Raw genomic sequence first — 57,450 nt, 5'->3', positions numbered from 1 at the left:
CGGCCGGGGGCACGGCCGGTGCAGCGTCGGGCTTCGGCGTCGGCAGGGCGCTGCCGCAGGCGGCGAGCAGGACGGCGACGAGCGCGGCGGTCGCGGTCGCCCGGAGGGTGCGTCGGCGGTTCATCGGTCGTTCCTCCCCTCGCCGTCGGTCGCGTCGTCCCGGTCGACCGGCGGCAGACCCCAGGCCCGACGCCATGCGTCGGCGCGCGAGCCGCCGGTGTCCGGCTCGTCGCCCGTGTCGCCGGCGCCGCGCTGCGGGCCGGGCGGCGGCAGCACGGGGCTGGCCGGCGGACCGGCGTCGGGGCCGGTGTGGGTGCCGAGCCATCGCGGGTGGTGGGTCGCGCTCGCCGGCCCCGTTGCGGGGGTCGCCTGCGGTCCGGTCGCGGGCGACGCCTGGCCCGCGTCCGGCGGGACCGGGAGCCACGTGGGGCGCGCGTGGTGCGGCGGCTCCACGGGCCCGGTGGCCGCGGTCGGCGCGTCAGCGGGGGCCGGGGTGGTCGGTGCGTCCGCGCCGTTCGACCGCGCGCCGGGGACCGAGGTCGTACGCCCGGTGGCGCCGGCCGGGGCAGGCGAGGTCGCGCCCCGCATCGGGCTCGGCGCTGCGCCAGCCGGGGCAGGCGAGGTCGCGCCCGGTGTCGGGGTCGGCGCTGCGCCGGCGGGAGCGGGCGGCGTGGTGCCCGGTGTCCGGGGCGTCGCCGGGCCACCGGCGGTTCCGGCCGCAGCCGCTCGGCCCCCGGCCGCCTGGACGGGCGGCTGGACGGCCGTGGGTGCCTCGTGCGCGCCGACCGGTCGCGGCGCGACGGCCGGCGTCGCGCCGGTGGCGGCGCCTGCGGCGCGGAGCGCGCGGCGGCTGGTCGGGATCGGCCCGGTCGCCGGGGCGCTCGTTCCCGCTCCGTCGTCCTGGCCGACGGGGGCCGCGGTCGACGGGTCGCCCGGGCGGGCGGTCACCGCCGCCGGGGACGCCGTCGACGCGGGCGCGCCAGGACGGTTCGAGCTCGGGGCGCTCGTCGGCTGCGTCGACTCCCCCGCGTCGGCGCGGGGCGTCGCCGGGACCGGTGTCGTCTCCGGCGAGCCCACCACAGGTGTCGCACCCGTGCGCGGGCGCGCTGCCCGGGCCTGCGCGGCCTCGCGCAGCTGGCGTCGCGTCAGGACCGCCGTCGGCTCGCCCTCGACGGCGGGGATCGCGCCCGTGGTGACGGGCGTCCAGTCGGCGTCGGGGCCGCGGCGCCGGCGTCGCACGTCCCAGAGGAACATCGCCACGGCCCCGAGGACGAGGACGAGCCCGATGACGACGAGCGGCCAGAGCCACGGCGTCGTGACGACCCGCGGCCAGGAGATCGAGAGCGTAGGCGCGGCCGCGCCGGTCGACACGGCGATGAGGCTCCACCGGCCGGGCTGCGCCTGCCACGTGAGCGAGGCCGAGCCGTTCCCGGCCGACTCCTGGACCCACATGTCGGACCCGGTCGGGTCGGCCGCGGCCGCGGAGGTCGCCGCGCCGCCCGCCGAGGCCGCCGCCGTACCCGTGGGCGACGGCGTGGGGCTCGGCTTGGCGGTGGCACCGGCGGTCGGCGCGGGGGTCGGCTTCGCGGAGGCGGTCGCGGTGGCGAGGTCGTGCCAGCTCGAGAGGCCCGTGACCCGCGCGTGCGGGTCGCTACCGATCCAGCCCGTCACGTCCGTGTCGCGGCCCACCGCGAGGACGACGTGCGCGCCGTCGGGAACGGTGATGCGGACGGTCGCGGGGTCGCCCCCCATCTCGAGGACGCCGGGGTCGGTCACGTACGTGTGGGCACTGCCGGACGCGGTCGCGACCAGCACGTCGTCGGCTCGCCAGAGGGTCGCCGAGGCGACGCCCAGGCCGACGAGCACCAGTCCCACCACGCCGACGGCAGCGGTGATGACGCGTTTCAGCACACGGGATCCTCTCGGGACGAGAACCCCCAGGATAGGCAAACCAGCACGTCGGGCCGAACGCAGACCGGGCGCAGGTGACGAACCCGGCGCGTTCCAGGGCAATCGTCCCGCTGGGGAAGCCGGTCTGTCCGCGTATCCTGGCGGGCGGGCTCCCGCCCGTGACGCGCACCTCGACCGAGGTCGCGAGGCGGGGCTCGTCACGCCCCCGTGGAGCACCGCGGCCGCCTGGAGGAACACCGTGCCCGAAGCCCGACCTGTCTTTCCCGTCGTCAACTTCCGCGGCTACGAGCGGGAGGCGGTCGACGGCCGGATCGCGGAGCTCGAACGGTCGCTCGCGGACGCCCGCGCGCAGGTGGAGTCGGTCGACTCGCGGCTGATGCAGACGTCCGCCGAGCTCTCCGAGGCGCACCGTCAGCTGCGCGAGGCCGAGCGGCCCACGTACTCCGGGCTGGGCTCGCGGATCGAGCAGCTGCTCCGGTCCGCCGAGGAGCAGTCGTCGGACGTCGTGACGCAGGCCAACGCCCAGGCGGCCGACTCCCTCGCACGCGCCAAGCTCGCCTCCGGCCAGCTGCGCGCGCGGGCCGAGAACGAGGTCGCCGAGCTGCTCGCGACCGCGCGCCGCGAGGCCGAGGAGGTCCGGACGACCGCCGCGTCCGAGGCTGAGAGCACCCTGACCGCCGCGCAGCGCCGCGCGGAGGAGCTCGTCAGCTCGGCCGAGCGCGAGGCCGCGCGCATCCAGAGCGCCATCACCACCGAGGAGAACGAGCGCCGCACGTCGCTCGAGCGCGAGCTGGGCACGCTCCGCGCCTCCACCGAGCACGAGGCCACGCAGCTGCGCGTCGCCACCGAGCGCACCGCCTCCGAGCTGCGGTCGCGCACCGAGGCGGAGACGGCGGCGCAGCGCGAGTCGGCCGAGCGCTACGCGCAGGACCTGCGCCAGAGCGCCGACGCCGACACCACCGAGCTGCGGCAGCGCGTCGAGGCGGAGCTCGCCGCGGCGCGTGCGGAGGTCGACCGCTACGTCGCGGAGCAGCGCTCGACCACGGCCGCCGAGGTCGAGGCGCTGCGCGCCGACGCCGCCGCCGAGGCGACCGCGCTGCGCACCGCCGCCCAGGAGTACGCCGACGGCGTCCGGGCCGCGGCCGAGCGGGACGCCGCGGCGCTGCAGCAGCGGGTCGCGGCCGAGGTCGCCGCGCTGCGCACCGAGGCCGACCAGTACTCGGCGTTCGTCCGGGCGAGCGCCGACCGGGAGACCGGCGAGCAGCGCGCGCAGACCGTGGACGAGCTGACCGCGCAGCGCACCGAGGCCGAGCAGGCCGTCGCCGCGCTGCGCGCGGAGGCCGAGCAGTTCGCCGCGGCGCTCCGCGCGACCGCCGAGCGCGAGACGGGTGCGCTGCGCGAGCGGACCGCGCACGAGACGACGCAGCTGCGCGAGGTCACCGACCGCGAGACCGGCGAGCAGCGCAGCCTCGCGGCGCGCGAGACCGGCGAGCTGCGGTCCACCGCCGAGCGCGAGACGACCGAGCTGCGCGAGCGCACGCGCCTCGAGGTCGAGCGGCTGCTCACCGAGACGCGCCGGCAGGCCGCCGAGGTGCTCGGGAACGCGAAGGCGCAGGCCGACGAGCAGACGCGCGCGGCCGAGCAGCTGCTCGCGGACGCCGAGCTCTCGATCGCCTCGCGCCGCGAGGCCGCCGAGCGCGAGGACGCCGAGCGCCACGAGGCGGCGCGCGCCGAGACCGAGCGGCTCGTCCGCGACGCCGAGGCGCACGCCGCCGAGGCCGAGCAGCGCGTGGCGAACGCGCTCGCCCAGGCCGAGAAGGTCCGCGTCGACTCGGAGAACCACGCCCGCGAGCTGCTGGCGAACGCCCGCCGCAACGCCGACCGCGTGGTCGCCGAGGCGCGGGAGCACGCCGAGAAGCAGATCTCCGACGCGATGACCGAGTCCGAGCGCGAGCGCACGACGGCGACTCGCCAGGTCGAGGACCTCAACCGTCAGCGTGAGTCGATCACCGCGTACCTCGACGAGCTGCGCAACCTGCTCGGCGCCGAGCCCAACCGGGCGACGCTCGAGCGCGCGCAGCGGGCCGAGGCCGCGTTCGAGCAGGAGCAGGCGGCCCAGGCCGGGCAGTCGGCGAAGGCGACGCGGCCCGCGGCGCCCGCGAAGCCGGCCCGGACGTCGGCGCGCGGCGGGAAGGGGCGCCCTGCACCCGTCTCGGCGGCGGTGCCGGTCGTCGCGGAGGCAGCGGCGACGGAGACGCCGGCCGACGCCGAGCCCGCCGACCTCACCGAGCCCACGGCGCCCACGGCGGACGAGCAGGCGGCCGGCGAGCGCGCGGCCGACCAGGACGCCGGCGACACCTCGCCGGAGCGCCACGCGGACGCCCCGCAGGGCGACGCGGCCGAGGGCGACAGGAACGAGGCGGACCGGGCCGAGGACGCGCCCGCCGACGCCGCGCCCGCCACGCACTGACGGGCACCCGATGAGCGACGACGCCGCCCGCTGGCGCGAAGAGCGCCGAGCGGCCGCCGCCGCGCACGCCGACGCCCTGGCGCGACGGCAGCGCGCGGAGTCGGCGCAGGCGTCGGCGCTCATCGCCGCGTTCGTGGAGGAGGCGCGCGCGGCCGGCCCCCCACCGGTCGAGCTGCGCGCGCGGACCTACGACGGGCGGTCGCAGGTCCGGACCCGCGTGCGCGGCTGGTACCTGCGCCGGAACGAGACGGTCGGCATCGACACCGAGGGCCGGTTCTACGTGCTGAGCGCCCCCGGCGGGCTGCTCGCGCGGCTTCGACCCGCCGAGCTCGAGCCGTCGGACCCGCCGCTCGTGCTCGGGCTGGGCGGCAAGGACGGCGAGACGCTCGACCTCGCCGTCGCCCTCGACCGGCTGCGCGAACAGCGGCGCTGACCGGCTCGCGACCGGTCAGTCCATGCGCAGCACCACCGCGCCGCGCTTGCGACCGGTGTCCACGTAGCGGTGCGCCTCGACGACGTCGTCGAGGTCGTAGACCCGGTCCACCACCGGTCGGAGCGTGCCGGCCTCGGCCAGCTCGACGATCCGCGAGACCGTCGGGCCCGCAGGGCTCGGCGCGCCCTGGTAGGTGACGAGCCCGCGCAGCCGGCGCCCGTGCCACGCGGCGAGCAGCATGCCAGGCAGGTCGCTGACGACGAGCAGCAGCGCGCCGCCGCGGCGGAGCACGGGCGCGACCCGCGCGTACGGCGCGTTGCCGACGGCCTCCACCACCACGTCGTACTGCTCGTCCTCGCGCGCGAAGTCGGTGGTCGTGTGGTCGACCACCCGGTCGGCGCCGAGGCCCCGCACGAGCTCGGCGTTGCGGCCGCTCGTCACGCCCGTCACGTGCGCGCCGGCGGCGTGCGCGAGCTGGACCGCCATGGTGCCGACCGCGCCCGACGCGCCGTTGACGAGGACGCGGCTGCTCGCGTCGAGGTCGACACGGTCGAGGAACGCCAGCGCGGTGCTGGCCCCGAAGACGAGGCTCACGGCCTCCTCGGCGCTGAGCCCGCGCGGTGCGGGCGCGATGCCGGCGTCGACGTCGACGACGAGGTGCTGGATGTGGCAGCCCATCGCGAGCCCGCGCCAGACCAGCACCTCGTCACCGGTCGCGTACCGCGTGACGCCCGGGCCGACCGCCTCGACGACGCCCGCGGCCTCCGTGCCGAGGACGGTGTGCCGCGGCCGGCGCCAGCCGAGGAACTTCCCGGCGACCAGGCCGAGACCGCGAGGGACGTCGCGACTGCGCATGCGGTGGTCCGCGACCGTCACGGCCGTGGCGCGTACCCGGACCAGGACCTGGCCGGGCCCGGGCGACGGCCGCTCGAGCTCGACGACGTGGACGACCTCCGGAGGGCCGAAGCGGTCGACGACCGCGGCCCGGGTGGTCGTCGGGCGGTCCGCCCGGGTGGTCGTCGGGCGGTCCGCCCGGGTGGTCGTCAGCCGGTCCGCCCGGGTCGTCCCGGGTCGCTCCACGTCCGCGGCCGTCTGCTGGTCGGCTGGCCGCGTGGCGCGGTCTCCGTCATGGTTCGTCTGCATGCCCATCGCTCCCCCTTACGTTGTAAGTCTTACGTCGTAAGGTAGACCGCCGGTCGCTCCAGGTCCAGACCCGTCACGCGAGGTACCGTGACGACGACCGAGGAGGTGGGATGCCCGCACGGAAGTCCGCGACGAGAACCGCGACCCGCGCTCCGCTCACGCGCGACCGCGTGCTGCGCGCGGCGTGCGAGCTCGCGGACGAGGACGGGCTCGACGCGCTGACGATGCGGCGCCTCGCCGACGCGCTCGGCGTCGAGGCGATGTCGCTGTACCACCACGTTCCCAACAAGGACGCGATCCTCGACGGCCTCGTCGAGCTCGCGTTCGCGGAGTTCGCCGCGGAGGGCGCCCTGACGGCGACGCCCGCCACGACGCCCGAGACCTGGGAGCGGGACCTGCGCGCGCGGATCCTCGCCGCGCGTCGCGTGCTGCTGCGCCACCGGTGGGTGCCGCAGCTGGTCGAGACGCGCGCGGCGCTCGCGCCCGCGATGGTGCAGTACGTCGACGGCGTCGTCGGACTCATGCACGCGGGCGGGCTCTCCTACGACCTGATCCACCACGCGATGCACGCGCTCGGCTCGCGCGTGTACGGGTTCACGCAGGAGCTGGCACCCGACGACTCGAGCTCCGGTGCGGAGCTCGACCCCCGGCTCATGGCCCTGGTGCCGAACCTCGCGGCGATGCTCGCGGAGGTCGTGCACGACGACCCCGGCAGCACGCTCGGCTGGTGCGACGACCAGACGGAGTTCGAGTTCGGCCTCGACCTGCTGCTCGAGGGGCTCGAGCGCCGGCGCGCCGTGGAGGCGGGCGAGGGCTAGGCGCCCTGCTCCGCGCGCACGGCGAGCTCCTCGAGCGCGTCCGCCACGGTCTCCGGGTCCTCGACCGCCGAGAGGTGGCCCGCACGCGGCACCACCACGAGCAGCGCGGTCGCCGACGCGGCCACCATGTGCTCGGCCTGCGCGAGCGGCGTCAGCCCGTCCTCGTCCCCCACCACGACCGTGACGGGGACCGAGAGGTCCGCGACGACCCGCGTGCGGTCCGGCCGGGTCGCCATGGCGCGCTGCGACCACGCGACGCCGGCCGGCGGCTGCGCGCCGATCCAGGCCTCGACGCGGTCGGCGACCTCGGGCCGCGCCGCGAGCGTCGTCTCGCCCACGAGCGCCTTCACCATGGGTCGTACCGCGTCGACCGTCCCCGCCGACTCGACCTCCTGCGCGATCCGCAGCCGGTTAGCGGCCGCCTCCGGCGTGTCCGCGACCGACTTGGTGTCGACCAGCCCGAGGCCCGCCACCAGCTCGGGGTGCCGCTCGGCGAGCGCGAGCGCGACGTAGCCACCCATCGACAGCCCGACGACGACGGCGCGCTCGATCCAGGCGCCCGCGAGCGCGTCGGCGACCCGCAGCGCCGACGTGTCGAGGGACGGCGGCGGGAGCTGGTCGTCGTGGCCCGGCGTGCCCGGCAGGTCGATCGCGTGGATCGGCCGAGTCGCCGGCAGGGCGGCCGCGACGTCGTCCCACATGCGGTGGTCGAGCGGGAACGCGTGGAGCAGGACGACCGGCAGGCCGTCGCCACGGTGGTAGGTGTGCAGGCTCGTCATGCGCTCTCCTCCGACGCCGACGTGGCGGACGACCCGAGGTGGGCGACGGCCGCGTCCCCGGTGGTGCTCGGGCCGTCCCACGTGGTCGGCAGCGGCACGGGGAAGCCCGGGCGCACGTGCGCCACGATCTCGTCGAGCACCCGCCGGACCGACGACTCCCCCACCCACAGGTGCTTCGCACCCTCGACCGGGATCACTTCGGCCTGCGGGACGCGCGCGAACCGCTCGCGCGCCTCGTCCGGGCGCAGGTAGTCGTCGTGCTCGGGCACCAGGACGACGAGCGGCTTGCCGAACGCCGCCCACGCGTCGAGGTCGGCGTCGGTGGCGCGCTTGAGCGGCGGGCTCAGCAGGATCGCGCCCTCGATCGACGGGTCGCGTCCGTGCATCAAGGCGATCTCGGTGCCGAACGACCAGCCGACGAGCCAGCGCCGCGGCAGGTCGTGGAACTCGGCGAACTCGATGGCCGCGTGCACGTCGAACCGCTCCGACACGCCCGCGTCGAACTCCCCTTGGCTCGTGCCGCGCGGGCTCGACGTGCCACGCGTGTTGAACCGGAGCACCGCGAGGTCCGCGAGCGCGGGGAGCCGCCAGGCGGCCTTGCGGTAGATGTGCGAGTCCATGTACCCGCCGTGCGTCGGCAGCGGGTGCAGCGTGACGAGCGTCGCGGCCGGTGGGCGGCCCACGGGCCGCGCGAGCTCGCCCACGAGCGTCAGCCCGTCGGCGGTGTGCAGCTCGACGTCCTCGCGCGTCGCGGGCAGCACCGTGAGGGCGCGGATCGGGGTGGCGGTGGCTGGCGTGGTCATCACGTCGAGCGTAGGCGTCCGTCGGCGGCGGCGAGACGCGCGAGCCCCGTCGCGTGCTCGAGCAGGCCGGCGACCCCGTCGTCGGCGTTGGACGGCACGACGTGGTCGGCCGCCGCGAGCACCTCGGGGTGCGCGTTGCCGACGGCGAACGACGTCCCCGCCCACCCGAGCATCGGCAGGTCGTTGGGTGCGTCGCCGACCGCCCACACGTCGGCGGGGCTCAAGCCGCGCTCGGCGCACCACGTCGCGAGCGTCGCGGCCTTCGTCACGCCCGGGGCGGAGACCTCGCCGAGCGTCGCCTCGCCGGAGTCCGCGACGATCGCCCGGTCGCCGAGGATCCGCGCGAGCGCGCCGTGCAGCGGCTCGTCGAGCGTCGCCGTCGTGCGGACCAGCAGCTTGAGCGTGCTCGACGTCAGCACGTCCTCGATGCGGTCCGCGACCGGCGAGCCTGGCGGCACGGCGTGCCACGAGCGGTAGCCCGTCTCGATGGCGTAGCCCTCGCGGCGCTCGAGCGCGAAGTGCGCGTGCTCGCCCCACGCGGCGCGCACGTCGTGCACGAGCTGCCGCACGAGCGGGTCGGGCAGTCCGTGCTCCGCCAGGACCTCGAGCGTCGCGACGCGGACCAGCGCGGCGCCGTTGGCGCAGATCGCCAGCCCGTGGCCCGCGACGTGCGGCGCGAGCTCGGCCAGCCAGCGCGGCGGGCGCGCGGTGACGAAGACGACGGTGACGCCCGCGTCCTCCGCGGCGACCAGCGCGGCGGCGGTGCGCGCCGAGACCGCACCGTCGGGGTGCAGCAGCGTGCCGTCGAGGTCGGTCGCGACCAGGCGCGGCGCGCGGGTCGGCAGGCGGGGGGCGTGCGCAGGCGCAGGCGCAGTCGCGGGCGGCAGCGGGCTGGCGCCGGTGGTCGGGCTCGGGGTCGTCACGCGGCCACGCTAGCCGCGGCGCGTCGGGCCCCGGCGGCCCCGGGCGGCCCAGCAGGCGGAGTGCCAGTGCCGGCGGTCGTCGATCGCCTCGCCGAAGATCCCGTCGGAGCGCCACGCCACGACGTGCGCCGTGCCGGCCGGGACCAGCTGGTCGCAGCCCGGGCAGCGGTACTCCCGGTCGTTGCCGCGCACCTTCTGGACGACCCACTCGCCGTCGGGGGCCGTCTCGGCGCTCCGGCCGCCCGTCGCGCGCTCGAGGTCGAGCTCGACGTGCGCCGCGGCGTACGGGCGCTTCGACGAACGGCGACTGCTGGGCACGGGTCCATCCTCTCTCGCCCCGACGCGCGACGACCCGCCCCCGAGCAGGAGCGGGTCGTCGGTCGACCGGTCAGGCGGCCGTCGTCAGGCGATCGCGTCGGGCGCGGGGACCGCGCGCGTGCGGATGAGCTCGGCGAACCAGAGGCCCGAGTCCTTCACCGTGCGCTCGAGCGTGTCGTAGTCGACGCGCACGACGCCGAAGCGGCGGTCGAAGCCGTACGCCCACTCGAAGTTGTCGAGCAGCGACCAGACGAAGTAGCCGCGCACGTCGGCGCCGCGCTCGATCGCCTCGCCGACCGCGTCGACGTGGTCGTGGATGTACGCGAGCCGGTCGGCGTCGTGCACCCGGCCGTCCTCGCTGACCGTGTCGTAGAACGCCGCGCCGTTCTCCGTGATGGCGAGCGGCTGCGCCGGGTAGCGCTCGTTGAGCTCGAGGAGCAGGTCGACGAGACCCTGCGGCTCGATGTTCCACTCCATCGCCGTGTAGGGGCCGGGCTGCGCGACGAACTCGACGTCGTCGGCGCCCGTCCACGGCGTCTTCTCCGAGAGGCGGTGGCCGTCGGGCCCGGGCTCGCCGTGGCCGGTCAGCGGCGTGCCGCGGCGCACCTTGTTGGTGGCGTAGTAGTTCACGCCGAGCACCGTGAGCGGCACCTTGATGAGCTCGAGGTCGCCGTCCTCGACGAACGACCAGTCGGTGATCTTCGCGGTGTCGCCGAAGACCTCCTTCGGGTACTCCCCCTCGAGCATCGGGCGCAGGAACACCTCGTTGGCGATGGTGTCGATCTGGCGCTTGGCCTCGAGGTCCTCGGGGCTGTCCGTCGCGGCGCGGACGACGTGCAGGTTGAGCGTGACCGAGACCGGCGTCTCCTCGCCGAGCACCTCGCGGATCGCGCGCGCCGCGAGGCCGTGCGCGAGGTTGAGGTGGTGCACCGCGCGCAGCGCCTTGACGTCGTCGGTCACGCCCGGCGCGTGCACGCCCGAGCCGTAGCCGAGGAACGCCGAGCACCACGGCTCGTTGAGCGTCGTCCACAGCGAGACGCGGTCGCCGAGCACCTCGGCGAGCTTGCGCGCGTAGTCCGCGAACAGCAGCGCGGTCTCGCGGTTCGCCCAGCCGCCCTCGTCCTCGAGCGCCTGCGGGAGGTCCCAGTGGTAGAGCGTCGCGACGGGCTTGATGCCGGCGGCGATCAGGCGGTCGACGAGGTCCGAGTAGAAGTCGAGACCGGCCTGGTTGAACTCGCCCGAGCCGGTCGGCTGGACTCGCGGCCACGCGATCGAGAACCGGTAGGCCTGCAGGCCGAGGTCCTGCATGATCCGGACGTCCTCGCCGACGCGGTGGAAGTGGTCGACCGCGACGTCGCCCGTGTCGTCGTTCAGGATCTTGCCCGGCGTGTGCGAGAACGTGTCCCAGATGGACGGGAGGCGGCCGCCCTCGGCCACCGCGCCCTCGATCTGGTAGGAGGCCGTCGCCGAGCCCCAGAGGAAGTCGTCGCCGAACGTGCGCCCGGACGGTCGCGTGATGCTGGCCATGAAGGTCCTTCTCGAGATCGGGAAAGTCGAAACGATACGATACAGCGTCGGGTGGACGAGCCGCACGCCCGTCCACCCCGCCGTACCGGCCCCCGGCGACGCTACAGGTCGAGCGTCAGCTCGGCCTCCCCCGCTTCGGCCCGCGCCGACGGACCGCCGACGACCTCGACGCCCCAGCCGCCGCGCGCGCCCCGCGCCCGGGCGACGAGCCGTCGCCCGTCGCGCGTGACGACGAACTCCGCGGCCGCTCCCCCGTCCGGCGTAGGCACCGCCACGACGACCCGAGCGCCGTCGACGGGCTCGGCGACGCGGAGCGTGACGCCGTCGGCCCAGTCGTAGTCCGGGCGGTCCGTGCGCGCGCCCACCGCGAGCACCGAGCCGGGTCGCTGGTAGACGGGAACCGAGTCGAAACCGTGCACCTGGTGCACCCAGCGGGGGCCCGTCACCCGCGAGCCGTCGAGCAGCGACGTCCAGGTGCCCTCGGGCACGTAGACGTCGACGTCGCCGGCGGCCGAGAACACCGGCGCGACCAGCACGTCGGGCCCGAGCATGTACTGCGTGTCGACCGTCTGCGCGCCCGGGTCGGTGGGGAACTCGAGCACCATCGGTCGCATCACCGGCACGCCGGACTCGTGCGCCTCGGCGCCCGCGCGGGCCAGGTACGGCATGAGCGAGAGCTTGAGGTGCGTGAACCGGCGCGTGACGTCGACCGCCTCCTCGTCGAACGCCCACGGCACCCGGTAGCTGCTCGACCCGTGCAGCCGGCTGTGCGACGACAGCAGGCCGAAGGCGAGCCAGCGCTTGAACACCGCGGGGTCGGGCGTCCCCTCGAACCCGCCGATGTCGTGGCTCCAGTAGCCGAAGCCCGACGCCGCGAGCGAGAGCCCGCCGCGCAGCGACTCCGCCATCGAGACGAACGTCGACTCGCAGTCGCCGCCCCAGTGCACCGGGAACTGCTGGCCGCCCGCGGTGGCCGACCGTGCGAACAGCACGGCCTCGCCCTCGCCGCGCTCCTCGACCAGCAGGTCGAACACCGCCTTGTTGTAGAGGTGCGTGTAGTAGTTGTGCATCCGCTGCGGGTCGCTGCCGTCGTGCCAGACGACGTCGGTCGGGATGCGCTCGCCGAAGTCGGTCTTGAACGCGTCGACGCCCTGCCCGACGAGCTCGCGCAGGTGGCCGGTGAACCACCGGGTCGCGTCCGGGTTGGTGAAGTCGACGAGGCCCATGCCCGCCTGCCAGTCGTCCGTCTGCCACACCGAGCCGTCGGCGCGCCTGACGAGGAACCCCCGGTCACGGCCCTCGGCGAACAACCGCGAGCGCTGCGCGATGTACGGGTTGATCCAGACGCAGACCTTGAGGTCGCGCTCGTGCAGCTTCGCGAGCAGGCCCTCGGGGTCCGGGAACGTCGCCGGGTCCCAGACCAGGTCGGTCCAGTGGAACGCGCGCATCCAGAAGCAGTCGAAGTGGAACACCGACAGCGGGAGCCCGCGGTCGGCCATGCCGTCGACGAACGACAGCACGGTGTCCTCGTCGTACGACGTGGTGAACGACGTCGAGAGCCACAGGCCGTACGACCACGCCGGCACGCGCGCCGGCCGACCCGTCAGCGCCGTGAACCGGCGGAGCACGTCCTTGGGCGTCGGGCCCGCGATCACGTAGTACTGCAGCGCCTCGCCCTGGACCGAGAACTGTGCGCGCGAGACGACCTCGGTGCCGAGCTCGAACGAGACGCGCTCCGGGTGGTCGACGAAGACGCCGTAGCCGCGGTCCGACAGGTAGAACGGCACGTTCTTGTACGCCTGGTCGCTCGTGGTGCCGCCGTCGGCGTTCCACGTGTCGATGCTCTGGCCGTTCTTGACGAACGCGCCGAACCGCTCACCGAGGCCGAACAGGTGCTCGCGCACGCCCAGCGAGAGCTGCTCGTGCACGAACGGCCGGCCCTGCGCGTCGCGCACGACGCCGATGCTCCGCTCGGTCGAGCTCGTCAGCACGCGGCCGCCCGACTCGAAGTCGACCGACCACGCGCCCTGCGTCGCGACGCGGGCCGTGAGCCCGCCCGACCGGAACAGCGCGACCGGCTCGTCGTCGGTGGGCGGCACGACCTTGACGTCGGCGGCGTTCCGCTCGAGCTCGAAGTGCGGGCCGCGGTCGACGCCGCCCGCGTGGTGCTCGATCCGGACGCCGATCACGTCGTCCATCGGGCTCGTGAACGTCACGGTGACGACGGGTCGGTTGAGCGAGTCGCCGCGCGTGTGCTGCACGGTCGTGGCGGCGAACACCGCGAGGCGGTCCTCGCTCACGTCCACGTCCGTGACGTCACGCGGTCGGAGGATGTCGACGCCCGGCAGGTGGAGCCAGTAGCCGTCGGTGAACTTCATGTGTGTGCCTGTCCCCCGTTACTTGACGGACCCAGCGGTGACGCCGCGCGTCAGGGTCCGCTGGAAGATGAGGAAGAAGATCAGGGCCGGGAGGAGCGAGACGAGCGCGCCGGCGTTGGTGGTCGGCGCATCCATCATCCGGTCACCCTGGAGCGAGGCCAGCGCCACCGGGACCGTCTGCGTGTCGTTGGTCGTCAGCATGACCAGCGGGATGAAGAACTCGTTCCACGTCCAGATGAAGAAGAAGATCATCAGCACCACCATCGTCGGCCGGACGATCGGGAGCACGACGCGCCACAGGATGCGCCAGCGGCCGGCCCCGTCGAGCTGGGCCGCCTCGAGCAGCGCCGGCGGGAAGGTGCCGAGCACCGACGCCAGCAGGTAGGTGCCGAACGCCGACTGGATGACGGTGAAGATGATGATGACGGACCACTGCGAGTCCGACAGCCCCACCTTCTGCGCCATCGTGAACAGCGGGTAGATCAGCGCCTCCTGCGGCAGCATCGTCGCGAGCAGGAACAGGGTCACGACCCAGAGCCGGCCCCTGATCCGGCCGATGCCGATCGCGTAGGCGTTCAGCAGCGACAGCACCACCCCGGCGACCGAGACCACGGCCGAGATGAAGATCGAGTTGAGCAGCTTGACCGGGAAGTCGGTGCGGTCCCAGAAGTTCTTCAGGCCCTGCGTATAGACCTCCTGCGGCCACGACAGCGGCCCGTGCTGCGAGTAGTCGCTCGGCGACTTGAACGCGTTGAGCAGCATGATGACGAACGGCACGAGCATGACGAGCGCGACCACCGCCGCGCCGGCGAGGACGGCCCAGCGGGCCTTGCCGCGGCGGTGCCGCTCGTCCGGCCGGCTGGTGGGGCCGGGCGCGACCTCGGTGACGGCGGCCATCAGCGGACCCCTTCCTTGCGCTCGTACCGCGCCTGCGCCACGAGGATGATCCCGGCGACGACCACGATCACGAGCGTCAGCACGTTCGCGATGGCGGCGCCGTAGCCGACCTTCGACTTGTCGAAGAAGTTGAGGTACGAGTAGTAGCTCGGCACGAGCGTCGAGCTCTCCGGGCCGCCGCGCGTCAGCACGTAGATCGGGCCGAACACCTTGAGCGCCGCGACCGTGCAGGTGAGCACGACGACGAACGTCTCGGGCCGGATCTGCGGGATCGTGATGGCGCGGAACCGCCGCCACCAGCCGGCGCCGTCGAGCTCGGCCGCCTCGTACAGCTCCGGGTCGACCCGCTGCAGCGCCGACATGAACACGACGACCGGGTAGCCGATCTGCACCCAGACGAGCATGAGCATCACGCTCGCGAGCGCGGTCTTCGGCTCCCCCAGCCAGTTCGGCGGGTTCTCGACACCGAGCGAGCGCAGCAGCACGTTCACCGCGCCGGTCTGCGCGTTGAGGATCCAGTTCCACAGCACGCCGGCCACGACGACCGGCAGGATCTGCGGCAGGTAGTACGTGGCGCGCAGGAACGCGGCGGTGCGCGAGCCGAAGGTCTTGCCGAGGTAGTCGAACAGCACCGACGCGAGCAGCAGGCCGATCAGCGTCGGGATCACGACCATCGCGATGATCATGGCGATGGAGTTCCGGAACGACGTCCAGAACTGGGCGTCGTGCATCAGGTCGACGTAGTTCTGGAAGCCGACCCAGTGGTGCGGCGCCTCGCCGCCCTTCCACTTCTGGAAGCTGTAGACCACGTTCATGACGAACGGGATGCCGATCACGACGGCGAAGCCGATGGCGCCGGGCACGAGGTACGGCAGGTAGCCGAGCCGCGACGACCGGCGGCGCGGCCGGCGGGCGCTCGACGTGGTGGCGACAGCCGCGCCCGGGTGTGCGGCCGTGGCCGTCTCGATGCTCTCGATGCTCATGCGTCCAGTCCCTTCGAACCGACCCGAGGGGGCGCGTGGCGCGGCGACGACCCCGCGCCACGCGCCCGCACGGGTCACTCGCCGAGCAGGTCCTTCTTGCCCGACTCGTACGCGCTCTTCAGGCCGTCGAGCACCTGGTCGGGCGACTTCGACTGGTTGACGAGCGACTGGAGCTGGCTCACGAGCACGTCGTAGAAGCCCGCGACCGGCCAGTCGGGGTAATAGGCCAGGCCGTCCTGCTGGAGGATGTCCGCGAAGCCCTGCGTGAGCTCCTTGGTCTTCGGGTCCGTGATCGTCGACGTGTCACCCGCGACGGGCAGCCCGCCGGCCTGGCCGAGCACGTTCTGCACGTCGGGGCGCAGCGTGATGTCGATGAAGTCCTCGGCGAGGCTCTTGCTGTTCGCGTGGCTCGGGACGACCCAGAGGTTGCCCGACGAGCCCGGGTGCAGCGCGTTGCCGGGGAAGAGCTCCTGGCCCCAGTCGAACGTGATCTCGCTCTTCAGACGGCCGAACCACCACGAGCCCGAGACCATGATCGGCGCCTTGCCGGAGATGAAGGAGACGCCCATGTCCTCGGCCTTGAGGCCGGCGGCGTCCTTGCCGACGTAGCCCTTCTTGATCCACTCGTCGAGCTTGTCCGTCGCCTGCGTCATGGCGTCGCCGTGCCAGTCGACGTCGTTCTTGAAGAGCTGGTAGTCGTCGACGAGCTTGCGGTCGCCGTAGTGCAGCACGAGCTCGTACCAGAGCTGGCCGAGGGGGTACTCGGCGCCGGCGGTCGCGAGCGGCGTGATGCCCTTCGCCTTGAACGCGGCGAGCGCCTGCTCGAGCTGGTCGAACGTGGTGGGGACCGCGACGCCGTCCTTCGCGAACAGGTCCTTGTTCAGGTAGACGCCCACGTACTCGCCGTAGTTCGGCACGCCGTACCAGCTGCCCGAGCCCATCAGGCCGTCCTCGTCGTACCGGCCGGTGGTCGCGAGCGAGCCGGGGAGCTTGTCGTCCCACTTCTTGTCCGTGACGACCTTGTCGAGGTTCGTCAGGAGGCCCTGCGAGGCGAGCTGGCCCGCCGTCGCGTTGCCCTTGTTGTACTCCATGACGTCCGGCACGTCCTTGCCGGTGAGCACGATCTTGGCGTTCTTCTGGATCTGCTCGAACGTCTGGTGCTCGACCTTGACGGTGACGTCCGGGTGCTCGGTCTTGAAGATGTCGATGGCCTTGTTCCAGGCCTGACCCATCGCCGACTCGTCGGTCTCGTAGTGCCAGATCGTGAGCGTCTTGGTGTCGCTGTCGCCGCCCGAGCCGCTCCCGCCGCCGCTGCCGCAGGCGGTCAGGGCGAGCGGGGCCATCAGCGCCGCGGCGGCAGCGACCGCCCAGCGTCGGGTGCTTGTCCTCATCCGTGGTCTCCTCGTCGAGTGGATGGTCGAGCGCGATTGTCGCGGTCGATCGTCGAAGCGCTTCGATACGCTAGACCCGATGTCGCGCCGTGTCCAGACCGGGGATTCGCCCGCTTTACGCTCGGCTGCGGGGTGGCTATGGTCGAAGCGCTTCGCTGCAGGCCGGCGCCGATCTCGGCCGGACGCAGGACGGCCGGACGGCGCCGCGCGCCGGCCGCTAGGGTGAGCACCGCTCGACGAGGAGGGACGATGACGACGATCGACGACGTCGCACGCGCCGCAGGCGTGTCCGTGTCGACCGTGTCCTACGCCCTCTCGGGCAAGCGGCCGATCTCGGCGGCGACACGGGCGCGGATCGAACGCGCGGTGCGCGAGCTCGGCTACCGGCCGCACGCGGGCGCGCGGGCGCTCGCGTCGTCACGCACCAACGTGCTGGCCCTGATGGCGCCGCTCCGCGTCGACGTGAACGTCGGCGTCATCATGCAGTTCGTCACCGGCGTGGTCACCCGCGCCCGCGAGTTCCAGCACGACGTGCTGCTGCTGACGCAGGACGACCTGGCGGGCGTCGACCGCGTCGCCGCCGGCTCCATGGTCGACGCGCTGATCATGATGGACGTCGAGGCCGAGGACCCGCGCCTGCCCGTGCTGCGCGCGCAGCGGCAGCCGTCGGTGCTCATCGGACTGCCGCGCGACCCCGGCGGGCTCTCGTGCGTCGACCTCGACTTCGAGGCGGCGGCCCGCTCCGCGGTGGACCACCTCAGCCAGCTGGGACACCGGAGCATCGCGCTCGTCGGCTCGCCGCAGGCCGTGCTCGACCGGCACACCACCTACGCGCAGCGCATGGTGCGGGGCTTCGAGAGCGAGGCCCGCCGCGTCGGCGCGCAGGCCGTGTTCGAACCCTGCGAGTCCTCGCACGCCGGCGCGGTCGACGCCGTCGACCGCGTGCTCGACCGGCTGCCCGAGGTCACCGCGCTCGTCGTCCACAACGAGGTCGCGCTGCCCGCCGTCCTCGCGACGCTGCGCGAGCGCGGCCTGGACATACCGCGCGACATCTCCCTGGTCGCGGTGTGCCCGCAGGACGTCGCGACCGGTCAGCCGCAGCCGCTCACCGCGGTCGACATCCCTGCGCTGACCATCGGCGGCGTGGCCGTCGACATGGCGATGGCACGCCTCGAGCGCGACGAGCCGGCCGAGACCCGGCTGCTCGCGCCGGTCCTCACGCCGCGAGCCACCTCCGCGCCCGCTCGCGCCTGACGGGCTGTCGCGCCGACGCGGGGCCCAGTCCCGCTCGGCGCGGCGCCAGGCGGTCGCTCAGGCGACGCGCGCTCCCCCGCGGTAGACCGCCACCGGCCGGAGGTCGCCGTCCGTGACGAGCACGTCGGCCCGACGCCCCGCGACGAGCGCGCCGACGTCGTGGCGCCCGAGCACGGCGGCCGGCGTCGTCGACGCCGCGCGTACCGCGTCGGCCAGCGGGATCCCGGCGGCGACGACCTGGCGGACCACGTCGACCAGGTGCGCCACTCCCCCGGCGATCGCACCGTCGGGCCCCGACAGCCGTGCGACTCCGCCCGCGACGGTCACGGCCTTCGGCCCGAGCTGGTACTCGCCGTCGGGCATCCCCGCCGCCGCCATGGCGTCCGTGACCAGCGCGATCGCGTCCGCGCCCACCAGGTCGAACACCGAGCGCACGGTTCCGTCGGCCAGGTGGGTGCCGTCGGCCACGAGCTCGACGACCAGCTCGCCGCGCGCCGCGGCCGCCAGGCACGCCGCGATCGGGCCCGGGTCGCGGTGGTGCAGCGGGCGCATGCCGTTGAAGAGGTGCGTCGCCGTCAGGCGGCCCGACCGGGCGCCGCCGTCCGTGGCGAGCAGGTCGAAGCCGCGCGCGACGGCCGCGTCGACCTGCTCGGCGCTCGCGTCCGTGTGGCCGATCGACGGCACGGCGCCGGCGGAGACGAGCGCAGCGAGGACGTCGTCCGCGCCGGGTGCCTCCGCCACGACGCCCGGGACCTCGGGTGCGACCGTCATCGTGACGAGGTGCCCGCGCGCAGCCGCCGCGACGTCGCGGACGAGCGCAGGGTCACCGGCGAGCATGTCGTCCGGGTTCTGCGCGCCGCAGCGGGCGTGCGACAGGAACGGGCCCTCGAGGTGGATCCCGGCGAGCTCGCCGGCGCCCGCGAGCCCGGCGAGCAACGCCGTGCGCGCGAGCAGCTCGTCGCGCGGTGCGGTGACGAGCGACGCCACGAGGCTCGTCGTGCCGTGCCGCCGATGCTCCGCGATCGCCGTCGCCGCCTCGGTCGCGGTCGTCGCGTCGGGGAAGCTGCCGCCACCGCCGCCGTGGTTGTGCAGGTCGACGAGGCCGGGCAGCACGAGACCCGCGGCCGACCCGCTCGCGCGCACGGCCTCCGCCCAGCGCGCGGGAACGTCGCGCGCGGGGCCGACCCACGCGATCAGTCCGCCGTCGACGACGACCACGCCGTCGTCCACGACACCGGTCGGCGTCACGACCCTCCCGCGGACGGCGAACGGGGACGCGGGCTGGCCGGGCGAGTCGCTCACGGCGTCATCCTTCCGCATCGGCTGGGCCCGGCCTGCGGACGTCCGTCCCCTGACGGGATGGCCGGCCGACGCGTCACACGTAGTCGTGCCGGCGGAGCCACCGCATGGCGACCGCACCCCAGATCGGAGGCAGGTAGAACGTCACCAGCCGGTACACGATCGCGGTCGACACCGCGATCGCGCTCGGGACGCCGACGGCCTGCAGCCCCAGGGTGAAGCCGGCCTCTGCGACGCCCATCCCGCCCGGGACGGGCATGAGCCCCGAGAACAGGCTCACGGCCGTGTTGATGAGCACGAGCTGCGAGAAGTGCGCCTCCCCGCCGAGGGCGTTCAGACAGATGCCGAGGACACCGGCCTGGACCAGCTGCGCGCCGAGGTTGCCCCCGAGCATCGCGCCGAGCTTCGCGGGCCTGCGGAGCACGGCCAGCGCGGACCGCGCATCCCGGCCCTGGGCGACGACCGCGGCGCGCAGCTCCGGGATCCGCCGGGTGAGGCGACGGCGGATCCGGGGCACCAGGAGGCAGACCACGAGGGTCGCGACGAGCACGACGACGAGGACGAGCAGGAGCGACGTGCTCGAGTCGCCGGAGCTCGTCTCCTCGGAGCCGCCGGTCAGGCGGGACGTGAACCCGGGTAGCCCGCTCAGGGCGATCACGAGGATGAGCGACACCTGCACGACGAACCCGCTCACGCTGTCGATCACGCCGAACGTGATGGCCGTCGCCGCCGGGATCCCGAACTTCTGGAAGAACCGCACCTCGAGGGCCAGGCGGGCTGCGGACGCCGGGATCACGAGCGCGATGAACTGGATCGCGAACTGGAGCACGAGGACAGGGACGTAGCGCAGGCGCGCGGTCGTCGACCCGAGCGTCGATGCGGCGGAGAACGCCTGGATGACCGGGGAGAGCAGGAGAGCCACGAGGAGCCACTGCCACTGCGCCGCCCGGAGCGCGTCCGCGACGCTCGCGAGATCGGCGCCGGCCAGCGTGGTGACGACGACGTAGGCGATCAGGGCCCCGACGGCGAGGACACCGATCGACCGAGGGGTGACCCGCCGGAGCCGTTCCAGCTCCGGCGCCTCCACCCCGGCGGCGGCCACGGCGGTCTGCCGCAGCTCGTCGAGCGACCAGCTCTGCCCGCGCAGGTCGGCGCGCGTCCGGCGCCCGAGGGCGGCCGGCTGCAGGTAGGGCAGCACCTCCGCGAGCCCGTCCGGGCCGAGCGCGGCGACCGCCGCTCGGACGGACCGCTCCGGCCCGACCGCGAGCGCGGTCGTGACCAGGAGACGGCCACGGTCCATGGACCGGTCGCCGAGGCTCGCGGCCGACTCGGCGGCATCGAAGTCCATCAGCGCCGCCACCCCGTCGGTCCGCAGCACGAGGAGGTCGTCGTCGATCGCTCCGTGCGCGATCCCTGCGTCGCCGAGCGCGACCACGGCGCGCCAGAGCGCGGCGAGCATGCCGTCGTCGACGGCCTGGGGGCTCGCGCGCAGCTCGTCGAGGGACGCCGCCGGCGCGTGCGTGACCAGGAGCGCGTCGCCCTGCTCCGCGACGCCCACCGCGACGACGTCGAGGGTCGGTACACCGGCGTGCGCCGCGAGCAGCGTCAGGGCGGCCTCGTGCTCGACACGGGACCGGCGGCTGCCCCGGAAGCGCGCCCGCTCGCCGCGGACGGTGAGCGCCGCCCACAACGACCCGACCACCTGGCTGTCCCAGGCGTCGCGGCCGTACACCTTGACGAGGAGGTCGGTGCCGTCGACCGCGCGGGCGGCGAACAGCGTCTCGCCCGCCTCGCGGGCCGGCAGCGCGCGGACCTCCAGGGTCGGGACGCCCAGCTCGCGGAGCGCCTGCTCCACCTGCGCCACCGTGAGCCGCCCGGCGGGAGAGCCCAGCACGAGGTGGGTCACCGCCGCGGCCGCGATCCCCGTGGCGATCGCCCCGAGCGCGCCCAGGAAGTTCGTCGCCCCGAGTCCGATCGCCGCGACGGCACCGAGCCCGACGACGAAGCGTCCCGCGTACCTCCAGGGGCGAGCCAGGTGAGGCGAGACGGTGACGAGCATCGCCGTGAGCACGGCGACCCGGGTCGCGACGTAGACGACCGGCGGCCCGGAGGACACGAGTGCTGCCACGCTCGACGCGGCGTCGGTGCCGGCGAGGGCCCCCGCGCCCGTCGCACCAGCGAACGCCAGGACGGCGGCCACGGCCTGGTCGACGAGCAGGCGACGACGGCCCCGGCTGAGCGCGGCGAGCAGGACGACCACGACCGCGCACACGGCCAGCAACGCGTACGCGGCGTTCCACAGCCACCCGAACACGGGCTCGAGCCACGCGAGGAGCGTCGCGACGGCTGTGTCCACCCCCGTCGGACCGGGCGCCGCGAGGCCCAGCACGGCGAGGACGATGAGGGACGCGGCGAGGAGGAGGACATCGGTCGGACGGCGCGAACGCGGGGCGTCGGGGGCGGACGACCAGACGCGGACGAGCCTGCCCGCGCCGAGCGCGTTGGCCATGGAGCCTCCCGCCACCCCGACCGCCCCGGTCCGGCCTGGCCCGGACCGCTCGGTCCGCACGCTACTGGGACGGCGCGGCTCGGGCGGGGTTCGGGCCGTGTCGTGGTGCGGCGCGCCGCGCATCACCGTGGTCCCCGAGCGCGTCGAACGAGGCCGGGCGCCCACTCCCGCACGTCAGGCCCCCGAGTGACGGAGTGCCGGGTCGACCGCTGCTCCGGTGCCCCACGCCTCGAGCTGACGCTGCACCGCCTCGCGGGCGCGGCGCAGCTGCTCTGCCACCAGGCGGCGTTCCGCCCACGCCGCCTCCCGCGCGCGCAGCGCGGCCTCGACGCGCGCGAGCTCGGCGTCGTCGACGGCGAGCCCGTAGGCGGTCGCGACCATGCGCGCGAGGTCGGCGCGGTAGTCGTGCGCGTGCGCGACGAACACGCCCGGGACCGAGCTCGACGCGTTGACGACGTCGACGAGGGTGAGGACGAACGAGACCAGCGGGTACCACCGCGCGAGCATCGAGACGCCCGGCGGACGCGCCTCGACGGGGCCGAGCCACTCAGGCTGCTGGACCGCGAGCGCCGGCTCGAACCTCGTGATCGGGTCCTCGTGGTGCGAGAGCAGGAAGTAGCGGTGCGCCGCACGACGAGCCTCGTCGTGCTCCACCCACTCGGACCACGACGCGACCTCCACGGCCTCACCCTCGGGATCGACCCGTCCCGGCTCGAGACGCCAGCTCTTGGCCCACGCGCTGCCGGCCGGCGTCCCGAGGAACAGTGCCCGGTCCATGCCGACCCGGTGCAGGCCGGCGACGCCCTCGTGCAGGAACGCGTCCTGCAGCGTGTGCGCGCCGAGCGACTCGCCGAAGCCGACGAGGCGCGGCCGGGCCGCCTCGGGGATGCTGCGCAGCCGCCACGTCAGGGCGTGGAACAGCGCGCGATTCTGCTCGCGCCCCATCGCGACGCGGTCGAGGGACAGGAACGACGGACGCAGCGAGTACTGCAGCGCGACCGTCGCGCAGTCGCCTCGGGTCAGGTACTCGAGCGTCTCGACGGCCACGTAGTTGACGTAGCCGCTGCCGGTCGGCGAGGCGACGCAGATGACGCTGCGGTCGAACGCCCCCAGCCGCTCGAGCTCGCGCATCACGAGGTCGACACGGGCGTCGACGGTCGAGGCGCTCGCGAGCCCGACGAACGCCCGGACCGGCTCGCGGACGTCGTCCGGCGCCACGTGGGTGACGTCCGCGATCTCGGCGCGGGTGAGCGCCATGTTCACGAACCGCACGCCCTCACGCGAGAGCGACGACCACGGCACCGACGACGCCGGCCCGCCGCTCACCGTCGGGCCGTCGGGAGCGTGGGTGTACGCGGCGTCGATCGCCGCGCCGCCGGCCTCCGCGGTCCGCAGCGCGTACTCGAGCGCAGCCCACCCACCGGCCACGATCGCGCCGAGCGCGACGCCGTGCCCGACGGCCCCCGCCAGGGGTCCGGCGCCCGGCGCGACGCGCCGGACGCCGAGCCTCACCGCATGCGCCGCGAGGCCCTCGAGGAGCGCGAACGACTGCAGGCCGACGGTCACCGCCCCGCCGAGGAGCAGCGACCGGGCGAGCGGTGGGAGCGCACCGTCCGCGGCCGGCGCCGGTGGTGCGGCCTCGCCGCCGAGCGGGTCGGACGGCGGCGTCAGCCGCGCCCGCTCCCCCGGGTCGTCCGCGCGGTACCGGCGGATCTGCGCGGCCGCGAGCGCCGTGCCGGCCACGATCGCCGCGCTCCCCGAGGCGGGTCGCAGCCAGCGGTGCCGCTCGCCGAGCGCGGCGTCGGCCGATGCGAGACCCGCCACCGCGACGCCGGACAGCCCGACGCGGAACGTCCGGCGGCCGACGGTCCGCGCCAGCGCCCGTCGGACAGGCTCACCGCGACGGGGTGACGCGACCCGCTCGATCACCGCGCCCGCGCACGCCACGGCGAGGCCGACCCCGGCCTGCGCCGCGAGTCGCCGGGCGGTGGCTGCCTGGGTGTCCCCGCCGCCTGCCACCCGACGCGCGATCGCCGCCGCGATCGACTGCGACGTGACGACGAGGCCGTACTCGCTCGCCGCGACGACGCCGGTGGCGACAGCCTGCTCGGCGCCGTCGCGCGGCAGGAGGCCCGGCATGAAGGTCATCCCTGTGGACAGCACCGAGACGAGCGCGGCGGTCCGCTCCGCAGGGTCGCTCCCGGCGATCGCTGTGCCGACCCTGCGCGCGACGGTCGAGAGGTCCATGCCGGAATCCTCCCGTCGCGTCCACCACGGCGGAAGCCCGCGGGGCGGGCCTTACCCGGGGCGGGCGAGAGACGCGGCCGGGCAGGTCCCGGGCGCCGCGAGTCAACGAGCGAGCGACCCCGCGACCGCGCCGGCGACGAGGCTGACGACCCCACCGCCGGCCGGCGCGCCCTCGATCAGGTCACGCCCGGCGCCGTCGGAGGGCTGCAGCGCCCAGCCCGCGACGGTGACGAGCACCGTCACGACCCACGCCAGGACCCTGTACCGCTCGTACCCCCGGAGCTGGTTCCCGTGCACGTCCCGCTGGGCGCCGACCAGCACGAGCACCAGGTCGACGAGCCACCAGATGCCGAGGCCGCCGAACGTCACGAGCTTGAGCACCGCCGAGAACGTCTTGCCCAGGTAGAAGCGGTCGATGCCGAAACCACCGAGCAGCCAGGCGAGGAGCCACGTGACGACGAACGACTTCTCGGACTCACGGATGCGTCCCGGGTAGTGCGGGATCGCGGCCGACGCAGGCTGGCGCGACGGCGGGGCCGGGTAGCCGCGAGACGGTCCGGCGTCGGCGAGCGGCGCGTCCGGCGGGTTGGCCCGGCCCCAGTCCGGGGATCCGTCCCCTGTGCCCGACATCGCGCTCCCCTCGGCAGGCGCGGGCCACCGCCCGCTGCTCGCGCGACGCTCGCGGGGCCACGGCCGTGCGCGGGGGCCGATCGGGCGGGCTCACCCGAACGGTCCACGTCTCCGGCGGCGGTTGCCCCGGGCGTCAGCGTCGCGTGTCAGGGCAGGTCGCGCGACGGGCCGGGCGGCGCAAGTCCCAGCTGCCGGTCGACGTCGAGGTCCTCGACGAGCTCGTCCGGCACGTGACGTGGGACGCGCGGCAGCCGCGGGCTGCGCATGCGGCCGAGCGTCCACCAGCAGCCGACGCCGGCGCCGACCGCGCCCTCGACGAACCCGAGCACGACCAGCTGCTCGAACCCGGTCGCGGCCTGGAACACGAGACCCGTCACACCCGCACCGGCGACGCCGCCGAGCAGCGCGAACGCACCGACGTGCGCCATGGCGCCGCGACCCCGCAGCAGGCGCGCCACCACCAGCCCGGCGGGCACGCCGACGACCGCCGCCACGATCGCGAACACCGGCACGGCGAACGTCAGCACGGCCAGCCACACGAACTGGCCGACGAGCGCCATCGGCACCGCGAACACCCCGTTGGCTGCGGCGAGCACCGCAACGGACCGCCACGCGACGCCGACCAGGTCGCGCGGCGCCATCCGCACCGCGCGGCCCGCGCGCCGCCGGTGCGGGGCCCCCGACCGGGGCGCCGCGCTCGTCATGCGCCCGACGCTAGAACAGCCGCGCGTCGACGTCGTCCACGCCGCGCATCGCGTCGTAGTCGAGCACGAGGCAGGCGATGCCCCGGTCGGTGGCGAGCACGCGCGCCTGCGGCTTGATCTCCTGCGCGGCGAACACGCCGCGCACCGGTGCGAGGAGCGGGTCGCGGCCCAGCAGCTCGAGGTAGCGCGTCAGCTGCTCGACCCCGTCGATGTCGCCGCGCCGCTTGATCTCGATCGCGACGGTGCCGCCCGCGGCGTCACGGGCCAGGATGTCGACCGGTCCGATGGCCGTCGGGTACTCGCGGCGGATCAGCGTGTGGCCCGCGCCGAGCAGCCCGATCTGCGCGGCGAGGAGCTCCTGGAGGTGCGCCTCGACGCCGTCCTTGACCAGGCCGGGGTCGACACCGAGCTCGTGCGCGGAGTCGTGCAGGACCTCGTAGAGGTCGATCTCGAGCCGGTCGTCCGACTTCTGGTGCTGCACCGTCCAGCGCGCGGTGACGCCCGCGGCGGCCGACTCGTCGTCGACCTCCGTGAGCGCGAGCGTGCACGGCGGGCTCATCCAGTTGAGCGGCTTGTACGAGCCGCCGTCCGAGTGCAGCAGCACGCTGCCGTCGGCCTTGACGACGAGCAGCCGCGTCGCGCGCGGCAGGCTCGCGTTGAGCCGGCCGCTGTAGCGCGCGGCGCAGGACGCGACGACCAGTCGCATGTCACCTTCCCCCGGGTGGGTGCCGCGGCGTCAGACGACGCGGCTGACGCGCGACGGCGTCGCCTCGATCCAGGACGTCAGCCCGGCGTACGCCTCGGGCGACATGAGCAGCCAGATGCGCTGACCGCCGGCCTCGCACGTCACGCGCAGCACGCGCGTGCCGGGCAGCTGCAGGTCGTGCAGCTCACGTGCGACGATCGCGAACCCGGCCCGGTCCCAGCGGTGGCCCGGCCGTGGCGCGAGCGACCAGCGTCGCCACCAGTACAGGCGTTCCGAGCCGTACTGCGCGACGCCCGCGTACCAGGGACCGCCCTCGGTGCGGCCGGACGCGCAACGGAACGAGCCGACGCGGTGCCCCAGCGTGTGGGTCCGCGACAGCCACAGGCCGCCGCCGGCGAGGAGCGCGAGCACGAGCGCTCCGACCAGTGCGACGACGAGCCCGGTCACGTAGCGGCGGACCTCAGCGGGCCGTGGCGTCGGTCGTCGGACCCGCCGTGACCTCGTCGACCACGATCGTCATGACGTTCGAGTCGAACGACAGGAACCCGCCCTCGACCGTGAACCGGGCCGGCTCTCCGGACTCGGGCGCGTAGACCCGGATCTCACCGGGCTTGAGCACCGTGAGCACAGGCGTGTGCCCGGCGAGGATGCCGATCTCGCCGTCGCCGGCGGGGGCGATCACCTGGCGGGCGACGCCCGACCAGACCTTGCCGTCCGTCGCGACCAGGTCGACCTCGATCGTTGCCACGGACCCTCCTTTCCCACGTGTGCGTCGCGGGGCGCCCGGTCAGCCGGACGCCCCGCGCGGCGAGGTCGTCAGACCCCGTACTCCTTCTGGATGCGGGCCCAGTTCTTCTCGAGGTCCTCGAGCCCGCCGATGTTGAAGAACGCCTGCTCGGCGATGTGGTCGAACTCGCCGTCGGCGATGCGCTTGAACGCCTCGACCGTCTCGGAGACCGGCACCGTCGAACCCGCCACGCCCGTGAACTTCTCGGCCATGTAGGTGTTCTGCGAGAGGAACTGCTGGATGCGGCGCGCCCGCGCGACGACGGTCTTGTCCTCCTCGGACAGCTCGTCGACGCCGAGGATCGCGATGATGTCCTGCAGCTCCTTGTTGCGCTGGAGGATCTGCTTGACGCGCGTCGCGACGTCGTAGTGCTCCTGGCCCACGTAGCGGGGGTCGAGGATGCGGGACGTCGACGACAGCGGGTCGACCGCCGGGTACAGACCGCGCGACGCGATCTCGCGCGACAGCTCCGTCGTCGCGTCGAGGTGCGCGAACGTCGTGGCCGGCGCCGGGTCGGTGTAGTCGTCTGCCGGCACGTAGATCGCCTGCAGCGAGGTGATCGAGTGGCCGCGCGTCGAGGTGATGCGCTCCTGCAGGAGGCCCATCTCGTCGGCGAGGTTCGGCTGGTAGCCGACCGCGGACGGCATGCGGCCGAGCAGCGTCGACACCTCGGAACCGGCCTGCGTGAACCGGAAGATGTTGTCGATGAAGAGCAGCACGTCCTGCTTCTGCACGTCGCGGAAGTACTCCGCCATGGTCAGCGCGGACAGGGCGACGCGCAGACGCGTGCCCGGCGGCTCGTCCATCTGGCCGAAGACGAGGGCCGTCTTGTCGAAGACGCCCGCCTCCTCCATCTCGACGATGAGGTCGTTGCCCTCACGCGTGCGCTCGCCGACGCCGGCGAACACCGAGACACCGCCGTGGTCCTGCGCGACGCGCTGGATCATCTCCTGGATGAGGACCGTCTTGCCGACGCCCGCACCACCGAAGAGACCGATCTTGCCGCCCTGGACGTACGGGGTCAGCAGGTCGATGACCTTGATGCCCGTCTCGAACATCTGCGTCTTCGACTCGAGCTGGTCGAAGGCCGGGGGCTTGCGGTGGATGGGCCAGCGCTCGGTGACCTCGAGCGTCTCGCCCTCGGCGAGGTTCAGCACGTCACCGGTCACGTTGAACACGTGGCCCTTGGTCACGTCGCCGACGGGCACCGAGATCGGCTTGCCCGTGTCGGTGACGACCGCGCCGCGCACCAGGCCGTCGGTGGGCTTGAGCGCGACGGCGCGCACGAGCGAGTCACCGAGGTGCTGCGCGACCTCGAGGGTCATCGTGAACTTGCTCTCGCCCTCGCCCTGCGTCGACAGGTCGATGTCGACCGTCAGCGCGTTGTAGAGCTCGGGGATCTGGTCCGCCGGGAACTCGATGTCCACGATCGGACCGATGACGCGGGCGACACGACCCACGCCGGGCGTCCCGGCGTCGGCGGCCGTCTCGTCGACGGTGGTGGCGGTCATTGGCTGGCCTCGCTTCTTGTGTGCGTGGGCGTGGTCTGTACGGGGGCTCAGGGCTCAGCTGGCCGAGGCGAGCGCGTCCGCGCCCGAGACGATCTCGCTGATCTCCTGGGTGATCTCGCCCTGGCGGGCCTGGTTGGCCAGCCGGGTGTAGGTGCGGATGAGGTCCTCCGCGTTGTCGGTCGCGGTGTGCATGGCCCGCTGACGCGCGGCGAGCTCGGAGGCCGCCGCCTGCAGGAGGCTCGCGTAGATGCGGCTGCGCACGTACCGCGGCAGCAGCGCGTCGAGCACGACGGCCGGGTCCGGCTCGAACTCGTACAGCGGCAGCTGCTCGCGGTCGTCGGCGGGCTCGACGCCCTCGACGACCTCGAGCGGCAGCAGCCGGATGACGCGCGGACGCTGCGTCACCATGTTCACGAACTGCGTGAACACGATGTGCACCTCGGCGACGCCGCCCTGGTCGGCCGGCGCGCGGAACGCGTCGAGCAGGACCTCGGAGATCTCGCCGGCGATGTCGGTCGACGGCGCGTCCGAGTGGCCCGTCCACGAACCCTCGACGTCGCGCCCGCGGAACGTGTAGTACGTCACCGCACGGCGTCCCGAGACGTAGAGCACGACCTGCTTGCCCTCGTGCTCGAGCCGCTCGATGAGCCGCTCCGTCTCGCGGATGACCGACGCCGAGTAGGCGCCCGCCATGCCGCGGTCCGACGCGATGAGCAGCACCGCGACGCGGTTCGTGTCGTCACGCTCGACGAGGAACGGGTGCGACGTGTTCGAGTGCGTCGCCACCGCCGAGACGGCCCGCGTGATCGCCCGCGAGTACGGCGCAGCCATGCTCACGCGGTCGCGAGCGCGCCCGATGCGCGAAGCCGCGATGAGCTCCTGCGCACGGAACATCTTCTTCAGCGACTGCGTGGACTTGATGCGCTGGCGGTAGATCCGCTGGGAACCTGCCATCGTCAGGCCCTCTTCTGCTTGACGATCTGCTCCTGCTCGACCTCGACGTGCTCGGCGTCGTCCGCGCCACCGACGAGCGGCGTGCCGTCGCCCTTGAGGAACCCGTGGCGGAACGTGTCGACGGCCTCCGCGAGCGTCTGCTCGGTCGACTCGTCGAGCTTGCCCGTGTCGGCGATGACCGTCAGCACGTCCGTGTTCCGGCGCAGGTGGTCGATCAGCTCGGACTCGAACCGCTTGACGTCCTCGACCGGCACGTCGTCCAGGTGACCCTTGGTGCCGGCCCAGATCGACGCCACCTGGTCCTCGACCGGGTACGGCGTGTACTGCGGCTGCTTCAGCAGCTCGGTCAGGCGCGAGCCACGGGCCAGCTGGGCGCGGCTCGTCGCGTCGAGGTCGGACGCGAACATCGCGAACGCCTCGAGCGAGCGGAACTGCGCGAGGTCCAGCTTGAGCGTGCCGGAGACCTGCTTCATGGCCTTGACCTGCGCGGCACCGCCGACGCGGGACACCGAGATGCCGACGTCGACCGCGGGCCGCTGGTCGGCGTTGAACAGGTCGGACTGGAGGAAGATCTGGCCGTCGGTGATGGAGATGACGTTGGTCGGGATGTACGCCGACACGTCGTTCGCCTTCGTCTCGATGACCGGCAGACCCGTCATCGAGCCGGCGCCCAGCTCGTCCGAGAGCTTCGCGCAACGCTCGAGCAGGCGGGAGTGCAGGTAGAAGACGTCACCGGGGTACGCCTCGCGGCCCGGCGGGCGGCGGAGCAGCAGCGACACGGCGCGGTACGCCTCGGCCTGCTTCGACAGGTCGTCGAACACGATGAGGACGTGCTTGCCCTGGTACATCCAGTGCTGGCCGATGGCCGAGCCGGTGTAGGGCGCGAGGTACTTGAAGCCCGCCGGGTCGGACGCGGGGGCCGCGACGATCGTCGTGTACTCGAGCGCGCCGGCCTCCTCGAGCGCCCCGCGCACCGAGGCGATCGTCGAGCCCTTCTGGCCGATCGCGACGTAGATGCAGCGCACCTGCTTGGTCGGGTCGCCCGACTCCCAGTTCGCCTTCTGGTTGATGATCGTGTCGATCGCGATGGCCGTCTTGCCGGTCTGGCGGTCGCCGATGATCAGCTGACGCTGGCCTCGGCCGATCGGGATCATCGAGTCGATGGCCTTGATGCCGGTCTGCAGCGGCTCGTGCACCGACTTGCGCTGCATGACGCCGGCAGCCTGGAGCTCGAGCGCGCGGCGACCCTCGGTCTCGATCTCGCCGAGGCCGTCGATCGGGTTGCCCAGCGGGTCCACGACGCGGCCGAGGTACCCGTCACCGACGGCGACCGAGAGGACCTCGCCCGTGCGGCGGACCTCCTGGCCCTCCTCGATGCCGGAGAACTCGCCCAGCACGACGACACCGATCTCGCGCACGTCGAGGTTCAGGGCGAGGCCCAGCGTGCCGTCCTCGAAGCGGAGCAGCTCGTTCGCCATGGCGCCGGGCAGGCCCTCGACCTGCGCGATGCCGTCGCCCGCGAGAGTGACGCGGCCGACCTCCTCGGCGACCGCGCCCGTGGGCGCGTAGGACTTCACGAAGCTGTCCAGCGCGGCGCGGATCTCCTCCGGCCGGATCGTCAGCTCAGCCATTGCTTCTCTCCTCGGTTGCGCACGCGGTGCGTGCGTGCGGTCTGTGGTGCGCGCGGAGCGCGTCAGCTGGCAAGTCGTCGGCGGGCGTCGGCCAGGCGCGACAGGACGGTCGCGTCGACCACCTCGGCACCCACCTGGATGCGCAGGCCGCCGATGACGTGCGGGTCGAGCACGGTGTTGACCTGGACCACCCGGCCGTAGGCGCGCTCGAGGATCGCCGCGAGGCGGTCCCGCTGCGCGTCGGACAGCGGCGAGGCCGTCGTCACCAGGGCGACCGCGCGCTGGCGGCGCGCCGCGATGAGGTCGGACAGGTGGCCGAGCGCCGCGACGTAGCGGCGCCCGCGCGGCTGGGCGGCCAGCCGACGCGCGACCAGCGCGGTGACCTCGTGCGTGCGGCCGGCCAGGATCTGGTCGACGAGGCCGGCGCGCGCGTCCGCCGGGATCGAGGTGTCGAACAGCGTCCGGCGCACCTCGCGCTGCCCGATGAGTGCCCGCGAGAGCCGGAACAGCTCGTCCTCGACCTGACCGAGGGCGCCCTCCGACTCCGCCCGGGCGAGCAGCGCGTGGAACGCGAGGTGCTCGGCCGACTCGGCGAGGTCGCCGTCCGCCGACCAGCGCGACCGGACCAGCCCCTGCACGGCCTCGACGACCCGCGGGTCCGCGTTCGCCAGCAGGCGCGCCGCCAGAGCGGCCTTCGCGTCACCCTCGATCGACGGGTCGGCGAGCGTCCGGCGCAGCGAGCCGGACGAGTCGAGCGCGTCGACGACGGCGAACAGCTGCTCGCCGAGGTCCGACGACTGCGCGCCCGCGGCCTGCAGGACCGGCTCCCACCGCTCCTCCGCCGCCGCGAGCGACGCCCGGCTCGTTCCGCGCATCAGTTCCCCTTACCTGCGTCCGCGGTCGTCTGCGCCTCGAGCTCGTCGAGGAAGCGCTCGACGACGCGCGAACGACGGACCTCGTCCTCGAGCGCCTCGCCGACGATCTTCGACGCGAGCTCGGTGGCGAGCGAGCCGACCTCGGCGCGCAGCGACACCTGCGCCTGCTGGCGCTCCGCCTCGATCTGGCGCTGGGCGTTCTCGACGACGCGAGCCGCCTCGCCCTGGGCGCGCGTGCGCGACTCCGCGACGATCGCGGCGCCCTCGGCGCGCGCGTCCTCGCGGATGCGGGCCGCCTCCGTGCGGGCGTCCGTCAGCTGCTGCTGGTACTCGGCGAGCGCCGCCTGGGCCTCGGCCTGGGCCGTCTCGGCCTTGGCGAGCCCGCCCTCGATCTTCTCGGTCCGCTCGTCGAGCACGGCCGTGAACTTCGGCAGCACGTACTTGATGAAGACGACCGCGATGATGGCGACGATGACCAGCGACCAGACGATGTCGTAGGTCTCCGGCAGGAGCGGGTTCGGCTCCGAGGACTCGGCGGCGAGCACGGAGCCCGCGGCGGCGAGGGAAGCGGTGATCATCAGCCGAAGATGAACGGCGTGGCGATCGCGAGCAGTGCGAGCACCTCGATGAACGCCAGACCGATGAACATGAGGGTACGCAGCTGGCCGGCCATCTCGGGCTGGCGCGCGGTGCTCTCGATGGTCTTGCCGAACAGGATGCCGAGACCGATGCCCGGGCCGATCGCCGCGAGGCCGTAACCGATGACGGCGAGGTTGCCGGAGATGTCCACTGCGGTTCCTTTCATCTGCGCGCCACCCGGCGCGTCCGTTGTTGTGGCGGAGGCGTTCCGCCGTGGTCTGTCGACCGGGCTCAGTGCTCGGGTTCGAGCACCATCTGGAGGTAGACGGCCGTGAGGATCGCGAAGACGTACGCCTGCAGCGCCGCCACGAAGACCTCGAGCCCGAAGAACATGGCGCCGCCGGCAAACGTCAGCACGCCGAGCGGCTTGAGGCCGCCGGAGGCCTCGAAGAGGAGGTACGACGTCGCCGAGTAGCACAGCGCCAGGAGGAGATGGCCCGCGATCATGTTGGCGAGCAACCGGATGGTCAGCGTGGCCGGCCGCAGGAAGAAGACCTGCAGGAACTCGATCGGCGTCAGCAGGATGTACATGACCTTGGGCACGCCCGGCGGGAACAGGCTCGTCTTGAGGAACGTGCCCAGGCCCAGCTTCTTGATCGCGGCGCCGAGGTACAGCACGAAGACCCACGCCGCGAAGACCAGCGGCATGCCGATGACGGAGGTCCCCGCGATGTTCAGGAACGGGACGACGCCCGTGATGTTGAAGAAGAAGATCGCGAAGAAGATCGTCGTGATGATGCCGACGTACTTCTTGCCGAGCTTCTCGCCGAGCGTCTCGTAGACGATCGAGTTGCGGACGAAGTCGAGGCCCATCTCCAGCACGTTCTGGAAGCGACCCGGGACGAGCGCCGCCCGGCGCGCGCCGACGACGAACACCGCGAGGAGCGCGACCATCGCGATCAGGCGCACCAGGATGATGCGGTTGAACTCGAAGGGCGTGCCCTCCCACAGGACCGCGGGCGGGAAGAAGTCGTGGATCGAAGGCGGGACATAGCCCGAACCGCCGTCAGCCGGGACGGCGAGCGGCAGGATCGTCGCAAGGCTGGACAGGGCTGTCTCCTGGGGTCTGGCGCCTGCGTGCCCTCGTCGTCGCGGGCACGCCCAAGGACGCTGGGCCTTCGTGGTTGGCGAAAGCCTAACCTATGAGCCAGCCAGGTCCGGACCGCCGTCGGAGGTCGAGCCAGGGGGTCGGACGGGGTCCGCGTCCGTGTAGACGGCACGCGTCCGCTGCACGGCGCGAAGGTCCAGGTACGCCGATCCGACGACCCCGACGATCAGCACGACGCCGAGCACCGGGCGGCTGTAGAAGTCGAACCGCGAGAGCACGGCGAGCACGACGAAGACGAGCACGAGCTTCGCGAGCCACAGGCCCATGATCACGGTGACGGCCCGCGCGGGTGGGTCGTCCGCCGTCCGCAGGACGGACACCACCGTCGTGCCCGAGAACACGAGCGCGATCGCCACCCCGAGCAGCGCGCCCCAGACGCCCTCGGCGCCGGCGACCAGGGCGCCGACACCCACCCCCAGCACGAGCACGACGACGAGCAGCACCACCATGTCGCGCAGCGCCAGCCGGAACGACTGCTTCGCGGCCGCGAGGCTCGGACGTGGCCTGGCGGCGTCGGACGGCGTCGTCATCGGGCTCTCTCCGGGTTGGTGCGGACGGCGGGACGCGCCGACGTGGGGGGTGGGACGGGGTCGTTCGACGCCGGCGACGCGGTCGGCACGACCGGCGCGGCGGGCACCTCGGGCACGCCGGGGCCGCCGGAGCCGCCCGGGCCGCCGCCCTCGCTCGGCACCTGACGCGGCCGGCCACGCAGCGGGCCGAGCGTCAGCAGCAGCGCGACGAGCACCCCGCCGCCGAGCATCCAGAGCACCGTCGACCGCTCGAAGCGCACGAGGGCCGCCGCGCCGAACGCGAACACGGCCGTCCAGAGCCACATGATCGCGACCGCGCGACGGTGGCTGTGGCCCAGGCCGAGCAGGCGGTGGTGCAGGTGCATGCGATCGGGATGGAACGGCGACTTGCCCGCGCCGACGCGCCGGACGATCGCGAGCCCCATGTCGAGCAGCGGCAGCAGCAGGACCGCGAACGGCAGCAGCATCGGCACGAACGCCGGGAACGACGCCCGCTCGTTGACCTGCTCGGGGTCGATCTGGCCCGTGACGACGATCGCGGCCGCGGACATGACGAAGCCGAGGAGCATCGCCCCCGAGTCGCCCATGAAGATGCGCGCCGGGTACACGTTGTGCGGCAGGAAGCCGAGGCACGCGCCGACGAGCACCGCGAGCACCAGGGTCGCGAGGCTCGCGTAGCTGGTCTGCGCGTCGCGCGTCAGCAGGTACGAGTACAGGAAGAACGCCGACCCGCCGATCGCGAGCACTCCCGCCGCGAGCCCGTCGAGGCCGTCGACGAAGTTGACGGCGTTCATGGCGATCACGACGGTGACGACCGTGAGGAAGGTCCAGACGCGCGTCGAGCCGACCGTCACACCGCCGATCGGCAGCTGGTAGAGCTGGACGCCCTGCCACGCGAGGAAGCCCGCCGCGAGCACCTGGCCGATGAGCTTCGTCAGCCAGTCGAGGTCCCAGATGTCGTCCGCGACGCCCAGCGCGCAGACGAGCGCGGCCCCGCCGAAGATGCCGACCAGCGCGCGGGTGTTGTCGTACACGCCCGCGAGGAACGGCAGCCGGCTCGCCATGACGATCGCGACCGCCATGCCCGCGAACATCGCCATGCCTCCGAGGCGGGGCGTCGGGATCGCGTGCACGTCGCGGTCACGCACCGCGGTGATCGCGCCCCACCGCAGCGCGCACCAGCGGGCGAGCGGCGTCATCAGGTAGGCGACCGTCGCGGCGATGACGAGGACCAGCGCGTAGACCCTCATCCGGCGGCGCCCTCGTCCGGCGGCGGGGCGGCGCCCTCGACCGGCGCGACCGCGCGCAGCTGCTCGAGCGTGATGGCGCCGGCTCGCACGACGCGCAGCGTCGCACCGGTGGCGTCGACGATGGTCGAGGCCACCTGGCCGGGCGCGTCGCCCGCGTCGAGGTAGAGCGCGACCGCGTCGCCGAGCTGCTCGTACGCGCCGGCAGCGGTGACCGCGGCCTCGGAGCCGGTGCGGTTGGCGCTCGAGACCGCGAGCGGGCCGGTGCGACGCAGCAGGGCGAGCGCCGTCGGGTGGTCGGGCATGCGCAGCGCGACGGTGCCGCGCGTCTCCCCCAGGTCCCACGCGAGCGACGGCTGCGCCTGGACGATGATCGTCAGGCCGCCCGGCCAGAACGCCTCCGCGAGCGCGCGCGCGGCCTCCGGCACGTCGGTGGCGAGCCCGTCGAGCGTGCGCGCGTCGCCGATCAGCACGGGGGGCGGCATCTGCCGGCCACGGCCCTTCGCGTCGAGCAGTGCCTGCACCGCCGTGGGCGCGAACGCGTCGGCGCCGATCCCGTAGACCGTGTCGGTGGGCAGCACGACGAGCTCCCCGCGCCCGAGCACGTTGACGGCTTCGTCGAGCGCCGGGCCCCAGGTCGCCGCGTCATGGGCAGGTCGGATGCGCTCGCTCACGCCTGCGATCCTTCCACGCGCCCGTCGGTGGAGCGGCGTGCCACGAGCATGCGCGGGCGGCCCGTCAGGTCGGCGCGCGTCTCGACGTCCACGAAGGCGGCGGTCGCGCTCGCGGCGTCGCGGGCCGCGGCGTCCTGCACCTCCGCGTGCTCCATGACGAGCAGGCCGCCGGGCCCCAGCAGCCGCGCCGCGGTCGCGATCACGGCCCGCGGAACGTCGAGGCCGTCGACGCCGCCGCCGTAGAGCGCGAGGTCGGGGTCGTGGTCGCGGACCTCGGGGTCCACGGGCTCGGCGTCCGGCGGGATGTAGGGCGGGTTCGAGACGACGACGTCGACGAGGCCGTCGAGGTCGGCGAGCAACCCGGGCCCGCCGACCACGCCGAGCTCGACGCGCACGTCCCCCGCACCCGTCGCGGCGGCGTTCCGGCGGGTGAGCGCCACCGCGGAAGGTGACGCGTCGACGGCCACGACCCGCGCCGCAGGCACCTCGGTCGCGACCGCGAGCGCGATGGCACCCGTGCCGGTGCACAGGTCCACGACGAGAGGCGCACCCCCCGCGGCCGCGAGGCGCACGGCCTCGTCCACGGCAGCCTGCGCGACGACCTCGGTCTCCGGGCGCGGCACGAACACGCCCGGCTCGACCGCGAGGGTCAGGTACCGGAACGCCGCCTCGCCGACGATGTGCTGCAGCGGCTCGCGACGCCGGCGGCGGTCGACGAGCGCCGCGTACGCAGGGGCGAACCCCTCGGGCGCCGGGTCGGGCGCGAGGGCGAGCTCGAGACGCGCGAGGCCGAGCGCGTGCGCCGCGAGCGCGACCGCGTCGACGCGCGGCGACGGGACGCCCGCCTCGTCGAGCACGTGCGTGGCGCCGTCGACCAGAGCGCGCACCCCGGGAGCACGCCGCGCGGACGCGGCGCCCGCCGTCAGCGCGGGTTCGCCCGTCACGCGGTGCCACCCGCCGCGGCGGCGAGCCGCGCCGCCTCGTCCGCCTCGACCGCCGACGCGACGACGGGCCCGAGGTCGCCCGCGAGCACCTGGTCGAGGTTGTAGGCCTTGTACCCGGTGCGGTGGTCGGCGATGCGGTTCTCGGGGAAGTTGTACGTCCGGATGCGCTCGGAGCGGTCGACGGTGCGGACCTGGCTGCGGCGCGCCTCGCTCGCGGCGGCCTCCGCGGCCTCCTGACGCGCGGCGAGCAGCCGGGCCCGGAGCACGCGCATGCCCGCCTCGCGGTTCTGCAGCTGCGACTTCTCGTTCTGCATCGAGACGACGATGCCGGTCGGCAGGTGCGTGATGCGGACCGCCGAGTCGGTCGTGTTGACCGACTGCCCACCCGGGCCGGACGAGCGGAAGACGTCGATGCGCAGGTCGTTCGGGTCGATCTCGACCTCGCCCTCGTCGTCCGCCTCGGGGAAGACGAGCACGCCCGCGGCCGACGTGTGGATGCGGCCCTGGGACTCGGTGACCGGCACGCGCTGGACGCGGTGCACGCCGCCCTCGTACTTCAGGTGCGCCCACACGCCGTCCTCCGGCGCTGCGGCGGAGCGGGCCTTGATCGCGACCTGCGCGTCCTTGACACCGCCGAGGTCGGAGTCGGTCGAGCCGAGCACCTGGACCGCCCAGCCCATGCGCTCGGCGTACCGCGTGTACATGCGCAGCAGGTCGCCCGCGAACAGCGCGGACTCCTCGCCGCCCTCGCCGGCCTTGACCTCGAGGATCACGTCGCGCGCGTCGTCCGGGTCGCGCGGGACGAGCACGCGACGCAGGCGCTCGGCGGCGACGGCCGCCGCGTCACGGAGGCCGGGGAGCGCGGCGGCGAACTCGTCGTCGAGCTCCGCGAGCTCGGCCGCGGCCTCGGCGTCGTCCTGCGCGGACCGCCAGGCCTGGTAGGCGGCGCTGACGCGGCCCAGCTCGGCGTAGCGCCGGCCGAGCCGGCGGGCGAGCGCGGCGTCCGCGTGCACCGCGGGGTCCGCCAGCTGCGCCTCGATCTGCGCGTGCTCGGCGAGCAGCGGCTGGGCGGCGGCGAACGCGTCGCTCACGGTGCACCTCCTCGGTGCGGGCGCGGTGGCCCGTCAGGCTGCGCGCCCCGCGCGGTGGCCGGGCGCCCGGTGCGCGTCACGCGCGCACAACGACGCAGCGCCGGCACCCTGGCGGACACTGCCATGGAGGGCAGTCGTCCGCGCCGGGTGCCGGCGCTGCGGATGAGCTAGTTGGCCTTCTTGCCGTAGCGAGCCTCGAAGCGGGCCACGCGGCCGCCGGTGTCGAGGATCTTCTGCTTGCCCGTGTAGAACGGGTGGCACGCGCTGCAGACGTCGGCGTGGATCTTGCCGCTCGTCACGGTCGAGCGCGTCACGAAGGTGTTGCCGCAGGTGCACGTGACCTCAGTGACCACGTACTCCGGGTGGATACCAGACTTCACGGGGGTTTCTCCTTGGTGAGATGTCTCCGGGTCCCGGCGTGACTCGCACGGGTGAACCGGAAGACCGACGGACCATTGTGCCAGAACGGGGACGGGGGTCGAAATCATCCCGACGCCCACCCGACCTTGACCCCTGCCCTGACCCCTGACCTTGACCCGACCTCGTCCGACGCCGATCGGCCCCGGCGCCGCCGGTCCCGCCTGGCCCCTCCGCGCGGCTCCTAGGATGGGCGCGCCCTGGTCGAGCTGGAGGTCCTGTTGCCGCGCACCCTCGTCGTGACGAACGACTTCCCCACACGGCAGGGCGGCATCGAGGCGTTCGTCGCCGCGCTCGCCGACCGGTTCCCGCCGGGCGAGGTCGTCGTCTACACGTCGTCGATGCCGGGCGACACCGCCTACGACGCGACGCTCCCCTATCCGGTGGTCCGCGACCGGACCTCGATGCTGCTGCCGACCGGGCGGGTGCGCCGTGACGTCGTGGCGGCGTTCCGCGCCCACGGGTGCGACCGCGTGCTGTTCGGCGCCTCGGCCCCGCTCGGTCTGCTCGCGCCGGCGCTACGGGCCGCTGGCGCTCAGCGCGTCGTCGCGATCACGCACGGGCACGAGGTGTGGTGGGCGCGCGTGCCGGGCACCCGGCAGCTGCTGCGCCGGATCGGCGACTCGGTCGACGTGCTCACGTACATCTCCGGCTGGTGCCGCGACCAGATCGGCCGCGCGCTGTCGCCGGCGGGTCGCGCGCGGCAGGCGCGGCTCGCGCCGGGCGTCGACTCGGCGCGGTTCCACCCCGGCTGCGGGGGCGACCGCATCCGGGCCGAGCGCGGGCTCGGCGACGCGCCCGTCGTGGTGTGCGCCGCGCGACTCGTCGCACGCAAGGGGCAGGACCAGCTGATCGCGGCCTGGCCCGCCGTGCTCCGTGCGCTGCCGGACGCGCGGCTCGTGCTCGTCGGCGGCGGCCCGTACCGCGACGAGCTCGCGAAGCTCGCCGAGCGGCACGGCGTGACGTCGTCGGTCGACCTCGTGGGACCGGTGGCGTGGGCCGACATCCCCCCGTACTTCGACGCGGCGGACGTGTTCGCGATGCCGTCCCGCACGCGGCTGCTCGGGCTCGAGCCCGAGGGGCTCGGGATCGTGTTCCTCGAGGCGGCCTCCTGCGGCAAGCCCGTGGTCGTGGGCCGGTCCGGCGGCGCGCCGGACGCGGTGGACGACGGCGTGACGGGGTTCGTCGTCGACCCGCGCTCGCCGGACGAGATCGCGGCGCGGCTCGTCGAGCTCCTGACCGACCCCGAGCGGGCGCGCGCGATGGGCGCGCTCGGGCGCGCGCGGGCGCAGGCGGACTGGCAGTGGGACGACATCGCGGCGCGCCTGCGGGAGTACCTCGGCGCCTGACGGACGCCGTCGGATCCGTCGGCCGGGCGACGGCCGGACGGGACGCACGGTCACCCAGCCGGCCCATATCGGACGTCCAGGTTACGGATCGGTAACTCTTATCCGATACCGGCAGGTATCTACCTGGTACCGCATTGCCCGGCGGTCCGTCGACTTGATAGGAACGCCGCCAGTCCCGCCGGGGTGGGACGGCCCGGGACCGCCAACGACGGCGGTCCTTCGCATGTCCACCCGGTCCCCGGGACACCCGAAAGCGGCACCCACAACGAGGTGGTCATGAGGCGGTACATCCTCGCGGGGCTCGTCCTCGCAGTCCTGACGACGCTGATCGTCCTGCTCTCCGGTTCCCTCGGCCTCGACGTGGAGAACGTCGCGCTGCTCGGGGCCGCGCTGGGCGGGGCGCTCGGCCTCGTCCCGGACCGTTCGCCGGCGCAGCGAGCGGGCGCCTTCGGCGTCGGCTTCGCCGCCGCGTGGCTCGGCTACCTGCTGCGCGCGGCCGCCCTGCCCGACACGACGGCCGGCATCGCGGTCGCGGTGCTCGTGGTGCTCGCCCTCTGCGTCGCGGTCGCCGTGGCGACCGGCGGGCGCATCCCGCTGTGGGCGACGCTCCTCGGTGCCGCCGCTCTCGTCGGCGCCTACGAGCCGGTGTTCGCCGCCGACCCGACGACGTTCGTCTCCGCCTCGGCCACGAGCGCCGCGTCGGTGCTCCTCGCCGCCGGTGCGGGCTACCTCGCCACCTCGCTGCTCGGCCCGCAGGTGGCGGCGGAGCGGGAGCGGGAACGCGAGCGGGAGCGCGACCAGCAGCCCGCGGACCCGCACGCCGCGCTGTTCGGCCCTGACGGCGGCGCCGCGGAGGCTGCCCTGCCGACGCCCGAGCCGGCGCCCGAGCCGGCGCATGAGCCCGCGGCCGCCCCGGCCACCGCCCCGTACGCCGCCGACGCCGCGTACGCGCGGCGCGACGACGAGCCGCACCGCGAGGGGCCCGCCCCGTTCCTGACCCTGCAGCCCCGGCCGGAGGCCTGACATGCGCCGCACCCTCTGGACGGCCGCACCGGCCGTCGCCCTCGTCCCGCTGCTCTGCGGCGCCGCGCCCGCCACGGCCGCTGCGGCGGCGTCCACCGGCGACGTCACCGTGACGGACACCGAGAGCGTCCAGGTGCACCTCGACGCCTCGGGCTCCCTCCAGGACGCCCGCGTCTTCGACCAGCTCGCGTTCGCCGGCACGGGCACCGCCACGGTGCGCAACCCCGTCAGCACGAGCGGCCTGCGCAACCTCGACGGCTTCCGCGGCTGGAAGCTCGAGGACGGCGACCAGGTCGCGACCGTCGACGTCGACGGCGAGCGCCGCCTGCGCTCGATGAGCGACTACGACAAGGACCTGCCGCTGTCGGTCAAGGTCACGTACACGCTCGACGGCAAGGTCGTGAAGCCCGGCGACGTCGTCGGCCGCTCCGGCACGCTCGAGGTGCACTACGTCGTCGAGAACCTCACCGCGAAGACCCAGCAGGTCAGCTTCGCCGACGGCAAGGGCGGCACCGCCACGGCCGACGCGACGACGGTCGTCCCGATGATCGGCGAGCTCGTCACTGTGCTCCCGCCGTCGTTCACCGCCGTGACGTCGCAGGAGGCCGCGATCGGCGGCGACGGCCGCGGCGGCACGCAGCTGCAGTTCCAGATGACGCTGTTCCCGCCGATCGGCTCCGCGACGGCCGAGTTCGGCTACTCCGCGCACATCTCGAAGGGCGTCGTGCCGAAGGCGACGATGACGGCGCTGCCCGTCTCGCCGCTCGACTTCCCGTCGTACAAGGACGGCTCGGCGACCATCAAGGCGGGCGGCGAGCAGGGCGTGGCCCTGACGTCGGGCGCGGTGCAGATCGACGCCAACCTGATCAAGCTGCACGACGGCGCGGCCCAGCTGCTCGGCGGCCTGCTCCAGCTCAAGGACGGCGCGGCGCAGCTGCACTCGGGGCTGGCCGACACGGCGGTGCCGGGCGCGGACCAGCTCTCCTCCGCGCTCGGCGGGAAGCTCGCGCCGGGGGCGAAGGAGCTCGCGAACGGGCTCGGGGGCGAGCTCGCGCCGGGCGCCGGCGAGCTGGCCGACGGCCTGAACTCGCGGCTGCTGCCCGGTGCGAACCAGCTCGTCGCGGGCCTCACGACGCCGACGAAGGACGCCCCGTCGCTCGTCGACGGCGCGGCCCTCGTCGCCGGTGGCCTCGCGGCCGTGAACCAGGCGGCGCCGGGCCTCGTCGACGGCCTCGACCAGGTCGCCGGCGGGCTCAAGGACGTGGACGACGGCCTGGCCCTGCTCTCGAGCACGATCTCGACCGAGGCGCCGGCGGGCCAGCAGCAGCTCCACGCGGGCATCGTGGCGCTCGAGGCGGCGCTCGGCTCCACGTCGCAGCCGACGACGATCATCGGCGGTCTCGACGCGCTGCGCGCCGGCTCGACCGCGGGCGCGGGGCAGATCTCGGCGAACGCCAACCAGATCTCGGCGGGCATCGCCGCGATCGCGTCCGGCCTCGCGTCCTTCCACGTCGACCCCGCCGAGCAGGCCGCGTACACCGCGACGCTGCAGCAGCTCGCGGGCCTCGGCGCCGGTGCGGGCCAGCTCGGCGCTGCCGCGGCGACGCTCAAGACGACCCTCGGCACGAGCCTGATCACGATCGAGTGCGGCCTCGACGCCTCGGTCGCCGGGTGCCCCGCGGGCGCGAGCGTCGCGGGCGGTCTGGCGCAGCTCGACCATGGCGTGAGCCAGCTCGTCGACACGGTCGTCGCCGGGGTCACGGCCGCCGTCGGAACTGCCGACCCGAAGCAGAAGTCGCTGCGCGGCGGTGTCGCGCAGCTGCGCGGCGGCGTCGCCGAGCTCGGTGACGGCTCGGAGACGCTCGGCGGCTACCTCGACGACCTGGAGGCCGGCGCGGCCGCCGTCTCGGGTGGCGTCGACCAGGTGGCCGACGGCAACGAGCAGCTCGCGGCCGGCCTGCGCACGGCCGCGAAGGGCTCGAGCAAGCTGGCCAAGGGCGCTGCCGACGCGGCCGCGGGGTCGAAGAGGCTCGCGGACGGCGCCGAGCAGGCCGCCGCGGGCTCGTCGCAGCTCGCCGCCGGCCTGCACGACGCGGCGGACGGCTCCGGCCAGCTCGCCGACGGCCTCGGCCAGGCGACCGACGACACCACCGGCGCCCCTGCGCTCGTCGCCGGTGCGCAGCGCCTGCACGACGAGGGCACGTCGCAGGTCGTCGCCTCCGGCGAGGAGACCGCGGCGTCGTTCGGCACGCAGTACGCGGTCCTCCAGGCCAACGCCCAGCGCGCGGCGACCGAGGGCATGGCGTACGGCGCACCCGAGGGTGCGGCGGGCGCGACGGCGTACTCGATCGAGATCGCGGGCGCGGACGGCGCGGGCTCGAAGGCCCTCGGCCTCGGCGCCGCGGGTGTCGTGCTGTTCGGCCTCGGTGCCGGGATCGCGACGCTCGTGCGGCGACGCCTGGTCTGACCGGCCGGCTCGAAGGCCCCTCTCCGGTGCGCCGGGGAGGGGCCTTCGCCGTCACGGGGCGAACGACTCGGCGACCGCGCGGAGGCGTGCCACGTGCTCCGACCAGGCGTCCACCTGCTGGTCCGGCAGGTTGCTCCACTCGCGTCGCAGCCCGGCGCTCCCGTCGGTGAGCTCGCGCAGGATGTCGGCGTGGCCCGCGTGCCGGTTCAGCTCGGCGACGACGTGGACGAGGATCTGGTGCAGCGTCACGTCAGGTCGCCTCCACCACGACACCGTGCCGCGGGCGTCGAGCGGGAGCGCGGCGATCGTCTCGTCCGCGAAGGCCTGCACGCGCCGGTAGAAGGCGACGACGTCCTCGATCGACTCGTCGGGCGTGGCCCACATGTCGGCGTTGGGCGGCGCGTCCTCGCGTGCCCACGCCGGGATCGGCAGAGCGGGGTCCTGCCGCCCGAAGACCTCGCCGAAGTAGCCGAGCTCGATGCCCGACGCGTGCTTGACGAGGCCGAGCAGGTTCGTGCCCGTGGGCGTCAGCGGCCAGCGCGCCGCCCGCTCGTCGAGCCCCTCCACCTTCCACACGAGCGCGTCGCGCGCGAGCTGCAGGAAGTGCATGAGCGTGGCCTTCTGGAACTCTGCGTCCGTCATGCCCTCGACCGTGTCGGACGGTCGTGCCCGGGGCAAGCGCGAATCGCGTCCGACGAGTTGCGCCGCGCGACCCGCGTGACGCTGGCGGGAAGGACCCTGACGACCCGGACGCGCACGGCACGATCGTGCCGATGTGACGCCTCACATCTGCTTCGGCAGCGTCACGAGCACGACCGCGAGCACGCCGAACCCCGCGAGCGCGAGGCCGAGCGGTCCCCACCGGGCGCGCGCGTCCCGCATCCGGTCGGACAGCGCGGCGAGGAACAGCACGGTCGCGAACGCCACCGTGAGGAGCGTGTAGGTGGCTGCGTCGCGCCTGTCAGCCGGGCGCGGAGCCGCCGAGCGCCGCGAGGAACGCCAGCACCCGCCGCCAGACGTCGGGCATCACCGCCTGCTCCATGGCGTGCTGCGCGGCGGTGTACTCCGTGGGCGACACCTCGGGCTCGCCGGGGACGAGCTGGTCGACGAAGTGCCCGGCACCGGGCTCCGCAGCGAGCTCGTGGGGTGGCGCCTGCGGGTCCGCGTCGAGCGCGGCCATCGCCGCTCGGGAGTAGGCGCACGAGTCCCAGAGCGTGTCCGCCTCGCCGCAGACCAGCAGCACCGGCCCGCCGGCCTTGGCCAACGGGATCACCGCCCGGGGGTTGTCAGTCGCCCGGGGGTCGTTCCACGTGCGCGTGTACGGCACCGCCTTGCCGCCGAGGGTCCACGCGGGCCCGTCGCAGTCGGGGATCGAGCACCCGACGACGTCGCTCGGCGACGCGCCGATGAGCCCGTGGACGCGCTCACGGTCGTGAACGGCGAGGAGCTCGGCCGCCTCGCTGCCGCGGGAACCGCCGGCCACGACGATCCGACTCGGGTCGACGCCGGGCTGCGCGGCCAGCCAGTCGAGCGCGTGCTCGAAGTACTCGAGCGGGATGGCGGAGAGCGTCTGCGGCAGCCCAGGGGCCTTGAAGTAGGCAACGGCGAGCGACGGGTACCCGTGAGCTGCGAACGAGGCCGCGAGGAACGAGTTCATCCCGCCCTCCGAACCGCCGATCACGAGCACGGCCGGGTGCTTCTGCGTGCCGGCAGGCAGCGACCAGAGCTCGCCGACGAAACCGTCGGACTCCAGGGACGCCTCGCGGTGCTCCAGCGTGGTGGCCGTGAGCCCGCGCTCGAACCTCGCGGACGCCGTCGCGTCGCCCGCCCTGACCGTCACGCGGAACGAGCTGGGGCCCGTGCGCCGCCAGATGTACGCGGCGTCGGCCGTGCCGACGGGACGCATCGACCACACGAGCCCCGTCCCGGACACACCGGTGTAGGTGCCCTTCACGCTCGCCGTGGTATCGACGTCGACGACTCCGGACGTGTTCGCCTCGTACGTGGCCGACGACCGCCACGCCGTGCCCGTCGCATCGGTCGACTCGACGCTGACGACCACGTCCTCGCCCGCCGGCGCCCCCGTGACCCGGACGTGCAGCGGCCCGTCGATCGTCGTCCGCGCGGCGGTCGTGACGACCATCGGCTGCCCCGCGCTCGTGCAGCCGGCGAGAACACCGGCGGCGGTCGCGAGCGCGCCGGCACCGACGAGTGCGCGCCGGACGGCCGAGGTCACGTCTGCACCGTATTCACGGGCCGCGTCGTCCGCCCGCGGGACAGCCGACGGCCCCGCCTCCCTCTCGGGAGCGCGGGGCCGTCGGGCAGGGCCAGGGACGCGTCAGACCGTGCGGCCCGCCTCGTCGCCGAAGAGGCCGCCGGGCGTCGTCTTCTGCACCTGGAGCAGGAACTCGACGTTCGACTTCGTGTCCTTCAGCTTGCCGATCAGCAGCTCGGTCGCCTGCTGCTGGTCGAGCGCGCCGAGCACGCGACGCAGCTTGTAGATGATCTGCAGCTCGTCGCGCGACATGAGGAGCTCCTCGCGCCGCGTGCTCGAGCTGTTGACGTCGATCGCGGGGAACATGCGCTTCTCCGCGAGCGAGCGCGACAGGCGCAGCTCCATGTTCCCGGTGCCCTTGAACTCCTCGAAGATGACCTCGTCCATCTTCGAGCCGGTCTCGATCAGAGCGGTCGCGAGGATCGTCAGCGAGCCGCCGTTCTCGATGTTGCGGGCGGCGCCGAAGAACTTCTTCGGCGGGTAGAGCGCTGCGGCGTCGACACCACCGGAGAGGATGCGGCCCGACGCCGGCGCGGCCAGGTTGTAGGCACGCGAGAGGCGCGTGATGCCGTCGAGCAGCACCACGACGTCCTGGCCCAGCTCGACGAGGCGCTTGGCGCGCTCGATGGCGAGCTCGGCGACGATCGCGTGGTCCGAGGCCGGGCGGTCGAACGTCGACGCGATGACCTCGCCCTTCGTGGTGCGCGCGAAGTCGGTGACCTCCTCCGGCCGCTCGTCGACCAGCACGACCATGAGGTGGACCTCGGGGTTGTTGGTCGTGATGGCGTTGGCGATCTGCTGCATGACGATCGTCTTGCCGGCCTTGGGGGGCGCGACGATGAGGCCGCGCTGGCCCTTGCCGATCGGGGCGACGATGTCGATCACGCGCGGCGTCAGGCGCGCCGGGTCCGGCAGCTCGAGGCGCAGGCGCTCCTGCGGGTACAGCGGCGTCAGCTTGGTGAACTCGGGACGCGCGCGGGCCTCGTCGGGTGTCATGCCGTTGACCGTGTCGAGGCGCACGAGCGCGTTGAACTTGTTCGGTCGGCTGCCCTGCTGCGGCGTCTGCTCGCCCTCGCGCGGCTGGCGGACGGCGCCGGTCACCGCGTCGCCGCGGCGCAGGCCGTACTTCTTGACCTGGCCGAGCGACACGTAGACGTCGTTCGCGCCCGGCAGGTAGCCCGACGTCCGCACGAACGCGTAGCTGTCGAGCACGTCGAGGATTCCGCCGACGGGCAGCAGGACGTCGTCCTCGCTGACCTCGATGTCGTCGAGTCCGGACAGGTCGACGCCCGCACGGCCCCCACGGCCGCGCTTGCGGTCACGGTCGCGGTACCGGTCGCGCGAGCGACGGCGACGGCCGCCGCGCTCGTCGTCGTCGTCGAGGTGCGGGCCGGCCTGCGTCTGCGCGCCGGTCTGGCCCTGCGCGTTCGGCGCCGTCTGCCCCTGCGTGGCCTGCTGGCCCTGCGGCTGACGGTTGCCCTGCTGGTTCTGGCGGTTCTGCTGGCGGCTGCCGTCCTGGCGACCGTCGGGCTGCTCGCGGTCGACCTGCTGACGCTGGCCGCCCTGCTGGCGGTCGGCGTCCGGCTCCGACCGCTCGGCACGCTCGGTGCGCTCGTCGGCGGCGACGGGCGCGCCGGCGCCACGGCCCGCGCGGCGCGAGCGGCGCTCGCCCGACGGAGCGGTGGAGCGGTCGTCGCCCGGGCCGAGCTTGGCGTCCAGCGCGGCCTCGAGACCCGCGAGGGCCTCGTTCTGCCCGGCCTCGCGGCGACGCTCGGGAGCCGGCTCGGCGCGCTCCTGCGCGGGCGGCTCGGCGACTGCCACGGTCTCGGCGCGGCGCGGCTCGAGGGCGGCGGTACGGCTGGAGCCACCGCGCGCGGCGGTGATCGCCGCGACGAGGTCGCCCTTGCGCATCTTCGACGTGCCCTTGACGCCGAGCTGCGCGGCCATGGCCTGCAGCTCGGGCAGGCGCAGTGCCGAGATGCCCGTCGCACCGGATGCCGGTGCGCTCACCGCGGGCTCGATGGTGTCTGTCACGAAGGACCCTTCCCCTCGTCGGTGGCCGGCGTCCTGAGGACTCGGCCGGCGTCCGGTCTCAGCTGACCTGGACGAGATTCGGAAGCGCACGCGCCGCACAGACGACGTCCGCGACGTCTGCGCACGTGGGCTTGGATGCTCCCCGCCCGCCGACGACCGCGGGGACGTGGTGGCTACGCCTGAGTCAGGCGGTCAACGGGGGGAACGCGTCGATGTTATCACTGTCGACATGGCCTCCCGGCCACCCGAGCGGCCGCGCCGCGGGTCACCCGAACGGGTCAACCGGCGGCCTCCGAGGGGGTCGGTCGAGCGCGTCAGCGCAGCCGGTCGCCGGCCAGGTCGCCCACGACGCGCCGCACGCTCGCGCCCTCCCGGTCGACGGCGAGCGGCAGCACGCGCCAGCCGCCCATCGCACCGCCGAAGGCCGCGGCGATCGCGTCGTCGGCGTCGGTCCTGACGGCGGAGTCCCCGCCGACCGCGGGGGCGCCCGCGGCCCCGAGGCGCCGCGCGAGCGCGAGCACCGTCGGCCCGGCGCCCGAGACCACCGCCGCGACGCCCCGCGCGCGCAGCGCGTCGACCAGCGCGAGCGAGTCGGGCATCACGCGCCGGCGGTACTCCTGGTGCAGGCGGTCCTGCGTCGCGGTCATCAGCAGGTCGGGGCGCCGCCCGAGCGCCTCCACGAGCAGCGCGGCGCGTCCCGCCTGGAAGGCGGCGTCGCCGTGCGGCACGTGCGACGGGAGAACGCCGCGCGCAGCCTTGGTCGACAGGTGCTGCGCCGGCACGATGGCGACCGGGGCGAGCTCCTCGGAGACCGCGACGGGCGCCGCGTGGAACCGCGCGCCCTCCGCCCATGCGACGGTCGCACCGCCGAGCACCGCGGGCGCCGCGTTGTCCGGGTGCCCCTCCATCTGCGCCGCGAGCTGCAGCACCACGTCGTCCGGCAGCGCATCGGGCTCGCCGACGAGCCCGCGCGCCGCCAGCACGCCCGCGACGACCGCGGCCGCCGACGACCCGAGCCCGCGGCCGTGCGGGATCCGGTTGCGGCACACGAGCCGCACACCTGACTGCGGCGCACCGACATGGTCGAGCGCGAGCCGCAGCGCCTGGACCACGAGGTGCTGCTCGTCGTCGGGCACCTGCCCGGCACCCTCGCCGGTCACCTCCACCACGACGTCCGGCGTCCCGAGCGCGTGCACGTCGAGGTCGTCGTGCAGCGCGAGCGCGAGGCCGAGCGCATCGAACCCCGGGCCGAGGTTCGCGCTGGTGGCGGGCACGCGCACGCGCACGTGGTCGGCGCCGAGCCGCATCGTCGGGCCTCTCAGTCCAGGCCGAGCGCGTCGGCGATCGAGACGACGTCCGCCGTGACGCGGACCGGCTGCACGTCGCCGCCGTCAGGCGTCCGGAGCGCCCACTGCGGGTCCTTGAGGCCGTGGCCCGTGACCGTGATCGTGATGCGCGCGCCGGCCGGCACGCAGCCCGCGGCGGCGAGCTTGAGCAGCCCCGCGACGCCGGACGCGGACGCCGGCTCGACGAAGACGCCGACCTCGGCCGAGAGCACGCGGTGCGCCGCAAGGATCTCCTCGTCGGTGACGGCCTCGATCAGGCCGCCCGACGTGTCGCGCGCCTCCTCGGCCTGCTGCCACGACGCGGGGTTGCCGATGCGGATCGCCGTCGCGATCGTCTCGGGCTCGTCGACGGGGTGGCCGAGCACGATCGGCGCGGCGCCCGCCGCCTGGAAGCCCCACATGACGGGCGTGCGCGTCGCCGGACCGTCCTGCGCGTACTCACGGAAGCCCTTCCAGTACGCGGTGATGTTGCCCGCGTTGCCGACGGGCAGCACGTGGATGTCGGGCGCGTCGCCGAGGGCGTCGACGATCTCGAACGCGGCCGTCTTCTGGCCCTCGATGCGGTCCGGGTTCACCGAGTTGACCAGCTCGACCGGGTACGCCTCGGCGAGCTTGCGCGCCGCGACGAGGCAGTCGTCGAAGTTGCCGTCGACCTGGAGCAGCTTCGCGCCGTGCGCGACGGCCTGCGAGAGCTTGCCCATCGCGATCTTGCCGTCGGGCACGAGCACCGCGCAGACCATGCCGGCGCGCACGGCGTACGCCGCGGCCGAGGCCGACGTGTTGCCGGTCGACGCGCAGACCACGGCCTTCGCGCCGCGGTCGGCGGCCGCCGAGATCGCCGACGTCATGCCGCGGTCCTTGAACGAGCCGGTCGGGTTCATGCCCTCGACCTTGACGAACACCTCGGCACCCGCCCGCTCCGAGAGCACGGGCGCCGCGACCAGGGGCGTGCCGCCCTCCCCCAGCGTCACGACCGTGCGACGGACGTGCTCGGGCAGGCGGTCGGCGTACTCGGCGATGACGCCGCGCCACTGCTGGGCCATCAGGCTCCCTCGACTCTCAGGACGGACACGACGCGCCGCACGACGTCGAGGCTCCCCAGCGCCTCGGCCGTCACGCGCAGCGCGAGCTCGGTGGTGACGTGCGTGGTGATGACGAGCGTCGCGGCCTCGGCGCCGATCCCGTCGGGCGCGGGCGTCTGCTGGACCGCCTCGATCGAGACGTCCTGGCCGGCCAGGACCGCCGCGACCTGGGCGAGCACGCCCGGCCGGTCGACGACCTCGAGGCGCAGCTGGAAGCGGGTGCGCGCCGCGGTCGCGGGCAGCACGGGGAGCGCCGCGTACGACGACTCGACCGGCCCCTTCCCGCCGAGCACGCGGTGGCGCGCGACCGAGACGACGTCGCCCAGCACGGCCGACGCCGTCGGGACGCCGCCCGCGCCGCGGCCGTAGAACATGAGCTCGCCCGCGGCCTCCGCCTCGACGAACACCGCGTTGAACGCGCCGCGCACGCCCGCGAGCGGGTGCGCCTCGGGCACGAGCGCGGGGTGCACCCGCACCTGGACGCCCGGCGCGTCCGGACCGTCGTCGTAGCGCTCGGCGACGGCGAGGAGCTTGATGACGTAGCCCTGGCGGCGCGCCCAGTCGACGTCCTCCGCGCTGATGCCGGTGATGCCCTCGCGGTCGACGTCGTCGAGGCTCACGCGCGTGTGGAACGCGAGGCTCGCGAGGATGGCGGCCTTCGCGGCGGCGTCGTAGCCCTCGACGTCGGCCGTCGGGTCGGCCTCGGCGTAGCCGAGCGCCTGCGCCTCCTTGACGACCTGGTCGAGGTCGAGGCCCTCGGTCGCCATGCGGTCGAGCACGTAGTTGGTGGTGCCGTTGACGATGCCGAGCACGCGCCGCACCCGGTCGCCTGCCAGCGACTCGCGCACCGGCCGGACGATCGGGATGGCCCCCGCGACCGCGGCCTCGAAGTAGAGGTCGGCGCCCGCGGCGTCGGCGGCCTCGAAGAGCGTCGGGCCGTGCTGCGCGAGCAGCGCCTTGTTGGCGGTGACCACCGCGGCGCCCTTCGCGAGCGCGCGCAGGATCAGCGTGCGCGCCGGCTCGATGCCGCCCATGAGCTCGACGACGACGTCGGCCCCGTCGACGAGCGCCTCGGCGTCGGTGGTCAGCCACGCGGGGTCGATCGACGCGTCGCGCTCCGCCTCGAGGTTGCGCACCGCGATGCCCGCGAGCTGGAGGGGCGCACCCACCCGCGCCGCGAGGTCGTCCGCGTCCGTCGTCAGGATGCGCGCGACCTGCGTCCCGACGACGCCGCAGCCGAGCAGGGCGACGCGCAGCGAGTCGGGCACGACGAGACCTCCGAGGGGTGGGGACTGACGCGCCAAGGATAGGGCTGGACGGCCGCGCGTCCGTGGGCCGTCCAGCGACGCGGCGACACGGGATGGAGGACGGGGCGGCCCGGGAGCAACCCGGACCGCCCCGCCGTGGTCATCGCGGCTGGCGGACGATCACCACGTCACGGTGAGGTTGCTCGCCGCGCTGGTCGACGAGGAGATCGTCGAGGACCCGGCGAACGTGACGCTCACCTTGTACCTGCCGGCCAGCAGTCGCGGCAGGGACTTGGTGACCTTGCCGTTCTTGACCGTGACGTCGACGTTCACGACCTTGCCGCTCTGCGACTGGATCACGATCGTCGCCTTGCCGTTCGGCTTGAGGTTCGGCGCGGTGACGGTCACGGTGGTCTTCGCCCGCTGGCTGGGCTTGACCTTCGACGACGACAGCTTCACGGCCGACTTGCTCGTGGCCTTGGAGACCGTCAGCGTCTTCGACGCCGACTTCGCGTCGACGGTCGAGCTACCCAGGTAGCGCAGGCTCAGCGGGTGCTTGCCGACCGAGAGCGACTTCGGCAGCGACACCGTGGCCTTGCCGTTCGCGAGCGTCTTGGTGGCGAGCACCTTGCTGCCCTCGCGGACCTCGACCTTGCCGGTCGCGTCGCCCGCCGCACCCTTGACCGTCACGTCGACCGTCGCGGCAGTGCCGTAGCGTGCGCTCGACCACTTCGCCGACATCGTGGCCGCCGACTTCGAGACGGTGACCTTGGCCGTGGTCGTGCTCGCCGCGGTCGTGCTCGAGCCGGAGTAGGCCACCTGAACGGTGTGCGCGCCGACCGCGAGTTTGCCGGCGGCGAGCGTGACGTTCGCCTTGCCGTTCACGACCGACGCGGTGCCGAGCGTCGTCGAGCCCTTCGTGACCGTGACGGTCCCGGTCGACGCGCCCGGGTTGACGACGACCGGGAGGACGGCGGTCGCGCCCGCGACCTGCTTGACCGGCGACGCCGACACCGAGGACGCGATCTCCTTGGCGAACGTGTACCTGGTGTTGGCGACGGTGATCGAGGAGATCGTGGCATCGCCCTGGACGCCCGAGCCGAGCGAGTAGCCGAAGGACAGGACCTGCGCCTGCGGGTTGGCCGTCAGGTAGTCGTCGAGCGTGCCGAGCGACGCGTAGCCGCCGCCCGACGGCACGCCGAAGTAGTCCTTGTTGGTCCACCAGGTGCCGCCGCCGTAGGTGTCGCCCTCCTGCACGAGGTAGCCGTCCCACGTGCCGTTGCCGTCACGGTCGATGCCCAGCTGCAGGCCGGGCAGGGCGCCCGTGGCGCCGTCCGCGAACGTCATGGTCGGCTGACCGACCTCGGCGAGCGGCATGGCCTTCGGGAGCGCGCGGTACATCGCGGCCTTGGCGTTGCTCGAGCTGTCGTCGGTCCAGACGTGCAGTCCGTCGGCGGTCAGCTCGTTGTGGCCGGCGGACCTGGTCTCGTCCACCTGGAAGAAGTCGAGCGACTTCACGTGGGACGCGGCGGTGACCGCGACCCGGTTCAGCGAGCGCGCCTCCGTGGCCTCCGCCGAGTAGCTGAGGTCGCTGATCAGGAAGCCGGCGCCCTCGGTGCCGGGGACGGCAGGCTGCACGTCCCAGTCGGCTCCGGACGCGTTCGGCACGGCCTGCGACGCGCGGAACAGGAGCGAGCTGATGCTCCCCTGGCCGCTGCCTTCGTACCTCTCGTAGGTGCCGACGCGGCCGGCGAACGCGCCGTCGACGTAGACGTCGGCGACATCCGTGCCGTTCACCACGAAGCGCTCGGAGATCCTGATCGTGTGCGCCTGCGTCGGGTCGACGGCAGCGAGCGTCGTGTTCGACCAGCCACCCTGGGGGTTCGACCAGACGGCACCGATCTCGAGCTTCTCGGTGGCCGGGTTGTGCCACAGCGTGAACGTGCCACCGGAGCGCGAGCCGTGGCCGTTGTCGGGTGCGACCTCGATACGGAGGCCCGGCTGGAAGCCGCCCGTCGCGGACGCCACGGTGAACTCGGCGTCGAAGCGGTCGTAGCCGGCCGACTCGCTCGCGGGGACGTCGAGCGCCGGCGACACCAGCTGGTCGATGACGCCGCTCGTCGTGGCGTTCGAGAGGCGCAGCTCGCCGTCGGCGTTCACGGCGAAGTCGACGCCGGCGTTGGTCGCGAAGGACCATCCGTCCTGGTCGGAGAGGCTCTTGCTGCCGTCGAGGGTCGGCTTCTTGCTGATCTTGGGGAGGACACCGCCGGCCTGGAGGCTCGCGACGGTGGATGCGGTGAGAGGCCGGCCTTCGGCCGCCTGGGAGGGGATCGCGGTGAAGGCCGTCGCCGCGAGGGCGAGCGCTACCGAGCCCGCCAGGGTCGTCGCCACGCGGCGGCGGCACGTCGTCGTTCGAGTGTTCGTCATCGGTTCCGTTTCAGCCCTTCGGAATCGGGCGGCCGGGGCCGCCGTGCGGAATGCCGAGACAATTCTGGACTGACTCTTGGTGAACTTTCCGGGACCTTTGGGAATGCGTGAGCAATTCACGAGGAAACCTTGGCCATCTCGTGGGAATGATCGCGCGCTGAACTATTCCGCGAATGGTCGCGGCCCGTGTCCCGGCGAGCGGAAACGGGAGACGGCGCGGCCGGGAGAAACCCCGACCGCGCCGCCTCCGGCCCAGCCTCGTCGAGCACGGCCGGACGCGGCTCACCGCCGCCCGGCCGGTCGCCTCACCCCTGGTCGAGTGCCAGCAGGTCGTCGACGGTCTCGCGCCGGACGAGCGTCCGGGCCTGGCCGCCGCGCACCGCCACAACCGGCGGACGCGTCAGCAGGTTGTAGTTCGACGCCATCGACCGGCCGTACGCGCCCGTCGCCGGCACCGCGAGCAGGTCGCCGGCGCGCACGTCGGCTGGGAGGTCGACCTCGTGGACCACGATGTCGCCGCTCTCGCAGTGCTTGCCGACGACGCGCGCGAGCACCGGCTCGGCGTCCGAGGTCCGGCTCGCGAGCTCCGCGTGGTAGCGCGCGCCGTACAGCGCGGGCCGGATGTTGTCGCTCATGCCGCCGTCGACCGAGACGTACAGGCGCGTGCGGTCGTCGTCGAGGCGCACGGGCTTGACCGTGCCGACCGTGTACAGCGTCAGGCCCGCGGGGCCGACGATCGCGCGGCCCGGCTCGATCGAGAACCGCGGCAGCGGCGTGCCGAGCTCCGCGGCGCTCGCGGCGACCGACGACGCGACGTCCTTGGCGATCCGGTCGGCGTCGAGCGCGACCTCGCCCGGCAGGTAGGCGATGCCGTAGCCGCCGCCGAGGTCGACCTCGGCCACCAGCACGCCCGACCGCTCGGCGAGGTCGGCGCGCAGGCGGAGCACCGCGGCGGCCGCGACCTCGAACCCGCTGGGGTCGAGGATCTGCGAGCCGATGTGCGAGTGGATGCCGAGCAGGCGCAGCTCGGGGCGCGCGAGGACGGCGAGCAGGCCGCGCATCGCGGGGCTGTCGCTGCCCTGCTCGTCCCCGCCCGCGGCGATCGAGAGACCGAACTTCTGGTCCTCGTGCGCGGTCGAGATGAACTCGTGGCCGCCGGCGTGCACGCCGGTCGTGACGCGGACCATCACCGGCGCGACGACGCCCGCCGCCGCCGCGAGGTCCGCGACGCGGTCCACCTCGACGAGCGAGTCGACGATGATCCGGCCCACGCCCGCGGCGAGCGCCTGGCGCAGCTCGTCGTCCGACTTGTTGTTGCCGTGCAGCCCGATGTCCGCGCCGGGGACGCCCGCCCGCAGGGCCACCGCGAGCTCGCCGCCCGAGGCGGTGTCGACGCGGAGGCCCTCCTCGTGGACCCAGCGGGCGACCGCGACCGAGAGGAACGCCTTGCCCGCGTAGTACACGTCGACACCGGCGCCGAACTCGGCGAACGCCGCCTCGAACGCGCGTCGGTACGCGCGCGCGCGCTCGCGCAGGTCGTCCTCGTCGAGCACGTACGCGGGTGTGCCGAACCGCTCGGCGAGCTCCGCGACCGGGACACCCGCGACGGTCAGCGCGCCGGCCTCGTCACGCGCGACCCCGCGCGACCACGGCTCGCCGCAGGTCCCGGCCCCCGCCAGGGTGCCCGTCTGCTCGCGAACCTGCGGCCGCTCCGCGCCCTCCGGCGCGCTCACCGTGCCCGTCTGCTCGCGAACCTGCGGCCGCTCCGCGCCCTCCGGCGCGCTCGCTGTGCCCGTCTGCTCGCGAACCTGCGGCCGCTCCGCGCCCTCCGGCGCGCTCACATGCGCTCCGGGGCGCTGACCCCGAGCAGCCCCAGCCCGTTCGCGAACACCTGGCGGGTCGCGTCGTTCAGCCACAGCCGCGTGCGGTGCGCGTCGGTGACCTCCTCGTCGCCGAACGGCACGACGCGGCGCTTCTTGTCGTACCACTTGTGGTACGCGCCGGCGACGTCCTCGAGGTACCGCGCGACCCGGTGCGGCTCGCGCAGCTCGGCGGCCTGGGCCACGATCCGCGGGAAGTCGGCGAGCAGCCCGAGCAGGGTCGCCTCGCTCTCGTCGTCCAGGAGGCTCGCGTCGAAGCCGTCCTCGCGCCGGACGCCGGCGTCGGCCGCGTTCCGACCCACGGCGGCGGTGCGGGCGTGCGCGTACTGGACGTAGTACACGGGGTTCTCGTTCTTCGCCGACGCCAGCAGGTCGAGGTCGAGGTCGATCGACGAGTCCGCCGACGAGCGCGCGAGCGCGTACCGCGCGGCGTCGACGCCGACCGTGCCGACGAGGTCGTCGATCGTCAGGACCGTGCCCGCGCGCTTGCTCATGCGGACGGGCTGCCCGTCCTTCACGAGGTTCACGAGCTGGCCGATGAGGATCTCGAGGTTGACGTGCGGCGTGTCCCCGAACGCGGCGCAGACGGCCATCATGCGGCCGATGTACCCGTGGTGGTCCGCGCCCAGCATGATCACGACACGGTCGAAGCCGCGCTCGCGCTTGTCGAGGTAGTACGCGATGTCGCCCGCGATGTACGCCGCCTCGCCGTCGGACTTGATGACGACGCGGTCCTTGTCGTCGCCGAAGTCGGTGGTGCGCAACCACGTCGCGCCGTCGGCGTCGAAGACGTGGCCGAGCTCGCGCAGCCGCGCGACGGCGTGGTCCACGGCGCCCGACTCGTGCAGCGAGTCCTCGTGGAAGTAGACGTCGAAGTCGACGCCGAAGTCGTGCAGCGACGTCTTGATCTCGCCGAACATCAGCTCGACGCCGCGCGCGCGGAACGCCTCGGTCGCCTCGGCGTCGGGCAGGGTCCGCGGGTCGGGCTCGCCCGCTGCGGCAGCGTCCGCGATCACCTGGTCGGCGATGTCGGAGATGTACTGACCGCCGTACCCGTCCTCGGGCGCCGCGAGGCCACGCGCGCGGGCGAGCAACGAGCGCGCGAAGCGGTCGATCTGCGCGCCGTGGTCGTTGAAGTAGTACTCGCGCGTGACGTCGGCGCCCGACGCCTGGAGCACGCGCGCGAGGCTGTCGCCGACGGCCGCCCAGCGCACGCCGCCGATGTGGAGCGGGCCGGTCGGGTTCGCCGAGACGAACTCGAGGTTGATCCGCACGCCCGCGAGTCCGTCACCGCGGCCGTAGGCCGCGCCCTGCTCGACGACCGACCGCGCGAGCTCGCCCGCCGCGGCCGCGTCGAGGCGGATGTTGAGGAACCCCGGACCTGCGACGTCGACGGCCGCGACGCCCGGGACCGCCGTCACGCGCTTCGCGAGCTCCTCGGCCAAGGCTCGCGGGTTCGTGCCGGCCTTCTTCGCGAGCTGCATCGCGACGTTCGTGGCCCAGTCGCCGTGCTCGCGCTGGCGGGGTCGCTCGAGGTGCACGGTCGCCGGGATCTGCGCGGGGTCGAGAGCGAACGTGCCGTCGTCGACGGCCTGCACGAGGGCGGCGCGCAGCGCCGCGGCGAGCTGATCGGGGGTCACACGTCAAGGGTAGGCGACGGGCTCGCCCACCAGACCCGGCCGGCAGGCGCGCCAACCCGCGCCCACCAGCACGCCGAGCAGCACGAGCAGCACGACGATCGGCACGTCCCAGCTGCCCGTCGCGTCGTACAGCAGGCCGATGCCGACCG

The 57,450-nt window shown here is 74.1% G+C and carries 51 protein-coding genes (2 of these 51 only partly in view); 7 read left to right on the top strand and 44 right to left on the bottom strand.

The window, feature by feature from the left end; translation table 11 throughout:
- Positions 1-124, bottom strand: partial view of a hypothetical protein gene (locus QRT04_RS12710; RefSeq protein WP_289455662.1) — the start only. 878 nt of this gene lie to the left of the window's left edge; 124 of the gene's 1,002 nt are visible here — the first part of the coding sequence; the start codon lies at positions 122-124; its stop codon lies beyond the left edge, outside the window.
- Positions 121-1,911: a hypothetical protein gene (locus tag QRT04_RS12705; protein WP_289455661.1), complete on the bottom strand. Its 1,791-nt coding sequence runs from the start codon at positions 1,909-1,911 to the stop codon at positions 121-123. Before QRT04_RS12705 ends, QRT04_RS12710 begins: the two co-directional genes overlap by 4 nt.
- Before the next feature lie 238 nt (positions 1,912-2,149).
- Between QRT04_RS12705 and QRT04_RS12700 the strand changes: the two genes are divergently transcribed.
- Together QRT04_RS12700 and QRT04_RS12695 are read left to right on the top strand one after the other, a co-directional pair.
- A complete protein-coding gene (locus tag QRT04_RS12700) occupies positions 2,150-4,381 on the top strand; it encodes a coiled-coil domain-containing protein (protein WP_289455660.1) in 2,232 nt (743 codons plus the stop codon).
- Between the two features lie 10 nt (positions 4,382-4,391).
- Entirely contained in the window at positions 4,392-4,814 is a 423-nt protein-coding gene (locus QRT04_RS12695) for a hypothetical protein (protein ID WP_289455659.1), read from the top strand.
- 15 nt (positions 4,815-4,829) lie between these two features.
- On the opposite strand, the gene QRT04_RS12690 is transcribed toward QRT04_RS12695, so the two are convergent.
- Positions 4,830-5,957 (bottom strand): NAD(P)-dependent alcohol dehydrogenase, encoded by a 1,128-nt coding sequence (locus QRT04_RS12690; protein WP_289455658.1) that lies wholly within the window; start codon positions 5,955-5,957, stop codon positions 4,830-4,832.
- A 110-nt stretch (positions 5,958-6,067) separates the two neighbouring features.
- On the opposite strand from QRT04_RS12690, the gene QRT04_RS12685 reads away from it, so the two are divergent.
- Positions 6,068-6,775, top strand: coding sequence for a TetR/AcrR family transcriptional regulator (locus QRT04_RS12685; RefSeq protein WP_289455656.1), 708 nt, complete (start codon positions 6,068-6,070; stop codon positions 6,773-6,775).
- Here the strand turns inward: QRT04_RS12685 and QRT04_RS12680 are convergent.
- From QRT04_RS12680 to QRT04_RS12640, 9 genes are all read right to left on the bottom strand, one after another.
- The gene (locus QRT04_RS12680) at positions 6,772-7,554 is read right to left on the bottom strand and encodes an alpha/beta fold hydrolase (protein WP_289455654.1); all 783 of its coding nucleotides are present in this window, start codon (positions 7,552-7,554) and stop codon (positions 6,772-6,774) included. The genes QRT04_RS12685 and QRT04_RS12680 overlap by 4 nt on opposite strands.
- Complete coding sequence (locus QRT04_RS12675) at positions 7,551-8,357, bottom strand: alpha/beta hydrolase (RefSeq protein WP_289455653.1); 807 nt, start codon at positions 8,355-8,357, stop codon at positions 7,551-7,553. The genes QRT04_RS12680 and QRT04_RS12675 overlap by 4 nt, the downstream gene beginning before the upstream one ends.
- A complete protein-coding gene (locus QRT04_RS12670) occupies positions 8,357-9,280 on the bottom strand; it encodes an HAD family hydrolase (protein WP_289455651.1) in 924 nt (307 codons plus the stop codon). Before QRT04_RS12670 ends, QRT04_RS12675 begins: the two co-directional genes overlap by 1 nt.
- Positions 9,281-9,289: 9 nt before the next feature.
- Positions 9,290-9,598, bottom strand: a complete 309-nt coding sequence (locus QRT04_RS12665; RefSeq protein WP_289455650.1) for a hypothetical protein — start codon at positions 9,596-9,598, stop codon at positions 9,290-9,292.
- Positions 9,599-9,682: 84 nt separating this feature from the next.
- Positions 9,683-11,125 carry a GH1 family beta-glucosidase gene (locus QRT04_RS12660; protein WP_289455649.1) on the bottom strand — a complete coding sequence of 481 codons (1,443 nt, stop codon included), beginning with the start codon at positions 11,123-11,125 and terminating at the stop codon, positions 9,683-9,685.
- Positions 11,126-11,226: 101 nt separating this feature from the next.
- The gene (gene yicI, locus QRT04_RS12655) at positions 11,227-13,503 is read right to left on the bottom strand and encodes an alpha-xylosidase (RefSeq protein ID WP_289455648.1); all 2,277 of its coding nucleotides are present in this window, start codon (positions 13,501-13,503) and stop codon (positions 11,227-11,229) included.
- An 18-nt stretch (positions 13,504-13,521) separates the two neighbouring features.
- Positions 13,522-14,400 carry a carbohydrate ABC transporter permease gene (locus QRT04_RS12650; protein ID WP_289455647.1) on the bottom strand — a complete coding sequence of 293 codons (879 nt, stop codon included), beginning with the start codon at positions 14,398-14,400 and terminating at the stop codon, positions 13,522-13,524.
- Complete coding sequence (locus QRT04_RS12645; protein WP_289455646.1) at positions 14,400-15,383, bottom strand: carbohydrate ABC transporter permease; 984 nt, start codon at positions 15,381-15,383, stop codon at positions 14,400-14,402. The genes QRT04_RS12650 and QRT04_RS12645 overlap by 1 nt, the downstream gene beginning before the upstream one ends.
- A gap of 74 nt (positions 15,384-15,457) precedes the next feature.
- Positions 15,458-16,774: an ABC transporter substrate-binding protein gene (locus QRT04_RS12640; protein ID WP_289455645.1), complete on the bottom strand. Its 1,317-nt coding sequence runs from the start codon at positions 16,772-16,774 to the stop codon at positions 15,458-15,460.
- A gap of 249 nt (positions 16,775-17,023) precedes the next feature.
- On the opposite strand from QRT04_RS12640, the gene QRT04_RS12635 reads away from it, so the two are divergent.
- Complete coding sequence (locus QRT04_RS12635) at positions 17,024-18,028, top strand: LacI family DNA-binding transcriptional regulator (RefSeq protein WP_289455644.1); 1,005 nt, start codon at positions 17,024-17,026, stop codon at positions 18,026-18,028.
- Between the two features lie 57 nt (positions 18,029-18,085).
- Here the strand turns inward: QRT04_RS12635 and QRT04_RS12630 are convergent, their stop codons facing one another.
- The 21 genes from QRT04_RS12630 to rpmE form a co-directional block, all read right to left on the bottom strand.
- Positions 18,086-19,348: an N-acetylglucosamine-6-phosphate deacetylase gene (locus QRT04_RS12630; protein WP_289455643.1), complete on the bottom strand. Its 1,263-nt coding sequence runs from the start codon at positions 19,346-19,348 to the stop codon at positions 18,086-18,088.
- Positions 19,349-19,403: 55 nt separating this feature from the next.
- Entirely contained in the window at positions 19,404-21,836 is a 2,433-nt protein-coding gene (locus tag QRT04_RS12625) for a lysylphosphatidylglycerol synthase transmembrane domain-containing protein (RefSeq protein ID WP_289455641.1), read from the bottom strand.
- Positions 21,837-22,010: 174 nt separating this feature from the next.
- Positions 22,011-24,083, bottom strand: a complete 2,073-nt coding sequence (locus QRT04_RS12620; RefSeq protein WP_289455639.1) for an alpha/beta-hydrolase family protein — start codon at positions 24,081-24,083, stop codon at positions 22,011-22,013.
- A gap of 102 nt (positions 24,084-24,185) precedes the next feature.
- Entirely contained in the window at positions 24,186-24,713 is a 528-nt protein-coding gene (locus tag QRT04_RS12615; protein WP_289455638.1) for a TM2 domain-containing protein, read from the bottom strand.
- Positions 24,714-24,859: 146 nt separating this feature from the next.
- Positions 24,860-25,417, bottom strand: a complete 558-nt coding sequence (locus QRT04_RS12610) for a hypothetical protein (protein ID WP_289455637.1) — start codon at positions 25,415-25,417, stop codon at positions 24,860-24,862.
- Between the two features lie 10 nt (positions 25,418-25,427).
- Positions 25,428-26,123: an endonuclease NucS gene (nucS, locus tag QRT04_RS12605; protein WP_289455636.1), complete on the bottom strand. Its 696-nt coding sequence runs from the start codon at positions 26,121-26,123 to the stop codon at positions 25,428-25,430.
- A gap of 30 nt (positions 26,124-26,153) precedes the next feature.
- Entirely contained in the window at positions 26,154-26,570 is a 417-nt protein-coding gene (locus tag QRT04_RS12600; protein WP_289455635.1) for a DUF2550 family protein, read from the bottom strand.
- A gap of 13 nt (positions 26,571-26,583) precedes the next feature.
- Positions 26,584-26,871: a F0F1 ATP synthase subunit epsilon gene (locus tag QRT04_RS12595; protein ID WP_289455634.1), complete on the bottom strand. Its 288-nt coding sequence runs from the start codon at positions 26,869-26,871 to the stop codon at positions 26,584-26,586.
- A gap of 68 nt (positions 26,872-26,939) precedes the next feature.
- On the bottom strand, positions 26,940-28,421 hold the full coding sequence (gene atpD, locus QRT04_RS12590; RefSeq protein WP_289455633.1) for a F0F1 ATP synthase subunit beta: 1,482 nt from the start codon (positions 28,419-28,421) through the stop codon (positions 26,940-26,942).
- 54 nt (positions 28,422-28,475) lie between these two features.
- Positions 28,476-29,375, bottom strand: coding sequence for a F0F1 ATP synthase subunit gamma (locus QRT04_RS12585; RefSeq protein WP_289455632.1), 900 nt, complete (start codon positions 29,373-29,375; stop codon positions 28,476-28,478).
- 2 nt (positions 29,376-29,377) lie between these two features.
- Positions 29,378-31,006: a F0F1 ATP synthase subunit alpha gene (atpA, locus tag QRT04_RS12580; protein ID WP_289455631.1), complete on the bottom strand. Its 1,629-nt coding sequence runs from the start codon at positions 31,004-31,006 to the stop codon at positions 29,378-29,380.
- A 62-nt stretch (positions 31,007-31,068) separates the two neighbouring features.
- Positions 31,069-31,881: a F0F1 ATP synthase subunit delta gene (locus QRT04_RS12575; protein ID WP_289455630.1), complete on the bottom strand. Its 813-nt coding sequence runs from the start codon at positions 31,879-31,881 to the stop codon at positions 31,069-31,071.
- Entirely contained in the window at positions 31,881-32,459 is a 579-nt protein-coding gene (locus QRT04_RS12570) for a F0F1 ATP synthase subunit B (protein ID WP_289455629.1), read from the bottom strand. The genes QRT04_RS12575 and QRT04_RS12570 overlap by 1 nt, the downstream gene beginning before the upstream one ends.
- Positions 32,459-32,686, bottom strand: a complete 228-nt coding sequence (atpE, locus tag QRT04_RS12565) for an ATP synthase F0 subunit C (protein ID WP_289455628.1) — start codon at positions 32,684-32,686, stop codon at positions 32,459-32,461. The genes QRT04_RS12570 and atpE overlap by 1 nt, the downstream gene beginning before the upstream one ends.
- A 65-nt stretch (positions 32,687-32,751) precedes the next feature.
- Positions 32,752-33,471, bottom strand: a complete 720-nt coding sequence (gene atpB, locus QRT04_RS12560; RefSeq protein WP_326522472.1) for a F0F1 ATP synthase subunit A — start codon at positions 33,469-33,471, stop codon at positions 32,752-32,754.
- Positions 33,472-33,660: 189 nt separating this feature from the next.
- The gene (locus QRT04_RS12555; RefSeq protein ID WP_289455627.1) at positions 33,661-34,158 is read right to left on the bottom strand and encodes a hypothetical protein; all 498 of its coding nucleotides are present in this window, start codon (positions 34,156-34,158) and stop codon (positions 33,661-33,663) included.
- A complete protein-coding gene (locus tag QRT04_RS12550; protein WP_289455626.1) occupies positions 34,155-35,408 on the bottom strand; it encodes an MraY family glycosyltransferase in 1,254 nt (417 codons plus the stop codon). The genes QRT04_RS12555 and QRT04_RS12550 overlap by 4 nt, the downstream gene beginning before the upstream one ends.
- Complete coding sequence (locus tag QRT04_RS12545; protein ID WP_289455625.1) at positions 35,405-36,079, bottom strand: L-threonylcarbamoyladenylate synthase; 675 nt, start codon at positions 36,077-36,079, stop codon at positions 35,405-35,407. Before QRT04_RS12545 ends, QRT04_RS12550 begins: the two co-directional genes overlap by 4 nt.
- The gene (prmC, locus tag QRT04_RS12540; protein WP_407653598.1) at positions 36,076-37,023 is read right to left on the bottom strand and encodes a peptide chain release factor N(5)-glutamine methyltransferase; all 948 of its coding nucleotides are present in this window, start codon (positions 37,021-37,023) and stop codon (positions 36,076-36,078) included. The genes QRT04_RS12545 and prmC overlap by 4 nt, the downstream gene beginning before the upstream one ends.
- Positions 37,020-38,114, bottom strand: a complete 1,095-nt coding sequence (gene prfA / locus QRT04_RS12535; protein ID WP_289455623.1) for a peptide chain release factor 1 — start codon at positions 38,112-38,114, stop codon at positions 37,020-37,022. Before prfA ends, prmC begins: the two co-directional genes overlap by 4 nt.
- Before the next feature lie 167 nt (positions 38,115-38,281).
- Positions 38,282-38,494, bottom strand: coding sequence for a 50S ribosomal protein L31 (gene rpmE / locus QRT04_RS12530; RefSeq protein ID WP_289455622.1), 213 nt, complete (start codon positions 38,492-38,494; stop codon positions 38,282-38,284).
- Positions 38,495-38,752: 258 nt separating this feature from the next.
- Between rpmE and QRT04_RS12525 the strand changes: the two genes are divergently transcribed.
- The 3 genes from QRT04_RS12525 to QRT04_RS12515 all read left to right on the top strand — a co-directional run bounded on the left by QRT04_RS12525 (position 38,753) and on the right by QRT04_RS12515 (position 43,370).
- Positions 38,753-39,880 (top strand): glycosyltransferase family 4 protein, encoded by a 1,128-nt coding sequence (locus QRT04_RS12525; RefSeq protein ID WP_289455621.1) that lies wholly within the window; start codon positions 38,753-38,755, stop codon positions 39,878-39,880.
- Between the two features lie 276 nt (positions 39,881-40,156).
- Positions 40,157-40,903 (top strand): hypothetical protein, encoded by a 747-nt coding sequence (locus QRT04_RS12520; protein WP_289455620.1) that lies wholly within the window; start codon positions 40,157-40,159, stop codon positions 40,901-40,903.
- A 1-nt stretch (position 40,904) separates the two neighbouring features.
- Positions 40,905-43,370 carry a hypothetical protein gene (locus tag QRT04_RS12515; protein ID WP_289455618.1) on the top strand — a complete coding sequence of 822 codons (2,466 nt, stop codon included), beginning with the start codon at positions 40,905-40,907 and terminating at the stop codon, positions 43,368-43,370.
- A 51-nt stretch (positions 43,371-43,421) separates the two neighbouring features.
- On the opposite strand, the gene QRT04_RS12510 is transcribed toward QRT04_RS12515, so the two are convergent.
- The 11 genes from QRT04_RS12510 to QRT04_RS12460 all read right to left on the bottom strand — a co-directional run.
- Positions 43,422-44,012, bottom strand: coding sequence for a DinB family protein (locus QRT04_RS12510; protein ID WP_289455616.1), 591 nt, complete (start codon positions 44,010-44,012; stop codon positions 43,422-43,424).
- Positions 44,013-44,153: 141 nt separating this feature from the next.
- A complete protein-coding gene (locus tag QRT04_RS12505; protein WP_289455614.1) occupies positions 44,154-44,297 on the bottom strand; it encodes a hypothetical protein in 144 nt (47 codons plus the stop codon).
- 34 nt (positions 44,298-44,331) lie between these two features.
- On the bottom strand, positions 44,332-45,606 hold the full coding sequence (locus tag QRT04_RS12500) for an acyl-CoA thioesterase/bile acid-CoA:amino acid N-acyltransferase family protein (RefSeq protein WP_289455613.1): 1,275 nt from the start codon (positions 45,604-45,606) through the stop codon (positions 44,332-44,334).
- Positions 45,607-45,708: 102 nt separating this feature from the next.
- Entirely contained in the window at positions 45,709-47,679 is a 1,971-nt protein-coding gene (gene rho, locus QRT04_RS12495) for a transcription termination factor Rho (RefSeq protein WP_289455612.1), read from the bottom strand.
- A gap of 314 nt (positions 47,680-47,993) precedes the next feature.
- Complete coding sequence (gene thrB, locus QRT04_RS12490; protein ID WP_289455611.1) at positions 47,994-48,986, bottom strand: homoserine kinase; 993 nt, start codon at positions 48,984-48,986, stop codon at positions 47,994-47,996.
- A gap of 11 nt (positions 48,987-48,997) precedes the next feature.
- Positions 48,998-50,068: a threonine synthase gene (gene thrC, locus QRT04_RS12485; RefSeq protein WP_289455610.1), complete on the bottom strand. Its 1,071-nt coding sequence runs from the start codon at positions 50,066-50,068 to the stop codon at positions 48,998-49,000.
- A complete protein-coding gene (locus QRT04_RS12480) occupies positions 50,068-51,375 on the bottom strand; it encodes a homoserine dehydrogenase (protein ID WP_289455609.1) in 1,308 nt (435 codons plus the stop codon). The genes thrC and QRT04_RS12480 overlap by 1 nt, the downstream gene beginning before the upstream one ends.
- Before the next feature lie 159 nt (positions 51,376-51,534).
- The gene (locus QRT04_RS12475; protein WP_289455608.1) at positions 51,535-53,745 is read right to left on the bottom strand and encodes an Ig-like domain-containing protein; all 2,211 of its coding nucleotides are present in this window, start codon (positions 53,743-53,745) and stop codon (positions 51,535-51,537) included.
- Positions 53,746-54,086: 341 nt separating this feature from the next.
- A complete protein-coding gene (gene lysA / locus QRT04_RS12470) occupies positions 54,087-55,460 on the bottom strand; it encodes a diaminopimelate decarboxylase (protein ID WP_289455792.1) in 1,374 nt (457 codons plus the stop codon).
- Positions 55,461-55,618: 158 nt separating this feature from the next.
- Positions 55,619-57,301 (bottom strand): arginine--tRNA ligase, encoded by a 1,683-nt coding sequence (argS, locus tag QRT04_RS12465; RefSeq protein ID WP_289455607.1) that lies wholly within the window; start codon positions 57,299-57,301, stop codon positions 55,619-55,621.
- A gap of 3 nt (positions 57,302-57,304) precedes the next feature.
- Positions 57,305-57,450, bottom strand: partial view of an MFS transporter gene (locus QRT04_RS12460; protein WP_289455606.1) — the final stretch only. The gene runs 1,108 nt beyond the window's last position; the window shows 146 of its 1,254 coding nt (coding positions 1,109-1,254); its start codon lies beyond the right edge, outside the window — the gene reads right to left on this strand; its stop codon occupies positions 57,305-57,307.

The sequence above is a fragment of the Cellulomonas alba genome, assembly GCF_030362835.1.
Classification (GTDB): domain Bacteria; phylum Actinomycetota; class Actinomycetes; order Actinomycetales; family Cellulomonadaceae; genus Cellulomonas; species Cellulomonas alba.
Note: the sequence above shows the minus strand (reverse complement) of the source record. Positions and strands in the feature narration are given on the sequence as shown.

What these genes read in the sequence shown, in the direction of transcription:
- QRT04_RS12610 (WP_289455637.1), bottom strand. Translation starts at nt 25,417, where the DNA reads ATGACGAGCGCGGCGCCCCGGTCGGGGGCCCCGCACCGGCGGCGCGCG.
- nucS (WP_289455636.1), bottom strand. Translation starts at nt 26,123, where the DNA reads ATGCGACTGGTCGTCGCGTCCTGCGCCGCGCGCTACAGCGGCCGGCTC.
- QRT04_RS12575 (WP_289455630.1), bottom strand. Translation starts at nt 31,881, where the DNA reads ATGCGCGGAACGAGCCGGGCGTCGCTCGCGGCGGCGGAGGAGCGGTGG.
- QRT04_RS12660 (WP_289455649.1), bottom strand. Translation starts at nt 11,125, where the DNA reads ATGGCCAGCATCACGCGACCGTCCGGGCGCACGTTCGGCGACGACTTC.
- QRT04_RS12520 (WP_289455620.1), top strand. Translation starts at nt 40,157, where the DNA reads ATGAGGCGGTACATCCTCGCGGGGCTCGTCCTCGCAGTCCTGACGACG.
- QRT04_RS12630 (WP_289455643.1), bottom strand. Translation starts at nt 19,348, where the DNA reads ATGCGGAAGGATGACGCCGTGAGCGACTCGCCCGGCCAGCCCGCGTCC.
- QRT04_RS12555 (WP_289455627.1), bottom strand. Translation starts at nt 34,158, where the DNA reads ATGACGACGCCGTCCGACGCCGCCAGGCCACGTCCGAGCCTCGCGGCC.
- QRT04_RS12615 (WP_289455638.1), bottom strand. Translation starts at nt 24,713, where the DNA reads ATGTCGGGCACAGGGGACGGATCCCCGGACTGGGGCCGGGCCAACCCG.
- yicI (WP_289455648.1), bottom strand. Translation starts at nt 13,503, where the DNA reads ATGAAGTTCACCGACGGCTACTGGCTCCACCTGCCGGGCGTCGACATC.
- QRT04_RS12690 (WP_289455658.1), bottom strand. Translation starts at nt 5,957, where the DNA reads ATGCAGACGAACCATGACGGAGACCGCGCCACGCGGCCAGCCGACCAG.
- QRT04_RS12635 (WP_289455644.1), top strand. Translation starts at nt 17,024, where the DNA reads ATGACGACGATCGACGACGTCGCACGCGCCGCAGGCGTGTCCGTGTCG.
- QRT04_RS12570 (WP_289455629.1), bottom strand. Translation starts at nt 32,459, where the DNA reads ATGATCACCGCTTCCCTCGCCGCCGCGGGCTCCGTGCTCGCCGCCGAG.
- QRT04_RS12675 (WP_289455653.1), bottom strand. Translation starts at nt 8,357, where the DNA reads ATGACCACGCCAGCCACCGCCACCCCGATCCGCGCCCTCACGGTGCTG.
- thrB (WP_289455611.1), bottom strand. Translation starts at nt 48,986, where the DNA reads ATGCGGCTCGGCGCCGACCACGTGCGCGTGCGCGTGCCCGCCACCAGC.
- QRT04_RS12585 (WP_289455632.1), bottom strand. Translation starts at nt 29,375, where the DNA reads ATGGCAGGTTCCCAGCGGATCTACCGCCAGCGCATCAAGTCCACGCAG.
- atpE (WP_289455628.1), bottom strand. Translation starts at nt 32,686, where the DNA reads ATGAAAGGAACCGCAGTGGACATCTCCGGCAACCTCGCCGTCATCGGT.
- QRT04_RS12640 (WP_289455645.1), bottom strand. Translation starts at nt 16,774, where the DNA reads ATGAGGACAAGCACCCGACGCTGGGCGGTCGCTGCCGCCGCGGCGCTG.
- atpD (WP_289455633.1), bottom strand. Translation starts at nt 28,421, where the DNA reads ATGACCGCCACCACCGTCGACGAGACGGCCGCCGACGCCGGGACGCCC.
- QRT04_RS12510 (WP_289455616.1), bottom strand. Translation starts at nt 44,012, where the DNA reads ATGACGGACGCAGAGTTCCAGAAGGCCACGCTCATGCACTTCCTGCAG.
- QRT04_RS12695 (WP_289455659.1), top strand. Translation starts at nt 4,392, where the DNA reads ATGAGCGACGACGCCGCCCGCTGGCGCGAAGAGCGCCGAGCGGCCGCC.
- QRT04_RS12620 (WP_289455639.1), bottom strand. Translation starts at nt 24,083, where the DNA reads ATGGACCTCTCGACCGTCGCGCGCAGGGTCGGCACAGCGATCGCCGGG.
- QRT04_RS12650 (WP_289455647.1), bottom strand. Translation starts at nt 14,400, where the DNA reads ATGGCCGCCGTCACCGAGGTCGCGCCCGGCCCCACCAGCCGGCCGGAC.
- QRT04_RS12685 (WP_289455656.1), top strand. Translation starts at nt 6,068, where the DNA reads ATGCCCGCACGGAAGTCCGCGACGAGAACCGCGACCCGCGCTCCGCTC.
- QRT04_RS12550 (WP_289455626.1), bottom strand. Translation starts at nt 35,408, where the DNA reads ATGAGGGTCTACGCGCTGGTCCTCGTCATCGCCGCGACGGTCGCCTAC.
- QRT04_RS12515 (WP_289455618.1), top strand. Translation starts at nt 40,905, where the DNA reads ATGCGCCGCACCCTCTGGACGGCCGCACCGGCCGTCGCCCTCGTCCCG.
- QRT04_RS12645 (WP_289455646.1), bottom strand. Translation starts at nt 15,383, where the DNA reads ATGAGCATCGAGAGCATCGAGACGGCCACGGCCGCACACCCGGGCGCG.
- QRT04_RS12680 (WP_289455654.1), bottom strand. Translation starts at nt 7,554, where the DNA reads ATGACGAGCCTGCACACCTACCACCGTGGCGACGGCCTGCCGGTCGTC.
- QRT04_RS12625 (WP_289455641.1), bottom strand. Translation starts at nt 21,836, where the DNA reads ATGGCCAACGCGCTCGGCGCGGGCAGGCTCGTCCGCGTCTGGTCGTCC.
- thrC (WP_289455610.1), bottom strand. Translation starts at nt 50,068, where the DNA reads ATGGCCCAGCAGTGGCGCGGCGTCATCGCCGAGTACGCCGACCGCCTG.
- atpA (WP_289455631.1), bottom strand. Translation starts at nt 31,006, where the DNA reads ATGGCTGAGCTGACGATCCGGCCGGAGGAGATCCGCGCCGCGCTGGAC.